This is a genomic window from Ferrimonas sp., from assembly GCF_048263965.1.
Lineage (GTDB): Bacteria > Pseudomonadota > Gammaproteobacteria > Enterobacterales > Shewanellaceae > Ferrimonas.
Genome location: NZ_JBLXDO010000007.1, coordinates 113202 through 167721, shown reverse-complemented (window position 1 = coordinate 167721; position 54520 = coordinate 113202). Strand labels below are relative to the sequence as shown.

At 58.1% G+C, this 54520-nt stretch carries 59 protein-coding genes, 1 tRNA gene, 1 pseudogene and 2 riboswitches (1 of these 63 running past the window's edge); of the genes and pseudogenes, 24 read left to right on the top strand and 37 right to left on the bottom strand.

Translation table 11 applies throughout. The annotated features are described in order from the left end of the window. Positions 1 to 2: 2 nt before the first annotated feature. From ACN0RV_RS08930 to uvrY, 4 genes are all read right to left on the bottom strand, one after another. Positions 3 to 76: transfer RNA gene (locus tag ACN0RV_RS08930), tRNA-Cys, on the bottom strand. Positions 77 to 194: 118 nt separating this feature from the next. Further along, complete coding sequence (gene pgsA / locus ACN0RV_RS08925) at positions 195 to 749, bottom strand: CDP-diacylglycerol--glycerol-3-phosphate 3-phosphatidyltransferase (RefSeq protein WP_084644089.1); 555 nt, start codon at positions 747 to 749, stop codon at positions 195 to 197. 51 nt (positions 750 to 800) lie between these two features. Beyond that, positions 801 to 2639 carry an excinuclease ABC subunit UvrC gene (gene uvrC, locus ACN0RV_RS08920; RefSeq protein WP_417347281.1) on the bottom strand — a complete coding sequence of 613 codons (1839 nt, stop codon included), beginning with the start codon at positions 2637 to 2639 and terminating at the stop codon, positions 801 to 803. 11 nt (positions 2640 to 2650) lie between these two features. Beyond that, entirely contained in the window at positions 2651 to 3292 is a 642-nt protein-coding gene (gene uvrY / locus ACN0RV_RS08915) for a UvrY/SirA/GacA family response regulator transcription factor (RefSeq protein ID WP_417347280.1), read from the bottom strand. Positions 3293 to 3790: 498 nt separating this feature from the next. Here uvrY and gloA point away from each other — a divergent pair, with 498 nt between their 5' ends. After that, complete coding sequence (gene gloA / locus ACN0RV_RS08910; RefSeq protein WP_417347279.1) at positions 3791 to 4204, top strand: lactoylglutathione lyase; 414 nt, start codon at positions 3791 to 3793, stop codon at positions 4202 to 4204. A 35-nt stretch (positions 4205 to 4239) separates the two neighbouring features. Next, on the top strand, positions 4240 to 5667 hold the full coding sequence (locus tag ACN0RV_RS08905; RefSeq protein ID WP_417347278.1) for a Mur ligase family protein: 1428 nt from the start codon (positions 4240 to 4242) through the stop codon (positions 5665 to 5667). Here the strand turns inward: ACN0RV_RS08905 and ACN0RV_RS08900 are convergent. Continuing rightward, positions 5661 to 5924 (bottom strand): hypothetical protein, encoded by a 264-nt coding sequence (locus tag ACN0RV_RS08900; RefSeq protein ID WP_417347277.1) that lies wholly within the window; start codon positions 5922 to 5924, stop codon positions 5661 to 5663. The genes ACN0RV_RS08905 and ACN0RV_RS08900 overlap by 7 nt on opposite strands. A 205-nt stretch (positions 5925 to 6129) precedes the next feature. Between ACN0RV_RS08900 and speB the strand changes: the two genes are divergently transcribed. Beyond that, positions 6130 to 7047, top strand: a complete 918-nt coding sequence (gene speB, locus ACN0RV_RS08895) for an agmatinase (RefSeq protein WP_417347276.1) — start codon at positions 6130 to 6132, stop codon at positions 7045 to 7047. A gap of 239 nt (positions 7048 to 7286) precedes the next feature. Continuing rightward, on the top strand, positions 7287 to 8312 hold the full coding sequence (locus tag ACN0RV_RS08890) for an acyltransferase (RefSeq protein ID WP_417347275.1): 1026 nt from the start codon (positions 7287 to 7289) through the stop codon (positions 8310 to 8312). Positions 8313 to 8445: 133 nt separating this feature from the next. Here ACN0RV_RS08890 and ACN0RV_RS08885 read toward each other — a convergent pair whose 3' ends face one another. Further along, positions 8446 to 8643 carry a hypothetical protein gene (locus tag ACN0RV_RS08885; protein WP_169628238.1) on the bottom strand — a complete coding sequence of 66 codons (198 nt, stop codon included), beginning with the start codon at positions 8641 to 8643 and terminating at the stop codon, positions 8446 to 8448. Between the two features lie 371 nt (positions 8644 to 9014). Here ACN0RV_RS08885 and hemG point away from each other — a divergent pair, with 371 nt between their 5' ends. The 3 genes from hemG (at position 9015) to ACN0RV_RS08870 (ending at position 11069) form a co-directional block, all read left to right on the top strand. Then, complete coding sequence (gene hemG, locus ACN0RV_RS08880; RefSeq protein WP_417347274.1) at positions 9015 to 9539, top strand: menaquinone-dependent protoporphyrinogen IX dehydrogenase; 525 nt, start codon at positions 9015 to 9017, stop codon at positions 9537 to 9539. Between the two features lie 19 nt (positions 9540 to 9558). Continuing rightward, complete coding sequence (locus ACN0RV_RS08875; RefSeq protein ID WP_417347273.1) at positions 9559 to 10068, top strand: cytochrome b/b6 domain-containing protein; 510 nt, start codon at positions 9559 to 9561, stop codon at positions 10066 to 10068. A 359-nt stretch (positions 10069 to 10427) separates the two neighbouring features. Then, entirely contained in the window at positions 10428 to 11069 is a 642-nt protein-coding gene (locus tag ACN0RV_RS08870) for a deoxynucleoside kinase (RefSeq protein WP_417347286.1), read from the top strand. Between the two features lie 97 nt (positions 11070 to 11166). Here ACN0RV_RS08870 and ACN0RV_RS08865 read toward each other — a convergent pair whose 3' ends face one another. Beyond that, complete coding sequence (locus ACN0RV_RS08865; RefSeq protein ID WP_417347272.1) at positions 11167 to 11964, bottom strand: D-hexose-6-phosphate mutarotase; 798 nt, start codon at positions 11962 to 11964, stop codon at positions 11167 to 11169. A gap of 333 nt (positions 11965 to 12297) precedes the next feature. Between ACN0RV_RS08865 and ACN0RV_RS08860 the strand changes: the two genes are divergently transcribed. Further along, positions 12298 to 12603: a hypothetical protein gene (locus ACN0RV_RS08860; protein WP_417347271.1), complete on the top strand. Its 306-nt coding sequence runs from the start codon at positions 12298 to 12300 to the stop codon at positions 12601 to 12603. A 29-nt stretch (positions 12604 to 12632) separates the two neighbouring features. Here the strand turns inward: ACN0RV_RS08860 and ACN0RV_RS08855 are convergent, their stop codons facing one another. From ACN0RV_RS08855 to ACN0RV_RS08840, 4 genes are all read right to left on the bottom strand, one after another. Beyond that, complete coding sequence (locus ACN0RV_RS08855) at positions 12633 to 14087, bottom strand: methyl-accepting chemotaxis protein (protein ID WP_417347270.1); 1455 nt, start codon at positions 14085 to 14087, stop codon at positions 12633 to 12635. 162 nt (positions 14088 to 14249) lie between these two features. Continuing rightward, the gene (locus ACN0RV_RS08850; RefSeq protein WP_417347269.1) at positions 14250 to 16229 is read right to left on the bottom strand and encodes an MtrB/PioB family decaheme-associated outer membrane protein; all 1980 of its coding nucleotides are present in this window, start codon (positions 16227 to 16229) and stop codon (positions 14250 to 14252) included. 11 nt (positions 16230 to 16240) lie between these two features. After that, entirely contained in the window at positions 16241 to 17170 is a 930-nt protein-coding gene (locus ACN0RV_RS08845) for a DmsE family decaheme c-type cytochrome (protein WP_417347285.1), read from the bottom strand. A gap of 263 nt (positions 17171 to 17433) precedes the next feature. Then, positions 17434 to 18318 (bottom strand): ABC transporter substrate-binding protein, encoded by an 885-nt coding sequence (locus ACN0RV_RS08840; protein ID WP_417347268.1) that lies wholly within the window; start codon positions 18316 to 18318, stop codon positions 17434 to 17436. 199 nt (positions 18319 to 18517) lie between these two features. On the opposite strand from ACN0RV_RS08840, the gene ACN0RV_RS08835 reads away from it, so the two are divergent. Both ACN0RV_RS08835 and ACN0RV_RS08830 read left to right on the top strand, forming a co-directional pair. Next, entirely contained in the window at positions 18518 to 19402 is an 885-nt protein-coding gene (locus ACN0RV_RS08835) for an ABC transporter ATP-binding protein (protein ID WP_417347267.1), read from the top strand. Next, positions 19399 to 20382: an ABC transporter permease gene (locus tag ACN0RV_RS08830; protein ID WP_417347266.1), complete on the top strand. Its 984-nt coding sequence runs from the start codon at positions 19399 to 19401 to the stop codon at positions 20380 to 20382. Before ACN0RV_RS08835 ends, ACN0RV_RS08830 begins: the two co-directional genes overlap by 4 nt. A 9-nt stretch (positions 20383 to 20391) precedes the next feature. Here the strand turns inward: ACN0RV_RS08830 and ACN0RV_RS08825 are convergent, their stop codons facing one another. Further along, positions 20392 to 21261: a LysR family transcriptional regulator gene (locus tag ACN0RV_RS08825; protein ID WP_417347265.1), complete on the bottom strand. Its 870-nt coding sequence runs from the start codon at positions 21259 to 21261 to the stop codon at positions 20392 to 20394. A gap of 100 nt (positions 21262 to 21361) precedes the next feature. On the opposite strand from ACN0RV_RS08825, the gene ACN0RV_RS08820 reads away from it, so the two are divergent. The 5 genes from ACN0RV_RS08820 (at position 21362) to ACN0RV_RS08800 (ending at position 25761) form a co-directional block, all read left to right on the top strand. Next, positions 21362 to 22423 (top strand): HlyD family secretion protein, encoded by a 1062-nt coding sequence (locus ACN0RV_RS08820; RefSeq protein ID WP_417347264.1) that lies wholly within the window; start codon positions 21362 to 21364, stop codon positions 22421 to 22423. A gap of 11 nt (positions 22424 to 22434) precedes the next feature. Then, positions 22435 to 23412, top strand: coding sequence for a DUF2955 domain-containing protein (locus ACN0RV_RS08815; protein ID WP_417347263.1), 978 nt, complete (start codon positions 22435 to 22437; stop codon positions 23410 to 23412). Positions 23413 to 23638: 226 nt separating this feature from the next. Next, positions 23639 to 24361, top strand: coding sequence for a basic amino acid ABC transporter substrate-binding protein (locus ACN0RV_RS08810; protein WP_417347262.1), 723 nt, complete (start codon positions 23639 to 23641; stop codon positions 24359 to 24361). Between the two features lie 4 nt (positions 24362 to 24365). Continuing rightward, positions 24366 to 25043 carry an amino acid ABC transporter permease gene (locus tag ACN0RV_RS08805; RefSeq protein WP_286339186.1) on the top strand — a complete coding sequence of 226 codons (678 nt, stop codon included), beginning with the start codon at positions 24366 to 24368 and terminating at the stop codon, positions 25041 to 25043. Beyond that, the gene (locus ACN0RV_RS08800; protein ID WP_417347261.1) at positions 25036 to 25761 is read left to right on the top strand and encodes an amino acid ABC transporter ATP-binding protein; all 726 of its coding nucleotides are present in this window, start codon (positions 25036 to 25038) and stop codon (positions 25759 to 25761) included. Before ACN0RV_RS08805 ends, ACN0RV_RS08800 begins: the two co-directional genes overlap by 8 nt. Positions 25762 to 25956: 195 nt before the next feature. Here the strand turns inward: ACN0RV_RS08800 and yqfB are convergent, their stop codons facing one another. From yqfB to ACN0RV_RS08785, 3 genes are all read right to left on the bottom strand, one after another. Next, positions 25957 to 26271, bottom strand: a complete 315-nt coding sequence (gene yqfB / locus ACN0RV_RS08795; RefSeq protein WP_417347260.1) for a N(4)-acetylcytidine aminohydrolase — start codon at positions 26269 to 26271, stop codon at positions 25957 to 25959. A gap of 361 nt (positions 26272 to 26632) precedes the next feature. Beyond that, the gene (locus tag ACN0RV_RS08790) at positions 26633 to 27448 is read right to left on the bottom strand and encodes an alpha/beta fold hydrolase (protein WP_417347259.1); all 816 of its coding nucleotides are present in this window, start codon (positions 27446 to 27448) and stop codon (positions 26633 to 26635) included. Between the two features lie 272 nt (positions 27449 to 27720). Continuing rightward, entirely contained in the window at positions 27721 to 28287 is a 567-nt protein-coding gene (locus ACN0RV_RS08785; RefSeq protein WP_417347258.1) for an SMI1/KNR4 family protein, read from the bottom strand. Between the two features lie 244 nt (positions 28288 to 28531). On the opposite strand from ACN0RV_RS08785, the pseudogene ACN0RV_RS08780 reads away from it, so the two are divergent. Continuing rightward, a pseudogene (locus ACN0RV_RS08780) lies at positions 28532 to 28881 on the top strand (winged helix-turn-helix transcriptional regulator); the annotation flags it as partial. Between the two features lie 34 nt (positions 28882 to 28915). On the opposite strand, the gene ACN0RV_RS08775 reads toward ACN0RV_RS08780, so the two are convergent. Both ACN0RV_RS08775 and ACN0RV_RS08770 read right to left on the bottom strand, forming a co-directional pair. After that, positions 28916 to 29776, bottom strand: a complete 861-nt coding sequence (locus tag ACN0RV_RS08775) for an SDR family oxidoreductase (RefSeq protein ID WP_417347257.1) — start codon at positions 29774 to 29776, stop codon at positions 28916 to 28918. Positions 29777 to 29787: 11 nt separating this feature from the next. Beyond that, on the bottom strand, positions 29788 to 30426 hold the full coding sequence (locus ACN0RV_RS08770) for a TetR/AcrR family transcriptional regulator (RefSeq protein ID WP_417347256.1): 639 nt from the start codon (positions 30424 to 30426) through the stop codon (positions 29788 to 29790). 161 nt (positions 30427 to 30587) lie between these two features. Between ACN0RV_RS08770 and ACN0RV_RS08765 the strand changes: the two genes are divergently transcribed. Genes ACN0RV_RS08765 through ACN0RV_RS08750 form a run of 4 tightly spaced genes read left to right on the top strand, consistent with a single transcriptional unit; the run spans position 30588 to position 32378 of the window. After that, complete coding sequence (locus ACN0RV_RS08765; RefSeq protein WP_417347255.1) at positions 30588 to 31121, top strand: protein tyrosine phosphatase family protein; 534 nt, start codon at positions 30588 to 30590, stop codon at positions 31119 to 31121. A gap of 30 nt (positions 31122 to 31151) precedes the next feature. Then, a complete protein-coding gene (locus tag ACN0RV_RS08760) occupies positions 31152 to 31304 on the top strand; it encodes a helix-turn-helix domain-containing protein (RefSeq protein ID WP_417347254.1) in 153 nt (50 codons plus the stop codon). A gap of 40 nt (positions 31305 to 31344) precedes the next feature. Continuing rightward, the gene (locus ACN0RV_RS08755; protein ID WP_417347253.1) at positions 31345 to 32076 is read left to right on the top strand and encodes an AzlC family ABC transporter permease; all 732 of its coding nucleotides are present in this window, start codon (positions 31345 to 31347) and stop codon (positions 32074 to 32076) included. After that, a complete protein-coding gene (locus ACN0RV_RS08750) occupies positions 32073 to 32378 on the top strand; it encodes an AzlD domain-containing protein (protein WP_417347252.1) in 306 nt (101 codons plus the stop codon). Before ACN0RV_RS08755 ends, ACN0RV_RS08750 begins: the two co-directional genes overlap by 4 nt. 23 nt (positions 32379 to 32401) lie before the next feature. On the opposite strand, the gene ACN0RV_RS08745 is transcribed toward ACN0RV_RS08750, so the two are convergent. Further along, the gene (locus ACN0RV_RS08745) at positions 32402 to 32713 is read right to left on the bottom strand and encodes a YciI family protein (RefSeq protein WP_417347251.1); all 312 of its coding nucleotides are present in this window, start codon (positions 32711 to 32713) and stop codon (positions 32402 to 32404) included. Between the two features lie 349 nt (positions 32714 to 33062). On the opposite strand from ACN0RV_RS08745, the gene ACN0RV_RS08740 reads away from it, so the two are divergent. Beyond that, complete coding sequence (locus ACN0RV_RS08740) at positions 33063 to 34973, top strand: methyl-accepting chemotaxis protein (RefSeq protein ID WP_417347250.1); 1911 nt, start codon at positions 33063 to 33065, stop codon at positions 34971 to 34973. Positions 34974 to 35004: 31 nt separating this feature from the next. Here the strand turns inward: ACN0RV_RS08740 and ACN0RV_RS08735 are convergent, their stop codons facing one another. The 3 genes from ACN0RV_RS08735 to ACN0RV_RS08725 all read right to left on the bottom strand — a co-directional run bounded on the left by ACN0RV_RS08735 (position 35005) and on the right by ACN0RV_RS08725 (position 37034). Beyond that, complete coding sequence (locus ACN0RV_RS08735) at positions 35005 to 35310, bottom strand: hypothetical protein (protein ID WP_417347249.1); 306 nt, start codon at positions 35308 to 35310, stop codon at positions 35005 to 35007. A 138-nt stretch (positions 35311 to 35448) separates the two neighbouring features. Further along, entirely contained in the window at positions 35449 to 36399 is a 951-nt protein-coding gene (locus ACN0RV_RS08730; protein ID WP_417347248.1) for a phytanoyl-CoA dioxygenase family protein, read from the bottom strand. 137 nt (positions 36400 to 36536) lie between these two features. After that, complete coding sequence (locus ACN0RV_RS08725; protein WP_417347247.1) at positions 36537 to 37034, bottom strand: CIA30 family protein; 498 nt, start codon at positions 37032 to 37034, stop codon at positions 36537 to 36539. 924 nt (positions 37035 to 37958) lie between these two features. Here ACN0RV_RS08725 and ACN0RV_RS08720 point away from each other — a divergent pair. Continuing rightward, positions 37959 to 38537 (top strand): histidine phosphatase family protein, encoded by a 579-nt coding sequence (locus ACN0RV_RS08720; protein ID WP_417347246.1) that lies wholly within the window; start codon positions 37959 to 37961, stop codon positions 38535 to 38537. Between the two features lie 3 nt (positions 38538 to 38540). Here ACN0RV_RS08720 and cobA read toward each other — a convergent pair whose 3' ends face one another. From cobA to ACN0RV_RS08645, 15 genes are all read right to left on the bottom strand, one after another. Next, positions 38541 to 39866 carry a uroporphyrinogen-III C-methyltransferase gene (cobA, locus tag ACN0RV_RS08715; RefSeq protein ID WP_417347245.1) on the bottom strand — a complete coding sequence of 442 codons (1326 nt, stop codon included), beginning with the start codon at positions 39864 to 39866 and terminating at the stop codon, positions 38541 to 38543. Continuing rightward, entirely contained in the window at positions 39859 to 40641 is a 783-nt protein-coding gene (gene cobM / locus ACN0RV_RS08710; protein WP_417347244.1) for a precorrin-4 C(11)-methyltransferase, read from the bottom strand. Before cobM ends, cobA begins: the two co-directional genes overlap by 8 nt. Beyond that, positions 40638 to 41468, bottom strand: a complete 831-nt coding sequence (gene cobJ, locus ACN0RV_RS08705) for a precorrin-3B C(17)-methyltransferase (protein WP_417347243.1) — start codon at positions 41466 to 41468, stop codon at positions 40638 to 40640. The genes cobM and cobJ overlap by 4 nt, the downstream gene beginning before the upstream one ends. A gap of 12 nt (positions 41469 to 41480) precedes the next feature. Further along, complete coding sequence (locus tag ACN0RV_RS08700) at positions 41481 to 41969, bottom strand: NAD(P)-dependent oxidoreductase (protein ID WP_417347242.1); 489 nt, start codon at positions 41967 to 41969, stop codon at positions 41481 to 41483. Beyond that, the gene (locus ACN0RV_RS08695; RefSeq protein WP_417347241.1) at positions 41966 to 43495 is read right to left on the bottom strand and encodes a cobalamin biosynthesis protein; all 1530 of its coding nucleotides are present in this window, start codon (positions 43493 to 43495) and stop codon (positions 41966 to 41968) included. The genes ACN0RV_RS08700 and ACN0RV_RS08695 overlap by 4 nt, the downstream gene beginning before the upstream one ends. Further along, a complete protein-coding gene (cobI, locus tag ACN0RV_RS08690) occupies positions 43492 to 44244 on the bottom strand; it encodes a precorrin-2 C(20)-methyltransferase (protein WP_417347240.1) in 753 nt (250 codons plus the stop codon). Before cobI ends, ACN0RV_RS08695 begins: the two co-directional genes overlap by 4 nt. After that, positions 44241 to 45497, bottom strand: coding sequence for a precorrin-6y C5,15-methyltransferase (decarboxylating) subunit CbiE (gene cbiE / locus ACN0RV_RS08685; protein WP_417347239.1), 1257 nt, complete (start codon positions 45495 to 45497; stop codon positions 44241 to 44243). The genes cobI and cbiE overlap by 4 nt, the downstream gene beginning before the upstream one ends. Next, entirely contained in the window at positions 45494 to 46147 is a 654-nt protein-coding gene (locus tag ACN0RV_RS08680) for a precorrin-8X methylmutase (RefSeq protein WP_417347238.1), read from the bottom strand. Before ACN0RV_RS08680 ends, cbiE begins: the two co-directional genes overlap by 4 nt. Continuing rightward, positions 46144 to 47295, bottom strand: coding sequence for a cobalt-precorrin-5B (C(1))-methyltransferase (locus ACN0RV_RS08675; protein WP_417347237.1), 1152 nt, complete (start codon positions 47293 to 47295; stop codon positions 46144 to 46146). Before ACN0RV_RS08675 ends, ACN0RV_RS08680 begins: the two co-directional genes overlap by 4 nt. 90 nt (positions 47296 to 47385) lie before the next feature. After that, positions 47386 to 47524: riboswitch (cobalamin riboswitch) on the bottom strand. Positions 47525 to 47636: 112 nt separating this feature from the next. Continuing rightward, entirely contained in the window at positions 47637 to 48407 is a 771-nt protein-coding gene (locus ACN0RV_RS08670; protein WP_417347236.1) for an ABC transporter substrate-binding protein, read from the bottom strand. After that, the gene (locus ACN0RV_RS08665; protein WP_417347235.1) at positions 48376 to 49128 is read right to left on the bottom strand and encodes an ABC transporter ATP-binding protein; all 753 of its coding nucleotides are present in this window, start codon (positions 49126 to 49128) and stop codon (positions 48376 to 48378) included. The genes ACN0RV_RS08670 and ACN0RV_RS08665 overlap by 32 nt, the downstream gene beginning before the upstream one ends. After that, positions 49121 to 50071, bottom strand: a complete 951-nt coding sequence (locus ACN0RV_RS08660; protein ID WP_417347234.1) for a FecCD family ABC transporter permease — start codon at positions 50069 to 50071, stop codon at positions 49121 to 49123. Before ACN0RV_RS08660 ends, ACN0RV_RS08665 begins: the two co-directional genes overlap by 8 nt. Next, positions 50068 to 50805, bottom strand: a complete 738-nt coding sequence (locus ACN0RV_RS08655; RefSeq protein WP_417347233.1) for an ABC transporter permease — start codon at positions 50803 to 50805, stop codon at positions 50068 to 50070. The genes ACN0RV_RS08660 and ACN0RV_RS08655 overlap by 4 nt, the downstream gene beginning before the upstream one ends. After that, entirely contained in the window at positions 50798 to 51667 is an 870-nt protein-coding gene (locus ACN0RV_RS08650) for an ABC transporter ATP-binding protein (RefSeq protein WP_417347232.1), read from the bottom strand. The genes ACN0RV_RS08655 and ACN0RV_RS08650 overlap by 8 nt, the downstream gene beginning before the upstream one ends. A 43-nt stretch (positions 51668 to 51710) precedes the next feature. Next, the gene (locus tag ACN0RV_RS08645) at positions 51711 to 52682 is read right to left on the bottom strand and encodes a sirohydrochlorin cobaltochelatase (RefSeq protein WP_417347231.1); all 972 of its coding nucleotides are present in this window, start codon (positions 52680 to 52682) and stop codon (positions 51711 to 51713) included. A 104-nt stretch (positions 52683 to 52786) separates the two neighbouring features. After that, positions 52787 to 52991: riboswitch (cobalamin riboswitch) on the bottom strand. A gap of 173 nt (positions 52992 to 53164) precedes the next feature. On the opposite strand from ACN0RV_RS08645, the gene ACN0RV_RS08640 reads away from it, so the two are divergent. Continuing rightward, a complete protein-coding gene (locus ACN0RV_RS08640; RefSeq protein ID WP_417347230.1) occupies positions 53165 to 53575 on the top strand; it encodes a DsrE family protein in 411 nt (136 codons plus the stop codon). 36 nt (positions 53576 to 53611) lie between these two features. Here the strand turns inward: ACN0RV_RS08640 and ACN0RV_RS08635 are convergent, their stop codons facing one another. Continuing rightward, entirely contained in the window at positions 53612 to 54043 is a 432-nt protein-coding gene (locus tag ACN0RV_RS08635) for a hypothetical protein (RefSeq protein ID WP_417347229.1), read from the bottom strand. A 388-nt stretch (positions 54044 to 54431) separates the two neighbouring features. On the opposite strand from ACN0RV_RS08635, the gene ACN0RV_RS08630 reads away from it, so the two are divergent. Continuing rightward, a protein-coding gene (locus ACN0RV_RS08630; protein ID WP_417347228.1) for an NnrS family protein crosses the window boundary here: on the top strand, positions 54432 to 54520 show its 5' portion. The gene runs 1126 nt beyond the window's last position; 89 of the gene's 1215 nt are visible here — the first part of the coding sequence; the start codon lies at positions 54432 to 54434; its stop codon lies off the right edge, out of view.

The following is a 54520-nucleotide window of genomic DNA, read 5'->3' as shown; positions in this document are numbered from 1 at the left end:
AGTGGAGGCGCGTCCCGGAGTCGAACCGAGGTCCACGGATTTGCAATCCGCTGCATAGCCACTCTGCCAACGCGCCAGATGTTCCGTGCTTCGGAACGCTGTGTATTCTACTTAAACCCCTTTGGCGGTCAATAACCTTTTGTAGGTTATGGGGTTAAGTGCTGTGTATTTATGCAATGCCCAGGATAATTGCTTTATCCGTGGGCAACCAGGTCCTTCCAGGCCGCTTTCAGATACACCAGCATAGACCAAAGGGTCAGTGCCGTTGCCACGTAGAGCATCACCATGGACAGGTTAATCACCCACTCATTGTAATGAGTAATCAGACCGGTGATCGCCAGCATCTGGGCGGCGGTCTTGAATTTGCCAATCCAGGACACCGCCACGGAGGAACGCTTACCCAGTTCCGCCATCCACTCCCTCAGCGCAGAAATAACAATCTCGCGACCGATCATGATGATGGCGGCGATGGTCATCCAGATGGAGCCTTCGTAGCTTTGCACCAGAACCACCAGGGCGCTGGCCACCATCACCTTGTCTACCACGGGATCGAGGAAGGCACCAAAGGGGGTGGTCTGATTCAGTTTCCTGGCCAGATAACCGTCAAGCGCATCGGTAAAGGAGGCCAACACGAAGATGCCCGCGGCAGTCATATAGGCGTACTGCCAGGGGATATAATAGAAAACCAGAAAAAACGGGATCAGGATGAGCCGTAACAGTGTGAGTATATTTGGAATATTTAAGGTCAAAACAAACGCCCTAGCCGGCCCACTTCAGCCGTCAATCATGCCGAAAACCGATCAGTCGCGCAACGCATCATGAATCTTTTGTGCCAGTTCTGTGCTGATTCCTGGCACTTTGCCTATTTCCTCAACACTGGCACGCTTAAGTTCCTGCATTCCACCCATATATTTGAGCAAAGACTGGCGTCTTTTCGCGCCTATACCCGGTATTTGCTCCAGAGTAGATTGTGAACGAGCCTTACCTCGTGCCGCCCTGTGGCCGCTAATGGCAAAACGGTGAGCCTCGTCCCGGATGTGTTGAATCAGGTGCAGCGCCGGCGAATCGGCGGGCAGATCGATCACCTCCCGGGTAAAGCCCACAAACAGCGTCTCCAGTCCGGGCTTTCTCCCCTCCCCTTTGGCAACACCGATCACCATAGGTGGCTCGATGCCCCGGGCAGACAGGGTCTCCTCCAAAATGGTTTCCGCCTGGGTCAACTGACCCCGGCCACCATCGATGAACAAGATGGTGGGTAAGTTAGCGGCGTCGGTGACCTTGTCAAAGCGGCGCTTCACCGCCTGGGCCATGGCAGCGTAATCGTCCCCAGGGGTGATGCCATCGATCTTGTAGCGGCGGTACTCCTTCTTGGCCGGCCCCTCGGAATCAAACACCACGCAACTGGCTATGGTGCGCTCACCCATGGTGTGGCTGATGTCGAAACACTCCATCCTCTCAATGGGGTCGGACAGCTCCAGAGTGTCGGTAAGCAGTCTGTAGCGATAGGCAATGGTGGACTTGTGCGCCACCCGACTGGCCAGGGCGGTGGCCGCGTTGGTGGCCGCCAGGCGCTGGAACTGGGCCCGGTCACTGCGCACCGAGTGCTTCAGGGCCACCTTATGGCCACAGCGCTGAACGATCGCCTCTTGCAGCACCTCTTTGTCGTCCAGTTCATAGGGCAGAATGATCTCTGGGGGAACCTGGCGCTCCTCTCCACCGCCCAGGTAGAACTGCATCAGGAAGGAAGCCGTCAACTCGTCGGTGCCGGTGTCCGCCGGCAGCTTGGGAAAATAGCTACGACTGCCAAGAATCTTGCCTTCCCGGATAAACAGCATGTGACAGCAGGCCATCCCCTTATCCACAGAGACGCCCAGAATGTCCATTTCACCCAGGCTGCCATGAACCCCCTGCTGCTCCTGAACGGTACGCATCGCCTGAATCTGGTCCCGGTAGAGCGCCGCCTTTTCAAACTTAAGCTCAGCACTGGCCTGCTCCATCCATCCCACCAGTTGATCGATCACCTGCAGGTTCTTGCCCTGAAGGAACAGGGTGGCCATCTTCACCTGCTCTGCATACTCATCATCGCTTATCTTGCCCACACAGGGAGCACTGCAACGTTTGAGTTGATACTGCAGACAGGGGCGGGACCTGGCCTTGTAGTAGCTGTCCTCACACTGGCGAATGGGGAACAGCTTCTGCATCAGGTGAAGACTGTCGCGAACGGCACCACCATTGGGAAAGGGGCCAAAGTAACGCCCTTTGGCACGACGAGGGCCTCGGTGAAACCCGAGCTTGGGGTGGCGATGCTCTGACAGAAAGATATAGGGGTAGGACTTATCATCCCGAAGCAGCACGTTGTACCTGGGCATGTACAACTTGATGTAGTCATGCTCGAGGATCAGTGCTTCCGTCTCCGTGTGGGTGACGGTCACTTCAATATGACGGATCTGGGCCACCAACGCCTGGGTCTTGGCATCGGGCAGTTGGGCGCGAAAATAGGAGCTGAGGCGTTTCTTGAGGTTTTTGGCCTTGCCGACATAGATGACAGTCCCACCCGGTGCGTCGTACATGCGATACACACCGGGCTGCGAGGTGACTGTCTTCAGGAAGGCCCTGGAGTCAAATTGTGTTTCGGACATTGAGCTGGTTGTCAGAGTTTCTCTGCGTCCAGCATACCATAGCGAATGGCCAGTCGGGTCAGCTCCACATCACCGCCGATGTTGAGCTTTTGGAACAGGCGGTAACGATAGCTGTTCACCGTCTTCGGACTGAGGTTCAGGCTCTCTGAGATATCGCTGACCTTTTGGCCCGAGGTGATCATCATCATGATCTGCAGCTCACGCTCCGACAGGTCATCGAAGGGGTTCTCTTCGGTCTTAAACTTATTCAGTGCCATCTGCTGGGCGATCTCTGGAGACAGATAGCGCTGACCACAGGCCACCTGACGGATCGCCTGCACCATCTCCATCGGCGGTGCGTTCTTGGTCAGGTAACCGGCGGCACCGGCCTGCATCACCTTGGTGGGAAACGGCTCTTCGGTATGGATGGTCAGAACAATGATCTTGGCATCGGGATTAAACCGCAAAATCTTGCGAGTCGCCTCCAGGCCGCCAATACCTGGCATGTTCATGTCCATAAGAATGACGTCGGCATGGTTCTTACGGCACCAGTTTACGGCAACCTCACCATCTTCAGCCTCACCGACGACCTTGATGCCACGCTCGTCATCCAAGATGCGGCGAATTCCCGTACGGACCAGGGCGTGGTCATCAACTAGATAGATATGGATCAAACTCCATCCCCTTCAGACAAACGATATTCGCTGTTTGAAACAGCCTTTCGATAATACTGTATTGTGGATCGTAATCAAGCAAATCATATGGCCGTCCGCACGGAATCTGTACGCTTAGGTTTCCGGTTAAGATACTGATTTAAGGTAAATAAATTGTACAATCAGAATCACCCACGAAAGAGACCGACGCCCCATGCTCTATCGACTGCTTTTACCGACCGCATTTTTTCAGCCAGCTTACCAAGTAAAGCCCTGGTTGAAAGTCATTTTTAACCCAACCGCAACGCGTGGTGGCAATGACTCACAGCGGCTATGGCAAAACTCTCACCCAGCCGCCTGAACCTTGCTCAACACGCTGTATTGACTGATATAAGTGGGACTGCCGTCCACCCTTCATCATTGGGGTGAGAGACGGATCCCGATTTCCCGGTTTCTGTGGTCGCATCCCTCTGGGTTTATCTTTAAACTTGGCTGCAAACGAACACTAAGGAACGCACCATGCCGCAGATGCTGCACACCATGCTTCGGGTCGGAGACCTGGACCGCTCTATCAAATTCTACACTGACGTACTGGGCATGACCCTGCTGCGCAAATCCGTCAATGAAGAATACAAATACACCTTGGCCTTCGTTGGATTCGGCGAAGAGAAAGAGGGTCACGCCGTCGTTGAGCTGACCTACAACTGGGGCGTGGAAGAGTACGAGATGGGCAACGCCTTCGGTCACCTGGCCCTGGGCTTCGACGACATCTACGCCGCCTGCGACAAGATCAAGGCTGCCGGTGGCCAGGTAACCCGTGAACCTGGCCCGGTGCTGGGCGGCAACACCCACATCGCCTTTGTGCGCGATCCCGACGGCTACATGATTGAGCTTATCCAGATGGCCCAAGCTTCTGCTGGCTTGGATAACTGACCCGACTCCGGCCTGGGTCTCCCAGGCCTTTTCCTATGAATCAAGATTCCCGCCTGCAACAGCTCCAAGCACTGCAACCCAAAGCATTCAAACTGGACAGCCGAGCCATCGAGCCCGGAGACGCCTTTGTCTGTCGACAGGGCCTGTCCATCGACAGCCATGAGTTTGCCCAAGGTGCGGTGGACGCCGGTGCCACTCTGGTCATCGCCAATAAGCCCCTGGCGCTGAAGGTACCCTGCATCATCACCGCCGGCTTTGCCGATACCCTGGCGCTGCTCAACGCCTACCTGGAGTACCCCGGAGACCAGCTGACCCAGATAGGGGTCACGGGAACCAATGGCAAAACCACAGTAGCCTTTGGCCTCTACCAATTGCTCGATGGCATTACACCAAGCAGCTACACCGGGACCCTTGGTAGCCTCTATCGACAACTGCTGACCCCCACCATCAATACCACCCCGGATGCTTTGACGCTGCTGGAACGCTTTACCACACTTAGGCGATTGGGATTGACCCACCATGTGATGGAGGTATCCAGCCATGCGCTGGCCCAGGACCGGGTGGACCATGTGGCCTTTGACTGCGCCATTTTTACCAATATCACCGAAGATCACCTGGATTTCCACGGCAATCGCGACAACTACCTGCAAGCAAAACTTAGGCTGCTGGATAAACTGAAGCCAGGTGGACGCGCGGTGGTGAATCTGGATGACTCCTGCGCCACCATGGTTCTGGACCGATGTCGCCATCGGGGGCCAGCCCTGACCCACAGCCGCATCAATCCTAAAGCGGACCTCTACGCCGAGGTGATTCGCTGCGATCTTCAGGGCAGCGAGTTCTGGCTGCACCACCAGGGAAGCAGGTACCACGCTACCCTGCCCCTTCCGTTTGAGTTCAATATCGACAATGCGCTGGCGATGCTTGCCGCGGGGCTGGTGTTGGGCCACCCCCTTGAGCACCTGCTGGACAGGCTGACCAGGCTGTCCCCTGTCCCCGGCCGGTCTCAAAGCATGACGCTGGGTGAAAATCGCCAGGTGGTGGTGGACTATGCCCACAACCGTGCCAGCCTGGCGACTCTGATAGCCCAGGCCAGGGACAGCAGTCGCGGCAAGATTCACACTCTACTGGGAGTGACTGGAGACCGATTGGCCGATGCCGCAGAGATAGGCGAAGCCGCCCTGGCCCTGTCTGACCACTGCTACTTTACGGCAGACAACCCTCTTGGGGTGAGCCTGGCTACTTTGCTCGACGCCATGGATCCCCAGAAACGGTCTCACCGCATTGAAGACAGAGTGCAGGCGATACTCACTGCCCTGGAAAAGATGGCGCCGGGGGATCTACTGCTGCTTTGTGGCAAGGGGGAGGAGCGCCATCAATACCTGTGCGCCGACAAGTTGGCCGCCGTCCCCTACCCTGGCGATGCCGAGGTGGTGCGGCTATGGCAAAAGGCAGTAACTCAGTAACCTCGGGAGGAGCGTCTGAGCACCTCCTCTCCATCAATACGGATGACCACCGTTGGCCAGAACAACTGGTAGTTCACTTCAACCTCCACCGGGAGTTCTCCAACCTTGCCAACCAGCCTCTGTGCTGAGGGCAAACCGAACAGGGCACCATTTCTGTCCTGCAGCGCGTTGTCCACATAGAGCCGGCTCCCCGCCGCCCAGGTTGAACTTACTCTGATGGTGCGGCCTTGCCACTCCAGTGACCACTGATGAGCCATCTCACATCTCCAAAAACTGATCTGGCTCCAGTCTACCCGGATATTCATGTTAACCAAGCCGACAGCGAGCCGGTTGCTCAGAGATTCTCCAGGGAAAATCTTCCTCGCCTCTGCCAATATCAGATGACAACAACCGCGACTGTGTGGACAATAGCCCCTGAAATTCCTTAACCAGTCCGTCACCACGGTGACATTTGAGGTCTGTATGGCAACACTTGCCGATAAGAAAGATTATTCGCTCTACTCCAATGCCTTTGGCTTTCTTCGCCGCCCCCTGGACTTTCGTCCGACCGAATCCGATGCCGACTGGGTGATCACCGGGGTGCCGTTTGATCTGGCGACCACAGGCCGTCCCGGCAGTCGCAATGGCCCCGATGCGCTGCGTCGTGCTTCGGTTAACCTGGCCTGGGAAGATCGCCGCTTCCCCTGGCGCTTCGCCCTGGAGGAGAAACTCAAGGTAGTGGATTGCGGAGATCTGGTGTTTGACTGCGGTGACGCAGAGCAATTGGTCCAGGGCCTGGAAGCCCACGCGACCAAGTTGCTCCAGGCTGGCAAGCAGATGTTGACCTTTGGCGGGGACCACTTCGTAACCCTGCCCCTGCTTCGCGCCCACGCCAAGCACTACGGTAAGTTGGCGCTGGTACATTTCGACGCCCATACCGACACGTACAGCATGGGCAGCCGTTATGACCACGGCACCATGTTCTATCACGCCCCCAAGGAGGGGCTGGTTGACACCAACCACAGCATCCAGCTCGGCATCCGTACCGAATATGGCTACGACGATCACCCCTTCCAGGTGCTCCACGCCGACCAAGCCAACGAGTTGCCTGCCAAAGAGATGGCCGAAATGATTCGCAGCCGGGTGGGCGACCTGCCTGTCTACCTGACTTTTGATATCGACTGCCTGGATCCCGCTTTTGCACCGGGTACCGGCACACCGGTTTGCGGTGGTCTGACTACAGACAAGGTGTTGAAGGTGTTTAGGGAGTTGGCAGGCCTCAATATCGTCGGCATGGACCTGGTGGAGGTGGCTCCCGCCTACGACCAGAGCGAAATCACCGCCCTTGCCGGTGCCACCCTGGCGACAGAGATGCTGCATCTGGTGGCCTGTAACAAGTAAAGGGCGCGGCGCGCTCGACCACAGCGCGCCAACCTTTGCGCAAACCCGGCTCCCACCACTGACGAGCCCATGCGGCTGCTCAGATACAGACAGAGTTACCGACAACCCCCGAGGCTGAGCGAACTCTAGCCGCATGCGCCTTAAGTCCTAACCCAGACTGAACGGCTTAACCCCCTAATCTGTCTTCATTACTCTCACTAAGGTATGCTGAATAGGTTTTTCCCCAGGAGCCTTACCGCATGTCCCAGACGAGACCATCCATCTTCTATCTCGACTTGTTACGCTGCCTGGCTGCCATCGCTGTCGTCCTGATCCATGTTCTGGGCCCCTGGCGTCATCTGTGGGGCCTGGCGCCCATGGACCAATGGATGGCGGCTTCCGGCTATAACGCACTTTCGCGCTGGGCTGTGCCGGTATTTATGATGATCACCGGCGCCCTGCTGTTGTCGGATAATCGCCCCTTTGTTTGTAAGGACTATATGAAACGGCGATTACTTAAGGTTGTTGTGCCTTTTGTCGCCTGGACCCTAATATATTCAATAGCTTCCGGATGGACTGACGGTGGCTTTTCGCAAGAACTTGTCACCGACACCCTGGTGGGATCACCGCGGGAGCCCGCTTGGTACCACTTGTGGTTTTTTTATGACTTTATTCCTCTCTATTTTGTCATTCCCCTATTAGTCCCATTGCTGGCAAATATGGATAAAGAGCGGGTTAAATTGATCATCGCCGCCTGGATGCTATTGACCTTGATGCACTGGCTCCACGTTGATACGCCCCTGAGGCAGAACTTGATTCTCTATAGCGGATATCTGATCCTCGGCTGGTATCTATTTAATAGAGATAATAGCCAGCAGGTGAAGTGGTGGGTACTGGCAGGCTCGCTGGCTCTACTAATCAATCTGACTGGCACTTGGTGGTTCGCCGAACTGAAACGTGGCTACAGTGCGTTCTTTATGGGATATAAATCTCTTAATACTGTCGTGATAGCCGCAATGCTGTTTGTAGTGGCCCAACGCTATGCCGATCGAATTCAGGGCCCTTTGCGTAACATGATCAGTCTAATTGCCCGTTACAGCCTGGGAATCTACCTGGTTCACCCACTGCTGCTGATACCGGTGCGAAACCTTGGCAATGGTGTCTACCACTGGTTTGGAAGCAACTGGGTTGGCCTGCCGGTGATCTCCCTCCTTACCCTGATCGCCGCCCTGTTGCTGACCATGGCGCTCTCCAGAATACCTGTCATCAACCGTATTGTTCCTTAAGGTAAAAAAAAGCCCGGCACCAAAAAGGCGCCGGGCTTTGAATCAAGTATCCAGATAGAATTATTAGTTATCTATTAGTTCTATTTTGCGAATTATGGATATCTGTTTCGTGAATCTAAATCTTCACAGGCATTTAGACATACTTGCCTTGCTCAATTTCACCTTCTCTCACATCGAATGCTCGACAAATAGAGGCTTCTTGAGCACTGGTGGTTGCTTCCCTTTCCAACCGTTCAGTCATTAATTCAAGTGTATCTAACGTTCTTGCCTTGCGAAGTTTAAAGAGATAGTCCATCTCTTCTTCGTTTAATTGCTCTAATCTAATTCTCATTGATTCTGCTTCTATGGCGACGGAACCCTTTGACAAGGGGTGACAGCTCCGATGGGAAACATTCAGAGCTAAGTATACCACCTTTTCAACTGGCAAGTGCATTTTAATATGAACCTCACTCAGGCCAGGAGCACTTTCAGAACCCTTTTTGTGACAGTTTCACTTCAGCTTTGTTTGGCAGACATTCAGTGGAATGCAGGCAGGCGGCCACTTTCAGTAACAGTTATTTTACCTATTTAGTTCACAAAAGAAGCAGTTGAAGGGCAATTGTCCAAGTCCCCGGCCCAATCGGTGATCCCCTTCAAGTTATCCCTGGGCCTCCTTTGGCTATCATGGTGACGTCGAGATAGGGCCAAACCGCTGGAGAGTAAATGAGCAACACACTTATCGCCTATTCCACCGATAAGGGGCAGACACTGAAGATCTGCAATAAGATCAAAGCCCAGCTTGAGAGCTGTGGTGAGGTGGTGTCCCTGCATAACCTGGCGGAAGGAGACGTGGATCTGGCCAGATTCGACAAGATCCTCATCGGTGCCAGCATCAAACACGGTAAGCACGCCCACAGGGTGTTCAAGTTCATAAAAGAGAAGCAGCCTCTGCTGGAGCAAAAGCCCTCCGGCTTCTTCTCAGTGTCCCTGGTGGCCCGCAAGCCAGGAAAAGACACCGCAGAAACCAATCCCTATATGCAGGCGTTTCTCAAGCGCATCACCTGGACACCTGACTTTATGGAGGTGTTTGGTGGCATGGTGGATTATCAGAGATACAACTTCTTTGATCGCCACATCATTCGTTTCATCATGCGCATCACCAAAGGCCCGACCAATCTGGATGCCTGCATTGAGTACACCGACTGGGACAAGGTCGACAGATTCTCCCAGCGTGTAGCCAATTACTGATCCCAAGGAGGATGACAGGGTGGGTCTACTCTCTCAGCTAATGGAGAAACTCCATGTGTTGCTGGCACTGCTGGCAATCTGGCTTCTTTCGACGTCGGGCCAGGTCCACCTGGCCAGCCGCATTCATGATAACGCGGGAGGGTGGGACTATAACCATATAGTTCTTGGCACCATTACTGCGCTGATGAGTGTGCTGTTTCTGGTCAAGTGCTGTCGTCATGGGCAGTGGCGCCTCTATTTCGGCTGGTGTCTGGGCCAGTTCGGCCCCATCGCCAAAGACTTTCGCAAGTTGGCGCAAAGGCAACTGCCCGCCGCGGGCTCGCCAGGCCTGCTGACCTTTATCGAGGGCATTGGTCTGTTGTTGATGCTCGCCATTGGCCTGACCGGCCTGGCTTGGCTGGCCACTCAGGGAAGCGGTCTGGCCATGACCTGGCGAAGCTGGCACATCTTATTCAGTGAGTACCTGATCTGGTACCTGATCATTCACGCCATCGCGTCCTTCAGTCACTTCCTGGAACTGATGAGATAAAACAGCAAACAACGCAAAGCCGGGGCTTCCCCCGGCTTTTCACTTCTAAGGCGACAAAAGCACATCCCCCACCGCTCAATCAATCGCCTTTGCGAACACTTTTTGTTCAAATGGTGCTAGCTCGAAAAAAGCGATAACTTTCCAAAATCAAGAAATACTTCATAAATTCAGGGGCATAATTGGCTCAAAGAGATTTATTACGCGGTAAACACCAAACATTATTCAGTCAGGCGACAACCTTTCCTGCGAAAACCCGTTTTACTAAAGAAAGTTGCGCTTAAATTGCCATTTTCCCGTTTTAAAAACTCTGTGTTCTGATATTATGCCCATCCCAATATCAACAGCAGACCACAGTGACCATGACTCAAGAATTCGAACTGATCGCCATCGAAGGCAACATCGGCGTAGGCAAATCCACCCTGCTGCCGAAGCTGGCCCATCAGTTAACCAACCAAGATGAAAAGCCCTGGAAGCTTATCATTGAGGAGGTGGACACCGATCCTGAGTTCCAGCGTCTGCTGAAAGCCTTCACCAATGACCCCAGTCAGCGCATCAACTTCCAGCGCTACATCACCAATAAGCGTGCCGAAACCTGCCAGGACCTGGATCCAGGCTACAACTACATCATTGAACGCTCCCTGTTCTCTGATCTGGTGTTCTGTCAAGCTAACCTGGCCGAAGCGTGCCGTCCCGATGGCAAGGATCTGGATTACTACTACGACATCCAAGATAAGCTGCGTGATTACCCCCAGGTGAGTGCCGTGGTCTACCTCAAGTCTGACCCGTCCGTTGCCTATGACCGTATGCTGGAGCGCGGCCGGGACGCCGAACTTGGCACACCACGTAGCTACATTCAGCTGATTTCCGACTGCCACAACACCTTCCTGCCGCACATCTGCGAGAAGTACAACACTCAGCTGTTGACCGTAGATTGGACCCATTTCGGCTGCCCAGAGGGCCTGGCGGAAGAAGTGCTGCAGGTCTGCAGCAAAGATGACTGATGTTTAGAGTGATTTTTCTAAAAATCTGCAGTTAACTGAAGGGGAAAGCCACGCCGAACCTTCCGTTGATTGACGCCGCCCCTCTGGGGCGGTTTTTTTATCTCTGGCGGCTGATGGTGACGGACAACTGCTTCCCCTGCCCGGGCAACAGCATCACCCCCTCCTCCCCCAACAAGGCGGTTTCCACACAAAGCATTGAACCGGCTTGCTCCGGCAGCATATCCCCCGGCAGCCGTTTGCCTGGATTCCACACCACCACTGAGTCCATACCAGATTGGTCCAGAAGCAAGCTGTGCCCTGGGGTCGACAACACTACCTGGCTGTCTGCCTTAGGGTAGATTCTGTCCAGGGGCGGCCTCACCTGCAAAGCACCGGGATGGATAACACTCTGGCCACTGAGCTTGTCACGATAACGACCGCCCAGCCCGTGGACCTGGCAACGATCCGCCTGTCCCACCTCAAAGTAAGTGTGAAGCGCTGCAGAGAAGGGCCAGGGTTTACTGTCGCAGTTATGGCAGGTCAGGGTGAGGGTGAGTTGATGGCCGACATGGATATCCAGTTGCAGTTCATAGGCGAAGGGCCAATAGTCAGGCTTAATGTCATCATCCGACAGACACAGAGAGATTACAGTGCCCTGAACCTGCTCGCTGATCTCATCGAGCTGCCACAACTGGGTGCGAGCGAAGCCGTGGGCAGGCAGGCTGACATCCGAGCCGTTGTCCCCGAACCAGGGCCAGCAGATGGGAACACCACCTCGAATGGGACGGGTCTGATCAAGCAGTGCTCTGTCGCTCAGCCAGAGCCAGTCCTTGCGCCCGACGGGGGTAAAACTGAGGATCTGCCCCCCAAACAGGCTGATCACCGCCTCGGCAAAACGGTTTTGCACAACCAGCACCGGAAGACCGCCTTTCAAAGTGCCTCGAATGACGCTTTCGGTGAGAACCTGTTGGGAAACCAAGTGCAAACCACTGTTCATATTGCGCTCTTTAAGCCCCTCTGACCTTAGAGGATAGCTCTGATGCCACCGCTTTGCCGCAAATGGCAGTTTGGTTGATGGATTATCCATCAACCAAACTGCCATCACAAGGGGCCAACCTATGAAGATGGTTTAGAAAAACCGACAGGAGTTAATAGTTATTTTTTGATACATGACAAGGACTTAAGGAATATCTAAGCCTACACTCCCCCCTTTCTGCCACTCCATATTCATGTCACAAGGAGAGTCGTCGTGTCCTGGGTGTGTCCACAGTGTCATGTACTGATAGATGACGATACCTTTTCCCAATGTTGGAACTGCTGTGCCAAACGGCACCCCGAAGTCGATGAAGCTGCTGTTGTGCCCCAGTGCGAGCGCTGCGATTCCGCCATGGTGCCCTATGGGGATGCCAGCATCGACCCCTTAAGCCTGGTCAATGGACAACCCCACTCCATCGCACCCTTTAAACTCTTTGCCTGTCCCAGGTGTGGCCGGGTCGAGCGCTATCTGACCAGCTCGGCTCTAGAGCGCCTTAAAACCACTGAAGAGGTCGAGTAGAGCGTCCTGGGCACCCACTCAGGCTGTGATCAAGCTCTGCCCTCCAGCACGGAGCGCAGATTGTGGGTCAACCGCCGAACCACCTCCACCTGCTCCGCCAACCTGACTCGTTGACCGGCAACCTGGCCCGCCACCTCCGCGGTTTCCCTCGCCGTACTGCTGACACTGGTTCCCGCGGTGGACAACTCCTCCACTGAATGGGCTTGTTGGGCGATGAGTCCGGTAAGCTTACTGACCTCTTCCTGGCTGCTTGCTACCTGAGACAATATGCCTGAGATGGTGTGGTTGGTGGCACCGATCACCGATTGTCCCTGCTCGACCTCGCGGCGGCTCAATTCCAATATGCCACGTATCTCTTTGGCTGCCTGGTTGCTCTGGGCCGACAACTCCCGCACCTGATCGGCCACCACGGCAAACCCCCGGCCATGACTGCCCGCACGGGCCGCTTCGATGGCGGCATTGAGGGCCAACAAGTTGGTTTGATCCGCCACCTGAGTGATCAGTGCCGCAACCCCGGTAATCTGGTCATTGGCATCCAGAATTCGAGCGATCGCCTGGCCTGACGCATCCAGGCTGCCAGCACTGCGCTGAGCTTCATTGTTGATGCTGTCACTGTGCTGCTGGAGATCAGAAACAAACTGGTCGCTTCGCTGAGTGTCCTGGGTCAGCCTCTGAAGCTCTGTGGCAATCTGTTCGGCCGCGGCAGATTGATCGGCGCAGTTGTGATGCAGCTGATCCACCTGCTGCTGCAGCAGCCCGGACTCCTGCTCTAAAGTTCCGTTAACCTGAGTGAGCTGCTGAACGTTGTCATTGACCCGGGCCAGCACGTCGGCCAGAGACTGCTCTCCCTGACGGGCCCTCTCCAGGGCAGACTCGCTCTCCTGCCGGGCCAGGGTCGCCTGGCGCAGTGCCCGGGCCCGCTGCGCATAGGTAAAGGCCAGGGCGATGCCTATGACCAGCAGGGGCACTACGATGCCGGTGATCGCCTCCACCCGCAACGCAGATGCAGACAGAGTCAACTGAGGATAGCCGCCGCCAGACAGGCCATGGAGCACCATGGCCAGAGCGATGCCGCTGGCACACAGGGACCACAGGGTCGCCATCAGCAGGCCAGCACAGATAAAGTAGGCCACCATAAGCACCGGCACCCACAACCCCTGACTGGAGGCCAGCATGCCACCGGACTGATAGATAAGGTTCAGACAATGAAGGCTCATCCCCAGGAAACCCAAGTTCAGGGCGGCGTGATAGGATGCGCTGAGTCTGAGCACCACTGCCCCGGACAATTCAAGGGCGATAAGCAGGATCGAGGTAAACACCAGCGGCTGTACGCCCTGTCCATGCCACTTGATCAGGCTGTAGATTCCGGTAAGCAGGGAGAGAAGCAGAAAGAATAGAGCCGTGTCAATTTTGCGCCTATCCTCTTCGTTCGTCGGCAACTGGGCAGGCATAAACAGGCTTCGCCACCAATTGAGTGGATTCATCTCTGCACTCCGTCTCATCCTCAAAAGTTGAAGTGACAGCATAATACAGTCACCCCAACCAAAATAGAGCAATTACTCTATTCGCGATAAGTGTCACAACAAACCACCAGGGCAGAGCACAAAAAAGGGAGCCTTCCGGCTCCCACTGCTGTGTTGGCTTTATTACAGCTTGTAGCTGAAGGTCGCCATCACCAGATGGGCATTGTAGTCCTGGCTGAGGTCACCCAGGGTCGTCAGCCCCCAGACACCCTGACCGGGATAGTTGACCACCGGGATGTCGGCGTAGTCGCTGTCTTCATAGCGCTCATACTGATAACGCAGACCGATGGCAGCGCGCTCGCTGACGGCGTACTCTGCGCGCAGCTGCACACTGTGGCTGGTGGACTCATACTCCCCGAGATACTCAGGCGCACTGGTGTGAGCATCGCTGATGGACAGCGCATACTGATAGGATGCGGACAGCTTAACGCCCCACTCCTTCAGGCCCAGGTAGTCGGCAGACACACCGGCAAAACCAAACTCGTCACTGCTCAGGGCGGACCAGGTGGCGTAGTCGCCGTTATCACTGCCCAGCTGCTCGTTGTCGATCCACTGGTAACCACCAAACAGGGACAGGTACCAGGCATCGCCAGGCTCCCAGCCCAGACTCAGGTCATAGCCGTAATCCTCGGACTCGGTCAGACCGATATCGCTGTCATCGTAGTCGTCCAGGGCATAGTGCATACGCAGATCGATGTTCAGCTGAGGCAGGGGCGTGTGACCGATCTCAGCCACCACCTGGGTGCGATTTCTGTCCGCCAGGTGGTACTTGCGCATCAGATCGTTCTCCTCGGAAGAGGTCACGCTGTCTGCCTCGAAACGGCTGCCGTCCCGCTGACCATAGCTGGCCTTCAGGCGCAGATCCCACAGCTCCAACGAGCTCAGGCGATAGCTGACCCACACCTCGGTCTCGTCAGTCTCTTCACGCTCACTGGCACTGCGCTCGATGTTCTCATACTCGATGCCGGCGGAGAGTTTCTGCCCCATGGCCAGGCGGTAATCCGCTGACAACCGGTAGTTGGCCTTGGTGGTGTCCATCGCCTGGGTCTGCTCCACCTGGCCGCTGAGCTCACCAAAGCGGATCTGCTCGAACTCATACAGGGTCGAGTCGTTGTCGCGGTCACGGTAACGGGCGGCGGCACGCAGGGTCAGGTTGGAGGAGAGACGGCTGGTCAGCCCCAGCTCCGCATCCAGGGTGTTTACCTTGAGATCCGCCGCTTCCACGCCAGCAGGGACACCGGTCAGGGTCACCAGATCCGCGTCCTGCTTCTGCTCACCGGTGGCCACACGGCCGCTGATGCGGGTGCTGCCCGCCTGGTAACGCCCCTTGAGGAACACCTGCTGGGCCTGGTTGTCCGGCGCTCCGGCCAGGGCTGACTCAGGCGCCTGAACGGCAAAGCCCAGAATGTCGTTGTCATACCAGCTGCCCTGATAACCGGCTTCCAGCAGCCAGCGATCGCCGGTGGCATGCACCGCCGCCATCATGTTGCGAGTAACACTATCCACGGGCTTGGCAATGTTGGTGGTATTGCCCAGCAGACTGACGCTGCTGGCCTGCTTACCGGTGAGGTCTTCGTTATCAAAGGCTACTCGAGCACCCCAACGGCCTCCCATGTAGCGTGCGGCGAAGCCCAGCTTCTCCCGCTCGAGCTTGAGCTGCTCGGTCTTATCCAGGTCGGAGGGGTCGGTCTGTGCGGTGGTGGTGTCCACATGGGACTTGGTGTCCAGCTCCGCTTCCACCTGCCAGCTGCCCGGCATGCGGTGGCTCAGGCGCAGATCGCCTCGCTCGCTGCCCAGCTCCTTGGCCTGGATTTCGCTGCGGGTACCGGAGTCACTGATGTGCAGAATGTCCGCATCGACGCCGGCGGCAAAACCATCCTCATACCCCAGGGCATTGGAGGCATGATCATCGTCGGTAATGGCGCTGCCCGCCGCCAGAGTGAACTCACCCTGAGTCCCGATATTGGTGTTGCACTTCTTACAGGCCCACTTGCTGGTGTTGGCCTTCTCCAGGTTGGCGGCGTTAACGCCAAAGTCGAACGCCTGCACCTGGGTGCTGGCCGCCATCATCGCCAGGGCGATGGCACTGATACTTGTCTTCATGGTCTCACCCCTTAGAACTGGAACGCCTTGCCGGACGGATGGTTGGAACCGTGGATCTGGCTGTGGCAGTTCAGGCAGCCCTGCCCTGCGGTTTGAATGCTGCCGTTACCGCCAGGGATGGTGCTTGGGTGGCCATCTTCACTGTGGCACTGCTTGCACAGCATGGGAACCCGGGTTTTGAGCATCCCTTCATTCACGCTGCCGTGGGCGTTGTGGCACAGGCTGCAATCTTCCATCACCGGCTCATGCTCCCACAGGAAGGGACCGCGCTTGTCGGCGTGGCACTGATGGCAGGTGTCGTTGACGGTAGCCTGGTTCATTGCAGACTCGCTTAGGGAGCCATGAGGGTTGTGGCAATCGGAGCAGGCCATCTCATCCCACTTGATGGGGTGAGCGGAGCGCTTGTGGCTGTCGGCCTTGGCCTTGGTGTGGCAGCTCTGGCAGGTCTGGTTCTGTCCCTCGGTGGTCAGGACCTGGTCCTTGGCCACGTGCAGCTGGTGGCAATCTACGCAGGCCACGTCATCGGAGGCGTGGGCACCCAGGTGCCAGTCACTGCGGCCAGAGTCGTCGTGACAGGCCAGGCAGACGCTGTTTTGCATCTCGGCGGTCAGAGGGGAGTCGTCACCAAAGGTGATCATCGGCTCATTCTTGCCGCGGTGTTTGCCCTGAGGGCCGTGGCAGGACTCACACTGGAGGCCGGCCATAGGGCCTTTCACCACATTGGGGTTGCCATGAATGCCGTCGAAGATGGCGGCCACCCCCTCGGTCTTGCGGTGGCACATCATGCAGCCATCGGCGCCCTTCTTGGAGTATTTTCCCTGCTCAAATTTTTGCTGCAGCTTGGTAAGCAACTCAGCATCCCCGGCCATGGCCTGGGAGGAAAATCCCAGACCCAATGCCATCATGGTTACCGCCCCGATGGACAGCGCTTTTCTCATCATCATTATGTTTGCCAACTGTTTGAATGTTATTGGTCCGACACCCTGAAAAGGTGCCGCAAACAGGCTGACGGTAAACCGATGAGGCGTGAAATACTCTGGGGCTTTTCACAGTGATCCGGGTTTTGCCGGCCAGTTAACACAAAAAAACCGGCCCTAAGGCCGGTTAAACACTGAAAAAGTTAAGGTTCAATATGATGAATCACTCGAGCCCATACTATCTCCATGCAGTTGGTCGATTCTATGTGGGTTTTGCCAGTGTTGAGCTAGTTGCCGTGAATCGCCTCTGCCAGCAGACGGGCGGCCTTTACTATGGAGGGCCCGGCCTGCTTGGTCACCGCCGAATCGATGAACTTCACCCGGCGCTGCTGCACGGCAAAGACACGCTCTGCCCCCGGGCGCGCCGCCACTTCCGCCACCGTGGTGGTGCCGCTGCCCGCCTGAGGCCCCTCGAACACCGGACCGGTGGCACCCGGCCAGGTGGGCAGCAGTATCACCCGGGGATTGGACTGCACCACTTCGGGCCAGGTGACCGCCGGCGCCATGCCCGCACGCTCTGCAAAGACAGGCTTACCGCCCACCAGGCGAATCAGCTCACTGATGTAGGAGTCCGCACCAGGCACGCATTTATACAGGTAATTAATCTCGTAATAGACCGTCAGCGGCTCATGGCCAGCGTACTCACTGGACACCTTGTCCAGGCCAGCCCGGATGGAGTCCACCAGGGCCACCGACTGAGGCTGATGGCCAATGGCCTCACCCAGGGCGCGGATCTTGTCGTACACCTCCGCCAGGCTGCTCTCCTCCATATGGATCACCCTGATGCCGCGTTTCACCAGCTCCGCCTTCAGCCCCAGCTGCAAGCCGGAGGCCGTCAGCGCCAGGTCCGGCTTAAGGGCGGCGACCACATCGGGGTCGATGTCGGTAAAACCACCCACCACCGCCAACTCGCCCTTGGCCACCTTGTCGGGAATGCTCTGAGGAAAACGGGCATAACGGGTCACTCCCACCAGCTCATCTTCCGCGCCGACGGCAGCTACCGTATGACTCCAGTTAGGTGCCAGCGATACGATTCGCGCCGCCCAGGCACCGGGCAGAAACAGCAAAAGCGCCAGACACAGAGTCAGACGCACCTGGATAGATGTAAGCATGGGTTTTCTCCGCCCGTTGCCGTCGAATTTTCCGCCAGCATAGCGCCAGTGCCGGCTCAGGCCAGTGTCCGATAGCCAAAACCTGAGCCACTGCACGATTGCGACACCCAAAGAAAAACTCTGTTAAAACTCACAGTGAATCGCCCAGCAAGAAGCCGGGACAATGGCAGCAATGTCCCTGGCAACTCGAAGGTCCACCTTGAACGCTCTGCTCCAAGCCCAACAACTGCACTACCTCTACGACGACCACAGGGCGGTGGACGGAGTCTGCCTCAATGTTCGCGAGGGCAGCTGCTTCGGCCTGCTGGGCCCCAATGGCGCAGGGAAATCCACCACCCTGTCCATGCTCGAGGGCGTCCTGGCCCCTACCAGTGGCCAGGTGTTGTTTCGTGGCTTTCCTCTGGATAACAAGTACAAGCAGTCCATCGGCATCCAGTTTCAATCCACCGCCCTGCCCGACTACCTGAGCGTGCGCGATTGCCTGAAACTGTTCGCCAGCTTCTACCCCAGAAAAGCCAACATCTCGGATCTGATTGAGCTGTGTCAGTTGGATGAGGTGGCGGACAAACTCCACTTTCACCTCTCCGGAGGTCAGCGTCAGCGATTGCTGCTGGCCATGAGCCTGGTGAATGATCCCGAACTGCTGTTCCTGGATGAGCCCACCACCGGCCTGGACCCCCAGGCCAGGCTGAAGTTCTGGCAACTGGTGCGCACCTTGAAGGAGCAGGGAAAGACCCTGGTGCTGACTACCCACTATATGGACGAGGCCCAGCAGCTCTGTGACCGCATTGCCATCATGGAACGCGGCCGCATTGTGGCCGAAGAGGCCCCGGAGGTGCTGCTTGAGGATCACTTCCGTCCCCACCTGATCACCCTGCTGGACTCGGGTCAGGCGACCGTCCCTCAGGATGATCGCTACCCCCTGTGGCGCCAAGGAGACCAACTGGTGCTGGAGTGCGACGACACCCAGGATGCTCTGAACTGGCTCAACCACCACAACCTGCCCCTGCAGGGACTGACCGTCAGGGCGCCCAATCTGGACGACCTCTATCTGAAACTGACCGGGAGCCAACTGCAGCCATGAACGCCCTGCTCGCCCTGATCCACGCCCGCAACCTGGAGTTCTCCCGGGACCGTTCCGCCCTGGGCTGGTCCCTGGTGTTCCCCCTGGTACTGATCATCGCCCTGGCCCTGGTGTTTGACGACGACCAGCGCCCCCTGTATCAGATTGGCCTGGTGGGCAACACCGCCATTCCATCGGCCCTGCAAAGCCTGGAACACATCGAGTACATTCATTACGCCACCCTGGACGAAGCCAAACACAAGGTGGCTCGCCATCTGGTGGACCTGGCCATCGACAGCCAGCACTACTGGGTCAATCCGGACTCCAACCGCGGCTACATCGCCGAACAACTGGTGGTGGCCCGCCTGCCCCATCTGAGTTCTGAAAGCATCCAGGGGGAAGCGGTCAGCCATGTTGAGTGGTTGCTGCCGGGGATCATCGGCATGAACATGATGTTCTCCGCCCTCTATGGCGTCGGCTACGTGGTGGTCCGCTATCGCCGCACCGGGGTGCTGAAACGGATGCAGGTCACCCCCCTTCGTCCCTGGCAGTTTCTCGCGTCTCAGATGCTCAGTCGCCTGGGCGCCATCGTCGCCACCTCAGTGGTGGTCTTTGCCCTGGTGGCGCTGATCTTCTCCATCAAGGTAGTAGGCAATCCGCTGCTGCTGCTGATCAACACCACCCTGGGTGGCGCGGCGATGATCAGCCTGGGTCTGTTGGTGGCCAGCCGCACCCGCTCCGAAGAGTTGTCCAATGGCATTCTCAATCTGCTCTCCTGGCCGATGATGCTGCTATCGGGGATCTGGTTCAGCCTGGAGGGCAGCTCCCCCTGGGTACGCACCCTGGCGGATCTGCTGCCTCTGACCCACATGAACGACGCCAACCGGGCGGTGATCATCGATGGGGCCGGATTCTTAGCCATAGCTCACCACCTGTGGCCCCTGGCGGCCATCACCCTGGTGAGCCTGGCCCTGGCCAGTTGGCGATTCCGCTGGAGTTAACCGGCACCACTACCTGCCCAGGGAACTGAAGGTCTCACGGATGTGATCGATCATCTTGCGGGTCTTCTCCGGCAGGAAGGTGCGGGATGAGTAGATAAGGCTCAGCCCCACCTCTCCCGCCTGACGCTCACCAAACAGCGGCTCCAGGTTGAACTCGGCCTGGGCCCGCGCCACAAACACCCTGGGCAGCAAACCAATGCCCATCCCCTGACAGGTCAGTTGCTGCACCAGGTGCAGATCATCAGTACGAAAGCGGAAACTGAGATCCCGCTGCAGAAACGCCGCAATGTGGCGGCTGGCCAACAAAGCGTGCTGCTGCAGTTCGCTCTCGTCGGCAGGCCGCCCATGTGCCTCCAGATAGTCCGTGGTGGCCGCCCAGCAACAGGGGAAAGGCAGCAGGCTCTGGCGCACGTAATCGAGATTGATCACCTCCGCCTCCGACGGCAGAAGCTGGATATCGATGCGCTCTCGCTGCAGATCGACACTTCTCTGGTGATAGAACACCTCCAGACTGACCTTGGGATAACGCTGCATATACTGCTGCATCATGGTGATGAAGGTGGGCGATGAGGCCACCGCCGCCGGCACCGCCATTCGCAGCGCCCCCTCCATCTGCATCCTGCGCTCCTTGAGGCGCACCATCGCCTGGTTGGCGGTATCCAGCTGCCCCTGGGTCTGTTCATAGAGCATGCGGCCATTCTCGGTCAGCTCGATGTGGCGGGTGGTGCGGATCAGCAACTGGCACCCCAGGGCCCGCTCAAGCTCCTGCAGCCGCCGGCTGACGCGGGACCTGGGCATGCCCGCCGCCTTGGCTGCCGCACTGATCCCCTGATGCCTGACGGTCATCACAAACAGATTTAGATCATCCAGCTGACTCATCATTGTCTCGAATATAGGTCATATGCGAACCATTATGCCGCCTACATGAAACCAATAACAGGCCCTATACTGGCGCACCGCGAATTACTCAGGTCTTCCAATGCCCGCTCTCGACACCCTTTTCAAACGCTGGACCCGCGCCCTGCTGTTGCTGTTCCTGCTGGTACTGCTCTATGTGGTGGTCTCCGACCGCTTCGCCCCATTGACCACCGAAGGCCGAGTGCAGGGACAGGTGGTACAGTTAGCCACCGAGGTGTCCGGCTCGGTCACCTCGGTGGAGGTGGAGAACAACCAGAGGGTCACCGCCGGCCAGCTGCTGTTTACCCTGGATGACCGCCGCTACCGACTGGCGGTGACTCAGGCGGAGATCGCCCTGCAGCAGGCCAGAGAGCAGCAGCAGGCTCTGCAGGCTCAGATCCGCGCCGCAGAGGCCCAGTTATCCAGGGCCCAGGTGGGGTACGAGCACGCCCATAAGGAGTATGTGCGTACCCGCAAGATGGGTGAGCATCAGCTGGTGTCCCAATCGGTGCTGGATCAGAGCCGAACCGCCTACCTCGGGGCCGAGGCGGAACGGGACATGGCCCGACAGCAGCTACAAACCCTGAAGGCCCAGTGGGGCGACGGCACCACCTCGGCTGTGGAGATGGCCCTGAACACCCTGAACCAGGCAAAGCTCAATCTCAGCTACACCCAGATACACGCACCTGAGAATGGCGTGGTCTCCAACCTGCAGTTAATTACCGGCAGCTACGCCAACGCCCACCAACCCTTGCTCTCCTTTGTTCCGGAGAACTCCCTGTGGATCACCGCCGATTTCAGAGAGAAGGCGCTGGCCCTGGTGGACAGCCACTCCCGCGCCCTGGTGGCCTACGATGCCCTGCCCGGAGAGGTGTTCCCCCTCACCCTGGACAGCCGTGACATGGGGGTCGCCCAGGCGCAGCAGACCGCCAACGGCGCCCTGTCCAGCATCCAGGTGAGCAATCGCTGGGTACGGGATTCCCAGAGAGTCAGGGTGAACCTCAACTCAGACGATCTGCTGCCGCAGCAGCTGTTTATCGGCTCCCGTGCCTCTGTGGTGCTCTACCCGGGGGAGAGTCCCCTCTGGCGCCCCCTGGCCCAGATGCAGATCGCCCTCATCAGCCACCTGCACTTCATCTACTGATGGCTGTCCAGATGCTCAAGCGGCTGTGGCTTGGCGCCAGCATCGCCTTTGTAGTGGCGACGCTGTGCAACTGGAGCTACGGCGCCATGTTCGCGCCGCTGCTGCTGGTGGTGGTGCTGTCGCGGCTGCAGAGCTGGAACGGCTATGTGGTAGGCCAACTGCTGCTGTCCGTCGGCTTCACCGGGTTGCTGGCCAACCTGATTCTCGGATTTCTCCAGCCCTTTCCCCTGTTGACCCTGGCCGCCATGGCATTGTGGATGGCCATCAGCTGCATCACCATGACCCACCCCGCCAGTTACATGTTTGGCTTTGTTAACCTGTCCATAGGGTCTGTCATGATGAACGTGGGCAGCTTTGCCGGTTTTGATCTGGTGGACTTCAGCCTGGACCTGTTTTTCTCTGCCCTGCTGGCCTCCGCGATTGCCGCCCTGATGCTGCTGCTTATCCCCACGGATGACCCCCAGCCCATGCCTGGGCCTCCGCCACAGACGCCGGAGCAGGTCGCCCATGGCCTGCGCATCACCTGGGGCATGGTGATGCTGCTCTATCTGCTGTTTCAATGTATGGATCTGGCGGATACCCTCTCGGCTCAGGCGGCCGCGGTGCTGCTGTTGGCACCCATGAGCCTGATGGGCAGCTTTGTCGCCTCCCGCGCCAGACTGGTGGGCACCCTGCTAGGCTGTGCCCTCACCCTGATGCTGCAACTGCTGCTGTTCTCCTATCTGGACCATCTGTTGCTCTACCTGGTGGCCTTCTCCCTGGCACTGGGCCCCTTCCTGTTGCTGGTCTGCCAGGGCGGCGAGCGTGGCGCCATCGGATTTGCCGGCACCTCGGCGGTCACCGTGCTGATGTCCGGCGTGGTGCCGGGGCAACAGGACCTGTTCTTCTCCAGCCTCTACCGCATGGGCTCCACCCTGGCTCTGGTGGCGGGGACCGCCCTGTTGCTGCTGATGACTCACAAATCCTTTCCCCTTAAAGTTAATGCATAACTATTCATTACCTGCATGTTTGTGATGTCTGTCTGGGCAGCGATCACACTCCCTCACAGAACTAGGCCGGTAGCATTGGTTGCATAGTTGTTCAAAACTGGTGAAAAACAACGCAATCAGGCGCATTTTAATTCATAATGAACGCATAGTTATTGACTCAGCATTTGCCCCTGCCCTATAGTCGGCCTCTATCAATTATCGAGCCATTGAAAACAGAGACCAGATTATGAAGAAACTCATTGCTGTACTGAGCCTCTCCCTGCTGACCCTGACCGGTTGTGGAAAGAAAGAGAATGTCCTGGTGGTCGGCACCAACGCCGCCTTCCCTCCCTTTGAATACATGGGTGGCCCCAACGGCGACGAAGTCAAAGGGTTCGATATCGACATCGCCCGTCAGATTGCCGAAGACGCCGGCAAGACCCTCAAGGTGGAGAACATGAAGTTCGACTCCCTGATTGTGGCCCTGAACGCCGGCAAAATTGACATGATCGCCGCTGGCATGACCATCACCCCGGAGCGCCAGAAAGCGGTGAGCTTCTCTCAGCCCTACTACGAAGCCACCCAGGTGGTGCTGACCCAACAGGGCAAGGCGCCTGCCAGCCCCGAAGAGCTTAAGGGCAAGACCATCGCCGTGCAGCTGGGTTCCACCGGCGACATCATGGCCAAGGAGTACAGCCAGAACGTGGTGGCGTTCAACACCGGCTTCGAAGCGATCATGGAGCTGAAAAACGGCAAGGTGGATCTGGTGCTGTTCGACAGCGAGCCTGCCGCCAACCACATGAAGAAGAACCCGGATCTGCAGCTGACCAAGCTGGCCTTCGACCCTGAGTACTACGGCCTGGCCATCTCCAAAGAGAACGCCGAACTGCTGAAGCAGACCAACGCCACCCTGGACAAGATGAAGTCCAATGGCCAGTACGACGCCCTAATCTCCCAGTACATGAAGTAACCCTATGCAGGCGATCATCGACTCTCTCTTTACCCCCATCGGCCAGGATGGGATGGTGGGCATCCTGCTGATCTGGAGCGGCCTCAAGGTCACCCTGGCAGTGACCCTGCTGGCCACCCTGCTGGGCTCGGTGCTGGGGATCTGCACCACCCTGATGAAGATGTCCAGCCACTGGTACCTGCGCTGGCCGGCCAACCTCTATGTGTCGGTGATCCGTGGCACCCCTGTGGTGGTCCAACTGGTGATTCTCTACTTCATCGTGTTGGCCTCCCTGGACGTGGACAAGATCACCGCCGCAGTGATCGCCTTCGGCATCAACAGCGGCGCCTACATCTCGGAGATCATCCGCGCTGGCATCCAGGCGGTGGACAAGGGCCAGATGGAAGCGGCCCGCTCCCTGGGTCTGTCCCAGGGTCAGGCGATGAAGGAGGTGATTCTGCCCCAGGCGGTGAAGAACATCCTGCCGGCCCTGGGCAATGAATTCATCGTACTGCTCAAGGAGACCGCGGTGATTGGCTTTATCGGTGGCGTCGACCTGATGCGCGCCGGGGAGATCATCCGCAGCCGCACCTTCGAAGACGTGGTGCCCCTGTTCACCTGCGCCATCATCTACCTGATGTTGACCTACAGCTTCACCCTGATGCTGTCCCAATTTGAGAAGAGGCTGAAACAGAGTGATTAAAGTCAGCAACCTGCATAAACAGTTTGGCGATGTCGAGGTGCTCAAGGGAATTGACCAGACCGTCGCCCCCGGCGAGGTGGTCAGCGTCATCGGCCCCAGCGGCAGCGGCAAGAGCACCTTCCTGCGCTGTCTCAACCTGCTGGAGACTCCCACTCAGGGGGAGATCCTCATCGAGGGAGAATCGATCACCGCCCCGGGCGCCTGTGTGGATCAGCTGCGCCGCAAGGTCGGCATGGTATTTCAGAACTTCAACCTGTTCCCCCACAAGACGGTGATGGAGAACATCACCCTGGCGCCGGTGAAGCTGGGACTGATGAGCGCCGAACAGGCGCAGGCCAAGGCCCTCTCCCTGTTGGAGCAGGTGGGCCTGGCCGCCAAGGCCGAGGTGTACCCCTCCAGCCTCTCCGGAGGTCAGAAGCAGCGGGTGGCCATCGCCCGGGCCCTGGCGATGGAACCGGATCTGATGCTGTTCGATGAGCCCACCTCCGCCCTGGACCCCGAGATGGTCGGTGACGTGCTGGACGTGATGAAATCCCTGGTGGACGACGGCATGACCATGGTGATCGTTACCCACGAGATGGGCTTCGCCCGGGAGGTCTCAGATCGGGTGCTGTTTATCGATGGCGGCGAGGTGGTGGAAAGCGGGCCGCCCCAGCAGATCTTCGATGCACCGCAGCAACAGAGGACCCAGTCCTTCCTGTCCAAAGTGCTCAGATAGACAAAAGCCCCCAGATTTGGGGGCTCTTTGTTGGGTTCACACTTAATCAGGCGTGATCCCGTGATGACTGGCGCCGCATATCTGTCATCGACAACACCCTCTAAAGGGGCAAGTTAACGAATGTCACATTATAAGCGAAACGAGAAAGGCACTCGTCTACGACTTCCTCTCAAACCACCTGTAGTGCATGTGGTTTCAGCTAACCAATCGGTATTTAATCACATACAATTCACTAGTGTCCGGGTAAATTTCACGAATGACGCCTTTAAGCTCTTTTAGCGTCATATTCTCTTGTTTTGCGTGGAATTCTGTCAGTTTATCGAAACTAAGTGGGACAACAGACTCGATTTTCAGGGCGCAGAACCATCGACCATTCTCGTATGTTGAAACCTGAACAATTGAATCGGGAGCATAATCTTTTTCTGCTTCATCTCGAATGGTTATCGTCTTTTTTCCAGATAAAATATCCGCCTCAAATCGCTCAAAGAAAGTCATTTCAGACAAGCTCATCGGTACTCCAAATTCAAAATTGCTGATAGCACATAATCGGTTTTTGATGCGGCAATTGACCGCTTTTTACCCTGCTCAAACCGGCCGGGTCTCTGCACGAAACCACAATGCACCCATATGACTTTTGATATTAATCAGTGCATCAAAGTGCGGACCACTTGCCTTGGGGCTCTCTTTCGCAAAATAGGCGCCAACCTCGCACAGGTGGCATCCCATGGCCGCAAATGGCGGCCAGGCATTCGTTGGACACCATTGCCTAATGAAGACTTTGGAGGGAGTCGAAAGAGTCAATCAGGGTGAGGCCTAGGTAACCCATGGCCAGCCATCCTGACTCAGGGTGCCGCAGGAAAAAAGCTTCTGCTCAGCCATAGACTCGCTCAAGAAACGCCACCAGATGGCGATTTACAAATTCAGGGTTTTCCAGGGTGGAGATGTGGCCCGCCTTGGGAATCTCCACCATCTCGGCGCCGGTGATCTCATCCAGCATCAGGTAACTCTCCAGCACGGTGCGGGCTCTGTCCTCCTGCCCCACCATGATCAGCGCCGGCAGCGCCAGTTTGGCCAGGTCGTCCACCTGATCCCGGCGACCAAAGATGATTCGCCCCAGGCGAACGGTATCGTCGATGCGGGACTCCGGCAGATTCGCCAGGCTGTCACGGAAACCTTGCGCCAGTTCGGGGTGACGCTCCGCCACGTCTGTGGCGAAAAACAGCGGCACAATCTGGTCCAGCAGCGGCGGCGGCACCTGGCGGGATTCCTCGATGGCCGCCAGCATGGCGAAATACTTCTTATGGGTCACCTCTGGCTCCAGGCCCACAAAGGTATCCATCAGTACCAGGCTCTGAATGCGGCTGGGCGCCAGTTGCGCCAGCTCGGTAGCCCACATGCCGCCCACAGACAGCCCGACGATGGAGAAGCGCTCCACTTCCAGGGCATCCATCAACGCCAGCATGTCTTCGGCCAGGCTCTTGAGGTTTCGGGTCTCGCCGGGCAGTGCGCCGGAGGCACCGTGTCCCCAGAGATCAGGCACGATGCAGCGGTAGTGCTGACTCAGGGCCTCTATCTGAGGAGCCCACATGGCCGAGTCCCACAGGTAGCTGTGACCGAACAACAGCACCGGGCCCTGGCCCTTGTCCAGATAGCTCAATTCACTGCCGCGAATGGTGATGGATGTCATAGCGGATGTCCTATTGCCTGGGATTCAAAGGAGGATGTTTGGAGGAACACTCTACTGCATCAACGGGACCGATTTCATCAAGCCACCTCACCCATTTTACTCAACTGCTGGGATTTTCGACGCCATTCAAGCTGAACGCTCTGTTTCAGTGCTTTCAGAGAACGCGTGAGAGACAGTTCAGAAACCTAGACCGGCTTTGACTACAAGCCCAACCTGTAAAACACCCCAGGATAAAAAAACCCGGCAGTGCCGGGCTTTTTTGCGTCTCAACTTCAGTGTTCGAGATAACCAATTCTAAGCACGAAGTCGATAAAATCGAGGAACATCGGGTGAATCACCGGCGCCTTAGGATCAACAAAGGCGATGGCCGGGTCGCAAGGATTGCGGCTGAAATCCAGACACAGCAGGAAACCGTTATCCCAGGCCAGGGGAATCATCTTGCGCAGCAGCGTCTCATTCTCCAGAACAAAGTCCGCTGGCAGACAGCCTGCCAGGGTGGCAAAAGGGTTGAGATCCGGCTGCTGGAAACAGGAGAGGTCGAAGAAACAACGACGGTCGGGGCAGCGCAGTTCGATGCCAATGGGTTTGAACGCCTTGCCCAGCGCACTGGGGTAAACATATTTGGTGCTGGCCTCATAGCCGCCGCACTGCTCAAGAAAATCCAGAATCAGCTGGGGAAAACGGATCCCCATGGTTGCCTCCAGATACGCCACCACCTCTCGGTCCAGGGGGTCTCTCATAGGCGCAAAGGCTATCTGACTGAGCATCGAGCCCGGAGGCACCAGGTCCTCACCCTTATGGAGAATGGAGAGTTTGCGGTCATCGGTAAACAGCTTCATAGGCACTTTCACTGAACAAACATCGGAATAACAGCAGACTAACACAGCCTTTTTCCCAGGCCAGAAGGGACCATTATGATTTATTTCTATGGCTTGATAGCCTAAATGGAATACACCAGTCGCTGCCCTTGCTAACCTCCGTCAAACCGAAGAAGTGACTGTTATTTATGCAACTGTAGCCATATCACGATTCGAAAAACCCATAGTTTCATTGCGGTTATAGCGATACTCCAGCAGCGATGAGCTGAACAGGAACACCGAGGAAGGCGCAGCCAGTATACGGGTTGAAAATGCCCGCCTGGAGCCCTGTGCCATTGAGAAGGGGGTGCGACTGATTGGTGGCAAGTGGACTGGCTCTCTGCTGTACCACCTTAAAGACGGTCCGGTTCGTTCTAACGACCTGGCCAGGTTGCTGGGTGGCGGCAGCAAAAAAATGATCGACCAACGATTCAAGGAGCTGGAGTCTCGCAATAGGGTGGTCCAAAAGTCCTGAGAGACCGCCCCATCGCCGCCACCTAAGAACTGACCGGGTTTGGCCGCTCTGCCCTGCATGTACTGGAAGTGATGCGAAAGTGGTCTGAGTCTAGCGAACTCTGCCCCATCAATCCGTTTGTCGGGGCAATAGCAGTCAGCGCTCAACCAACCGGCGAAAATGGTCCTCGAGATGATGTTGCCCATAGCAAGGTGCGGCCATGTCTGAGCCCATCAGAGTCAGGAAGAACTCCGCAGCTCCGGTCCACCGTTCCGGGAGCCAACCGCAGAGTGAAGCCGCGCCTTTGCGCAGGCCATCAGGAAAGCAACTTATCTGACTTTGTTTGCTCATCGCCGCGAACGCCAGCTCTCCGATCTGCCGATGAGTAAACAACTCGGGGCCTCCCACATCCAGCTCCCTCTCTTCGGAACCGATGGCGTCGATGCAGAACCTGGCCAAATCCTCGCCATGGATGGGATTAAGGGTGTGCTGACCATTGCCGAACAGATACACCCTGCCCCCTTTGGCCATCTCGAAAAAGTCACTCATGTCGGAGAAGAATCCGTTAGGACGAACCACACAAGGGTGTTCAATTTCGGAGCTGAGCAGCCGCTTGGCAAAACGCTCTTTAGCCTGAAGCAAGCGTACGTTCTGAAACTTGAGGGCGTTAAAAGCAGAGACATAGATGAATTGGCGCACACCTGCGCGCTCCGCTTCCCTGAGCAGGTTCAGATTGGCCTGATAATCCACATCCATATAACCCAACCCATCCTTCTGGCGGGTGATGCCCACGCAGGAGATCACCACGTCCACCTGATCACAGCACCCCAAAATAGAATCCGGTGAGGTTACCTCGCCAACCCTGAGTTGGCTTTCATCCAGGCCCAACGGACTGAGCTTGCCTGGACTGCGGGCCAAAGCGATCGCCGGGTATCCCGATGACAGCAACTGGTGAACCAGGTGCTGGCCCAGATAACCCGTGGCACCGGCCACTAAAACCCGTGGAAATGCACTCATGATGATGCCTTCTAAGATTGAATAGAGGAAAGGAAAATGCGGGTGCGGACAGCCACGTGCTGGGAGAGCTGCGAGGGCTCCAATGTGGTTGCGCCAAGGAACTTCAACCTGGGATAGAAGCCGCTTTGCCACATCAGAAACAGCATCTCGGCCAGATCGTTGGTGCCAACCTCCGGATGATGAACGCCAGAGTGTTCGAACAAGCTGGCGATGTGCCTCATTGCCCGGCCCGGTCCCTGAGAATAGAGCTGCTCTTTAAGAGCCTGGTACTGAGGGCCTCCAGCCGCAATGGCATTGTCAAACGCCATCACTCGCGGCTGACTGATAAGCTCCATCAGCCTTACGCCTAAACGGTTTAACTCCGCCTCCATCTGCTCAACGCTGGATGGCCGTGGCGCCGCCTCTAAGGAGTCCAATGCCATGGCCTCGGACGTGAACGTTTCCACATAGGCGCCTATCACCCCTTGCAGAGTGTCAAAACGACGATAGAGGGTCACCTTGGAGATTCCGGCGGTTTTGGCGATACGCTCGATGGAGAGTCGGGCAATGCCCTGCTCCTCCAGGATGCTATCGATTGCCGCAAACACTTGCAGTGTCTTTTGTCCATCCACCGGTCGCCCTTTGGCCGTCTTTGCCGCTATGCCAGTCATGGTTCTTCTTCCACTTTAAGTATTAATTCAGGTTAACCAACCCAATTATGAAACGCAACCGTCCACTATATGGTTCTGGCTGACACAGCTACTGACACTTTCTCCATTGCTAGCTTAAACGGCTGAGGTAATTTGGCATTAAGGCTTTCGAGGATAAATTGATGATCAAGAAGATAGTTCTATGCACCCTGCTGGCCTCGGCCGGGACACAAGCCGCCATTGAGCCAGAGACTCTGAAAGAGGTGAAGGCGGTGCAGTTTCCCTCTGAGCGGGTGATCACCTCTGGCCTGCCGCAGCCGGAACAGTTTCCCGCCCTGAAGCAGGCTGGCGTAGATCTGGTGATCAACCTGATCCCTGCCGGGAATCCTACTGGTCTGGAGAACGAAGGAAAACTGGTGACAGAAGCAGGCATGGAATATGCCCACATCGGTGTGGACTGGAAGCAACCGACCACCGAAGATGTGCAGACATTCCTGGCGGTGATGGAGGCCAACAAGGATAAGGATGTACTGATTCACTGCGCCGCGAACTACCGCGCCTCAGCCTTCTACTACCTCTATTTGCTGCACACAGGAGTCCAGGACAGTGAGGTTCTGCAAAGCAGTGCCATGGCGCCCTGGGGAAACCTGAGCGAAAGCTTTAGAGAGTACCCTCAGTGGCAACAGCTGATTGAAGAGATAAAAAAGGGCCTGTAAGGCCCTTTTCCGTTTGATTAGCCTTGGCGGATGGCCACCGGGCTGATACGCCTGGGGCTGCCGCCACTGAAAGTCGGGCTGGATTGCGGCTTCTACGATCAGAGTCATTTCAGCCGTCACTTTAAACGAGTGGTGGGCGTTCCCCCAGGGGTCTACGCCCGCTCATGGTCCCAAGGGATCTGACACCCGCTCGTACAACCTTTTATTTCCCAGGAGCAGATGCATGTCGCCACGCCCCGAGCCTCATCGGGAGACCCGTCGCCGGTCGCAAATCTTGAAAGGCACCCTGGCCATGAGCCCACTCACCCTGGCGGTTCTGCCCTGGGGCCTGTTGGTAGGCTCCCTGGCCATGGACGCCGGGCTCAGCCCACTTCAGAGTCAGGGTCTGTCAGCCATCATCTTTGCCGGCGCGGCACAGATTGCCATCATCGGCCTGCTTAAGTCGGGGGCCGGAATCGGCGCCATCCTGGCCACCACCGCCCTCATCACCTCCAGACACCTGCTCTACTCCATGACCATGAGGAGCAAGGTGAGCGCATTGCCACTGAAGTGGCGGCTGACGCTGGGGTTTCTGCTGACCGACGAGCTGTTCGCCATCGCCCATCCGGGCAAGGAGGAAGCCGAGGATCCCTGGTATATGCTCGGCGGAGGACTGAGTTTCTATCTCGGCTGGAACCTGGCCACCCTGGCTGGCGTGCTGCTGAGTCACCAGGTACAGGCTTTTGATACCTCAGGGCTGGATTTCGCCATCGCCGCCATCTTCATCGCCCTGGTGGCGCCCGGGCTCAGGCGACGCTCGCATTGGGTCTGTGTGTTGGTAGCCATGCCCCTGGCGGTGTTGGCCGAAGCGATGGCCTGGCCCATGGGGCTGCTGATCGCCTCCCTGGCCGGGATGGTGGCGGGGGCCCTGTTTGCCAATGTTACCGGGGAGTCACTGATGGAGGGTAAGCAATGATCTGGTTGATCCTACTCTCTTGCGCCCTGCTGGTGTTTGCCAGCCGTTACCTGTTTCTTGAGCCAAGGTTACCAGTGCGCCTGGGGCGTCGCAGCCAGCAATTGCTCAGCTACAGTGCGCCGGCGGTGCTGAGCGCCATCGCCGCGCCGCTGATCTTCATCAAAGAACAAAGCATCGATCTTCACTGGCACAACCCCTACCTGGCCTGCGGCCTGCTGGTGGCTGTGCTGGCCAGGCTCGGTGCCAATGCCCTGATCGCCATCGCCGCAGGCATGGGGCTGTTTCTGATCTGGCCCTTCTAGGCCAGGGGCAATATCACCAGGGATTAACGAGGGTCGTTGCCCCACAAGGCGACACGGAATGGGAAAAGTTCCGCCCCCATCACCCCTTCAGAGACAGCGGGATCGAACTCCATCAGCTTCTGGGCTTCTTCCTGGGATTCCGCCAGCACAATCACTATGCCAAAGGTGTGCTGATCTTCGGTGATGGTGCGGCCTGCCATCGCCACTTTACCCTCATCCTTCAGCCGGCTGAGATAGGCAAAATGAGCCTCCACAGCGCTGGCTTCCTGAGGGGTGGGGCCCTGACTGAGCATCTCCGGCCTAAGTGGTCGAAGCTTATACAAAAACTGATTCATTTGAGTTCCTTTCTCAACTAAAGTCATCACGCCCAAGTCTCAGTGTATGTGACCCGTGGACCTTGCACAATTTCCAATCAAACAACTTCTGAATCAATCAGTTCGCCTAAGCCCTGCCCCTGCGTTTCCAGGTATCAATCAAAGCCCCATGGGAGAAGAGATTCTGCTGCCGTCCACCTGTATATCTGCCGGGGATCCCACTTTGAACAAACCAATAAAAAACATTTTAGAAACATGCTTTTGCTCCCAAACCCCAGCCACTGACTCTCGTTAATCTGAAGCCATAAACGGAAATAAACCCTGAGTCCCGGATGGCGCTGCCACGCCTGAAGGTCTGTCGGAGTCGTTCATGCTAAGAAAGCCCAACATCAAGAACCGCATCATCATTGGCATCAGCCTACTGGTCTCACTGCTGATGGCCTTTATCCTCCCCCTTATCGTCGTCCAGTTCTCCAAAGCCATTGACTCTGCCGAGCTCAAGCAGCTTGAAGAGCTCAATGAAACCGCCACTGCAGAGCTCAATGCATCGGGACGTCTGGCCCAGGCCTTGGCGACGGTGGTGTCACTGACGCCGCAGTTTCAACAAGCCTTCGCCGACCAAGACAGGGAGACACTGGCTGAGGCGACGCTGCCTATCTTCAAGGTGATGAAACAGGAGTATGGCGCCCGCCAGTTCCAGTTTCATAACCCTCCGGCCACCTCCTTTTTGCGGGTACACAAACCCGCCAAGTTTGGCGATGACCTCTCCTCCTTTCGCCATACCGTGGTGGAAACCAATACCAGAAGGCAGCCTGTCATGGGCCTGGAGCGAGGGGTGGCCGGCATCGGCATTCGTGGGGTAGTGCCCGTCGCCTACCAGGGACAACACCAGGGCTCGGTGGAATTTGGTCTCTCTTTCGGTCAATCCTTCTTCGACCGCTTTAAACAGACCCACGGGGTAGATATCGCCCTGCATCTGCCGGATGGCAACAGTTGGAAGCCCTTTGGTTCGACTCTGGGTGACTTTCGTCTGGGCAACAATACTCAGCTGGCCCTGGCCTTCGACGGTCAGCCCCAGGTGGTACAGACCGACCTCAATGGCCAGCCGGTGGCCGTCTACCTGCACTCCATCAATGACTATTCAGGCAAGCCCATGGGGGTGCTCGAGGTAGTGATGGATCGCAGCGAGAACCTGGCGATGATGACCCAGATGCGTAACACCGTCATCCTCGCTGGCCTGGCTGCGCTGGCCATTGGCATCGCGGTCGCCTGGTTCATTGGCCGGGGCATCACCCAACCCATCGAAGCCACCACGGCTACCATGGCCAACATCGCCGACGGCGATGGTGACCTCACCCTGAGACTGGATGACGAGGGCCACGATGAACTGGCTGATCTGGCCCGGGCCTTTAACCGCTTTGCCGCCAAGGTCCACAGCACCATCAGTGAGGTAACCGGTGTTGCCGGTCAGTTGGACAGCTCGGCACAGCAGTTGGCGTCAATCACCGGCGAGACTCAGAGAGGCATGGACAAGCAGCTTCAGGAGACGGAGCAGGCGGCCACGGCGATGAATCAGATGAGTGCCACGGTGGATGAGGTGGCACAAAATGCCACCCTGGCTGCGGATTCTGCCCAGAACGCCAATAAGGCTACAGATGGCGGGAAAGAGGTGGTCAGTTCGGTGTCCGACAGCATTCACCGCCTCTCTGCCGAGATCGACGGCGCCGTTACCGTGATCCGGGATCTGGAGCAGGAGACCGGCCGCATAGATGGGGTACTGGAGGTGATCCGCAACATCGCCGAGCAGACCAACCTTCTGGCTCTGAACGCCGCCATTGAGGCCGCCCGCGCCGGGGAGCAGGGCCGAGGCTTTGCGGTTGTGGCCGATGAGGTGCGTACCCTGGCCAGTCGCACTCAGGCGTCGACCCAGGAGATTCAGCAGATGATCGAGCAGTTGCAGGGGCAGTCCGCCAAGGCGGTCTCGGTGATGGACAACAGTCGCCACACCTCGGAGCAATGCGTTACCCTCGCCAGCCGTGCCGATAAAGCGTTGGGAGAGATCAGTGACGCGGTCAGCAGCATTACCGAGATGAATATGCAGATCGCCAGCGCCGCCAGTGAGCAGTCGGCGGTCTCCAACGAGATCAATAAGAACGTAAGCAACATCAACGAGATCGTGGCCGAGACCAGCCAGAGGACTCACAAGGCCGCATCGGCGGGCGATGAGATGGCCCAGCAGTCGGAGACCCTGAGTCGGCTGATTAATCAGTTCAAGCTGTAAGTGACAGAGGGGGCCGAAGGCCCCCTCTTTGTTATCTTACCGACTTCACCCTGAAGGAGGCATCGAGAGGATCGCCTCTGAACCCTCGCCCAGGCTGTCGAAGCGGTTCCACTTCGTACTCCAGTTCCTGAACACGCCGCTTCAGCCTCTGATTCTCGATGCTGATCTGATTCAGTTTGTGCCGATACTCCTCCAGGTGTTGCCGTATCCCGGTTTCCCTGCCGGGCTCTGCCCTACTCTGCACTTTTGCTCTCAGAGCCAAAGCGTTGCAGAGGATCAGGGCAAAGAGGCAGCCGATGGCGATGCCACCAACAAAAGCAACCGCATCCAGGCTCATAGGCTCCTCCCGTTACGTCCCTGTCTTGCTTTAAGCGTAGTCCAAAATGTTGTCATATCAATGTAATACAGCCAGACTAACGGCAAATGGCAACTGATGATGGCCAAGACTGACCAACTTCTGCCGCTGTAGGTACGCTTAGGTAGGTAACTGGATCACTTCAGCTTTTTTCTCCAGATGCCGCAATTCCGAGGGTATTGGGTACTCAGGGTGGTACACAGGCTGACTGGCCCGGACCGCGGGCAGAGCCGGCTCCCAGCAAGCCTCTGTCTGGGAAACCAGCTCAGAGAGGGTCTCCTCAGCCTGTGGGTATTGCTCCCAGTCGGCTGGCCAGTCTGCTTCATCGGCTCGCGCCATTACCTGGCTCATCCAGCGGCGCCTTAAATGGGCCCACAAAGACGACTGCGACCGACTTTCCATCACCGCCTGCCAGGGACGAATCTCCACATAGAGCGTACGGCGCACCCCTTCCGAGCGCTTGGGCTGAGAGCCATGGAGGATCATCTTGTCCTGCACCAGAACGTCACCGGCTCTGGCGGGCTGCTCGACCACACCCGGTGGAGACCAACCATAGTGTTCGGCCAGGTCGTCGATAGGCTGAAGACCATGCTGGCTACCCGGCACATAACGCAGGCAGCCGTCCCCCTCTTCGGCGTCATCCAGATAGAGGCCGATGTTGAGATAGGGGAAACGGCGATCGTGCTGAGCCCCCTGATGCCAATCGGTCACCGGGTAGGGATGTTGATGCTTGAAAAACAGATCCAGGTGCAGAGGCACGGCGCCAGGTCCGCACAACTCTCTGGCCAGTGCCATCATGGCCGGAGAGGCCAGGGTATCGATCACCAGCTCAGAAGCATGGCTGATCAGGTTGCGAAACCGCATCAGCCTTGGCCCCTCAGGATCGTCAGCGACGCAGAAGTCCCTGCCATGCAACCCCTGGCTGTGAACCTGCAGGGCCTGAAGCTCAAGTTGCTCAGCGGCCTGCTGCCAACGACGAACAAGGTGGGATGGGAAAGACCCGGGCAGGCGCAGGAAGCCCTGCCTGGAGAACAGACGGCGCTGGTCCGGGGTCAACTGATAGTTTCTCATAGGCCCTCCGTGGCTTGGCTATCAGTGCCTTTCTCTATTTACACTACCGAGTTTAAGAAAAGGAGCAATCCTCTTGAACAAAAAAACATCAGAAATCGCGTCGGATAGCACAGCGGCTTGTCTGAACTTGCGTCCAACTACTCCAAAGCTCGGCCCTCAGCCATCAGTTGGTAGAGAGTCAGGGTGAAAGGACCACTTTGCCCCTGGCCAATCAACAGACCCACCTGTTCTACCCTGGACACATCAAGAGGCTCAACGCCCGTTACAGCACGACCACGAAACCTGGGCTGAAAACTGCCCAGGGGAAGCTCGATCTCCTCCTCCCTGCCCTCCTGAGTAGTGAAATCGGAAACATAAAGCACCCCATCGTACAAGCCATCCATCTTCAGCCTGAGTTGGTAACGATTACCATCCCCCTTCAGCCTTAACTTCAGTGCCCGGCATCCGTCAGGCAATGCCAAAGGGCGACGCATGGAGGCAAAGCCGCCGCCGTATTCAAGGGAGACCACGCCATCGAAACAACACCCCCCATCTGTGGCCAACATCTGGCTCTGAGACACGCCCCCCATCACGCCATCATTAATGGCGCGCCACCTCTGCGCTTCCCAAGCCTGGGAAAAGTCCACAAGTTCCATGCTACCCCTCACTGTGTAAGAGTGTCCTGTCGCCTTACCTCAGAATATCTCCTTGCGGACCTTTGTAGTAGCGGGTGTCAGTACTGGAGACGGCTGGAACGGAGCTCGCATCCATCTTTGCGTCTCCCCGCTGAGAACCTCATGCCATCATCAAGCACAGGCAGACGTCCCGGCCCCGAAGAGCCACCAGGGCCACTGCTGTAGCCCATGGGGTTTAACATTTTAGGAAAAAGGTGGGTATGTACAGGAAAGCCAGCCAATGACAACAATGACGGGAGCAAAAGCTAGCTTTAATTGCCTCTTAAAAAGAACTTACGACTAACCCGTCAAAAACAATCAAAAGGCTTGAATTTCGAGAGTTTAATGTTAATTCTTTGTGCACTATCCGTCCGGGGCGCTTAGTTTTCAAACGAGATAATGTAATTAACTTACATCCAGAGCCCATCAAACTGGCCAATCGGTGCATCCACTGGCGCATTAGAAATTTGCGATATTAACTTCAAGAATTCTAAACACACAAACTCAACAACCGCGCGGGCTGGAGCGGAGATAAAAAAAGGCAGCGCTGATGAGACGCTGCCTTTTGCAGGGAAATGATAATGAACCTAACACCGTAGAATTGTAGTTAAGTTCACAAATCATCTTACTGATTACAGGCTCAATTGGAACTGGTATTTGTCACATATTTTCACTAAATCAGACTCGATTGTCTGTTTTGCAGCCAGAAAACGCTACCAGCCGATAACAAAAAGTCCCTCATCACGGATTTGGGGTAAAGTTTGATGCGAAACGCATGATTTGGACAAGCTCCGCCCCAGGCCGCAGTGAGAGCTTCGTCACCAATGGAAAACTACTGTGGAAAGTAACATTGCTACAACACACCTGGTGCTGGTGTACTGTCGGGTCTGAAGTTGGAGACCTTCCATGTCCCTTTTTTACTGTCGCCACGGCCGAACCCAGTGGAATGAGCTGGGCACCTTGCAAGGTACTTTTGACAGTCCGCTTACGGAAGCTGGCAAAATACAGGCTCGCGAGAGCGGACGCCTGGCCGCCATCCATGCCCCCCAACTGATCTACTGCAGCGAGCTTAAGCGAGCCCGGCACAGCGCCGAACTGGCCAACCTTTGCCTCTCTGTCCCCGTACTGACCTCGCCTCTACTCAATGAGCGCTGTTTTGGCGCCCTGCAAGGCCTCGACCGGACAACCCACCCAAGGTGGTGGCAGGCCTATACCAACCGGGATCAGCAAAACTGCATGGCCATACCCGGCTCAGAAGCCGCCTCCGAGGTCGCCTGCCGCATCAGGGCATTCTGGACAGAGATGAAGCAGATGCACGGCGACACACGCATTCTGGTGGTGGGTCACGGAGAGTGGTTCAAGATCGCCATGAGTCTGGCTTGGGGAATCCCCCCTTGGAGCGGTGCGCCCCCATTGCCAGATAATGGACGGGTTTGGAGCCTGGAGGAGATGAGCGGACTGATGCCCGAGCAACAGTCCGCTTGAGGGTCAGGCAGCCGCCCGGCTGCCCTCTTGCGCAGAATCATTAACCCTGAAGCCAAGACGCAACGCCTCTGACCGCACCCGCTCACAACCGCTGAACACCAGGGCATCCGGGTTCAGTAGATCCTGCTCCACCAGATAGCGGAACGCCTGTTCCTCCTCCACAGTCACCATGGCCGCCTGAACCAAGGGGTACACAGGCTCAACCAGATGGACTTGGCGCAGACACAGGCCCGAAGAGTCGTACTTGGTGATACACAGAGCCTCTGAAGCAGCACTGTCCATCTGCCTGATAAACAGCCCTTGTTGAGCCATCCAGTCGCAAGCCTGCTGAGTACCAGCCAGCTGCCAGTGCCAATGACGACAATCCAGCTCCTGCTCCAGGCAGAGGCGATAAAGACTCTGGGCCGCCTCCCGGCTGTCCAGCCACAGAGCCTTGGCAGCCAACAGTCGCTGCCAACCTGGCTCATCCAGGCCATAGCTCAGCTCAACCCGGGGTGCCTGAACCACCACCGCACCCTGCTGCCTCAAAGAATCCACCCAGGTCGCATCACCGCCGCAATCCAGCACCTGGACCCCGCTCAGAGGCAGTGCAGCTCGCCAATCCAGCTCTGACGACAGCTCAACCACCTGCCCCATCACCACCAACATGGGGTCACCATTGTCGAATTCTGCAATGCACTGGCCTATCTCGTTCAGATCGGCGGTGATCATCCGCTGCTTATGGCTGGTGGCGGCAGCAATCACCGCCACCGGCGTCCTGGGATCCCGTCCCTTCTCAATCAGTTCCCTGGCATGCTCGGCCAGCTTCTTCGCTCCCATGTAAAGTACCAGGGTGCCGGAGCTCTGCCCCATCGCCGCCCAGTTACTGATGGTGGTGGATGCCCTGTGGCCGCTGGCAAAGGTCACATCAGACGCCATGCCATTGCTGGTCAACGGAAAACCGGCGTAGGCTGCGGCGCCAAGCGCTGAGCTGATGCCGGGCACCACCTCAAAGTCGATACCATGGTGCTGCAGACAGCGGCACTCCTCGGTGGCACGACCGAAGATAAAGGGATCCCCGGCCTTCAGGCGCAGCACACTGCGCCCGGTCAAAGCCTGCTCCACCACTTCGGGGTGCATGCCATATTCGATGCTGGTGCCGCAGTAGCCCCGATACCCCACAGGGATCATGGTGGTGCCCGCAGGAACCAGGGAGAGCACCGCCGCATCAATAAGCAGGTCATAGCAGACCACGTCGCACAGATGCATCAGTTCATGGGCCCGGCGCGTGAGCAGGCCAGGATCGCCAGGGCCGGCGCCCGCCAGGTAGACTTTCCCCGGTTTACTCATGGCTGACCTCCGCGTCGCTGATCCGTGCCCGGCGAAAACCGTGGGTAAACTCAGCGGCGTAGAGGCGCGAATCCCGAAACTCTGTGGTATCCAGCACCTTGGACACGATGATCATCGCCGTCGCGCGGATCCCCGCGCCCTCTACCTGCTCCACTATGGTGTCCAGGGTGCCGCGCAAGATGCGCTGCTCGGGGTGGGAGGCTTTCTCCACCACCGCCACCGGCCAGCTCCCCGGGTAGACCTCCTTAAGCTCCCGGGCCACCTTACGGATCAGGCTGGCAGAGAGAAACAGACACAGGGTGGCTTCATGCTGGGCCAGAGACTTGAGACTCTCCTTCTCCGGAACCGGAGTACGACCAGAGGCACGGCTGAGGATGATGGTCTGGCACTGCTCCGGCAGAGTCAGCTCCTGACCCAGCGCCGCCGCCGACGCCTGGAACGAACTCACTCCGGGCACCACCTTCCAATCGATCTGCAACTTATCCAGTCTGCGGGTGGTCTCGGCCAGGGAGCTGTAGATGGAGAGATCCCCGGTCTGGACCCTGGCCACGTCCTGGCCCTTCTCATGGGCATCGACACACACCTGAATGATCTCATCCAGGTCCATCTCTTCGGAGCTGAGCACCAGAGCATCTTCCCGGGCACGGGCGACCACCTCCTTGGGCACCAGAGAGCCGGTGTAGAGCACCACGGGGCAGGACTCCACCAGTCGGGCACCCTTGACGGTAATAAGGTCCGGATCGCCAGGGCCGGCGCCAATGAAAAATACGGTCATGCTGATACCTCCAGTTGAGTTTCGTCCAGGGAGCGTCCCCGCTTCTGGCCCGCCTTCACGGAGCCATCGTTCAAGTCATATTTCTTGCTGTACCCTCGGGGGGTAATGATCAGGTCGGCAAAGCGGTAGCTCTGGCTGTTGCCCACCACCACGGCGGCGGTCATGCCGAACTCCAGATCGGTAAAACTGTCCAGGGTGGCAATCTGCACCGTCTGCTCTGGCCGGTAGGCGTTGTCCACAACGGCTACCGGGGTGTCCCCGCTGCGGTGCTTGAGCAGGATCTCCTGCGCTTCGATGATCTGTTGGGTACGACGGCGGGATCTGGGGTTGTAGAAGGTGATGACAAAATCCGCCATCGCCGCACCCTCGATGCGCTGACGAATCAGGCTCCAGGGGGTCAGCAGATCAGACAGGGAGATGGTGCAGGCATCATGGCCCAGGGGCACCCCAACCAGGGACGCGCAGGAGTTGGCGGCGGTGACGCCGGGAATCATCTGTACCGGCAAATCATCGTTGCCGCGCCAGCCCTTCTCGGCCAGCAGTTCATACACCAGGGGTCCCATGGCGTAGATCCCCGCATCGCCACTGGAGATGATGGCCACTCGCCTGCCAGACAAGGCTGCTTCGACCGCGAGGGTGGCTCTGTCCACCTCCCGGGTCATGCCACTGGCGCTGGTTTCCTGACCTCCCAACAGCGGACGAACCATCTCCAGATAAGGCTTGTAGCCCACGACCAGGTCGGCCTCTTTGATGGCCAGAGACGCCATGGGGGTTAACAGCTCCAGGGAGCCGGGGCCAATGCCCACAATACTCAGGTGACCACTCATGGTGGTGCCTCCTTAAATCAGGTTGGATTGATCCTGCAACGAGGTCATTCGTTGCAGGACATTGGTCAATTTCTGGGTCAGGCTGCGTGTGTTGACCGGGTCACTGCGCTCACAGCTGAGGCTCAACAGGTGCTCACCCACCCGTCGTGAGCAGGGGTTGATCACGTTGCCAAGCTCAGGCTTGCAGCTGACAGATATCAGGTGCCCCCGGGCTTTGAGGTGATCACATAAGCTCTTCAGATAGGTGCGTCTGGAGGCGGTAGCCGGCCAGGGCAATGCCAGATAGATCAGCTGGTAGGGGGCGAAGCTCTCCAACTCCATCTGATACAGATCACCGGGGACACGCCGACAACACAGGTTCAGACAATCGTCATTGAATACCGGCGATAGCAGAGTCACATCGTGCTGATAACGCAGCACGCTGGTGGCCTTGATCGCCGCCGCCCTGCCGCCGCCGATGATCAGTACCTTCATAGGGTCGGTCATCACCAGCGGCATCATGGGCACGGCTCCATGGTGGCCAGGCTCTGTACCGGCACCACTTCGGCCAATGCCTGCCCCTCGGAGAGGGCCTGGAACACCCTTTGCCACTGCTCTTTGGAAAACCCTTCCAGGGATTGCAACCACTGGCTGTGATTCACATCCTCACCCCTGGCGTAGACCACTGCCGTGGCGCGCTGGCGACAGGCTCCGGCGCAATGGCTTCGGGTCACCTTGATGCGGTTTTGGCCCTTGGAGAGGTTCATCTCCTTTAGAATCTGCCGCAATTGATGGGCCAGGCCGTCGGCACCGGACTGTTGGCAGCGACCGCCTTCACACACCACCAGGTGGTGACGATAGTGACGTATCGGCTTGACTGCCCCACCGGTGGCAAGCCCCTTATGGCTGGCGCGAGTGCGCGAAGGCCCGGAGATAAAGTTCTTCAGTGCTCTGCGAGCCAGGGGCTCCTCAAAGGGAATGACACAGGCGGCCAAGGTCAGGTTGTACCCCTGCCCCCGGTATTTGAATTTGGGCACCAGCAGTTGGGAGGCCCCACTGCTGTACAGGCAGGCGGCTTCGGCAACGGACGACACGCCGATGCAGCGCAAGACGGTGTCCGATGGGTTCTCAATCCCCTTGACCTCCCTCAGGGCATCGGCACTGAAACATTCGAAGGGCAGTTCAAGGTTTCGGGCCGCACCCAGAATCCCCACTTCATCGGCCTTAAGATCGATGGACGCCAAGCGCACCACGGATTTCCCGTGCAGGTTGTGGGCCTCCAGGAACGTATCGATCCCTTGCTCTATCACCTGCTGCGGGGTGTTGCGATCGCAACCGATGCCCAGCACCAGATCCTTGGGGCGCCACAGCGCCACCGGCAGATCCAGGTCTGGCAGTGTGCGGTTGCGGCTGATCACCACCGCCGCTTCCATGGCGTCCAATGACGGCAGCTCGGCAGATTCGCTGACCTTGAGATGCTCGGGCATGGGCTCCTGCCCCTGCCACCAGGCTTTCTCGCCCCCCTGCTGCCAGATGAGGGTGGGACGATGGTTGACCACGGCACTGGCCACCTGAGTCAGATCGCCTTCGCAGCCGGGATCCAGCTGCCAGCCAAAAGGCTCACCCAGGGTATCGACCGAGATCAGCCCTGAACTGTCGGAGGCCGTGGTGATGGCGGCGGTCGCCCCAAGAAGGGTGGCAACCCGAGTTGCTATGGCATTGGCACCGCCTCGGTGGCCACTGAGCAAGGGAATGGCAAAGTGGGCATTTTCATCGATGCACACCACACCGGGATCCAGCCTTTTGTCCTGAAGCAGCGGCGCCAACATGCGGGTGGCAATGCCGGCGCTGAACAGGCAAAGGTGATGGTCGTACTGGCGGAACTGCTCCTTAAGATGCTCCGCCAAGGGCAGGTTAAGCGCCTGCTCTCCGCCCCAGTCTCCCTGCCGGTCCACCACAAACAAACGCGCCCCGGGCAACTGAGCGGTCAGCCTTTGCCCCAGATCTGCGCCTTTGCGGGTGATGGCATGGATGGCAATCCGGCTCATTGCTGGCCCCGACGCAAAATGCCCTTACGGCCGCGAATGGAGAGCTGAACCATGGCAAAGTAGCGATGCTCCTCGGGCACCTCTCGCAGATCCCGGTACACCTGCTGATTTTCGCCAGTGGCGTGGGAGACATAGGTGGCACAGTGCAGCAGCCCCATGGGCGCCAGCATCTCAATCAGGGACTTGACCATGCGTCCGGCCTTGATGAGGATGATGGTGTCGAACTCCTCAATCAGCTTGGGCAGCATCTCGATGCCGTAGGTCGCCGGCACCACACAGAAACGCTCCTCGCCATCGGCCAGAGGGATGGTGGTCGCCGCAGGCACCGCAGTGATGGAGCTTACCGCAGGCACCACTTCCACCTGCAGGTCGGGCAGCCGCTCTGCCAACTCCTCCTGTAGGTAGGCCCAGGTGCTGAATACCGACGGGTCCCCCTCGGTGATGAAGCCCACGTCCAGCCCCGCCTGCAGTCGACTGACCAAAGCCTCAGCGGCGGCCTCCCAGGCGGGTACGGTGATAGACACATCACGAGTCATGGGAAACCACAGGTAGAGCGCTTCGCCGCGCATGCTCTCGGTATCCAGCTCCTGCTGAGCGATGGCCCAGGCAAAGGAGTCTGCCTGGGCTTTGTTCTTTTCAGGGATGGCGATCACATCCAGCGACTGCATCAGGCGCAGGCTGCGCAGAGTCATCAGATCGCCGGCGCCTGGGCCAACACCAATGGCGTAGAGTTTTCCCGTTTTGTTCATTGGCCTTCGGCCCTCTTTTCAATGGTAAACAGATGAATGGGGTTATCCCCCTGGTATCGGGTGTAGTGAGCCAGGCTCTGACCGTGAGCGGCAGAGAGCATCAGCACCTGAGCATCCACGCCGGCGCCACGGCACAACTGGTGCAGTTCGCTGAGGCTCTCCAGGGTGACCGCACTGAACACCAGCCGGCCTCCTGGCTTGAGTCTGGCCATGGCCAACTCAAAGATCGCCGCCATCTCTCCGCGGCTGCCGCCACAGAACACGGCATCGGGGTCGGGCAACTGCTGCAGAGCCTGGGGAGCCCGCCCCTTGATTAAGGTGAGGTTGTCCACCCTGTGGGCAAAGCGGTTTGCCTCCAGGGTGGAATAACACTGGGGATTGCACTCCACCGCGTACACCTGGCCCTGCCAGGCCTGTTTGGCGGCTTCGATGCCGATGGAACCGGAGCCCGCGCCCAGGTCCCACACCACGGAGTCCGGCTGAACCCTGAGGTTGGCCACCGCCACCGCCCGAACCGGCGCCTTGGTGATCAGCCCCCTGTCCGGAGTGCGCTTGGCGTAGGCGTCATCCGGGCAGTGACCGGGATAACCGCCCCAACGCAGGGCGTCTGTGCGCTCCAACATCATCAGATTCAGAGGTTGAACAGGCTCGGCCTGACCTTGTGCCAGCTCCTCCAGCCCGAAGGTGCGAACCCGCTCGTTGACCCCGCCCAGGGCTTCACACAGGTGAACCCGCCAGTGGGTTTCCCCAAATTCCAGCAGGTGGCTGGCCACTCTCCTGGGGTTGTGCTCCGCATCGGTAAGCAGGACGAAACGCCCGCCCTGCTGAAGCCTGGCCACCAAACCGGCCAGGGGGCGGCCATGCACCGACAGCAGGCCGGTCTCCTGACTGGCCCAGCCAAGTCGGGCACAGGCCAGTTGCATGGCACTGAGGCTGGGGATAATCTCCAGCTCCGGTGGGTGCTCCAGGCCATCGAGGAAGGTTTTGATGCGGCTACCGATGCCGAAGAACATCGGATCACCGGAAGCCAGCACACAGACATCCCTCTGCCGGGCAGACTCGGCGATGGCCTGCAGGTAGCCCTCGATAGGGGTGGTCAGTTTCAGCCGCTCTCCCTGAAACTGGGGAAAGAAGGCCAGATGGCGGCTGGCACCTGCCAGTATCTCGGCCTCAGCCACCGCATTGATGGCGCGGCTGGTCAGGCTTAGGCAGCCGTCGTCGCCGACGCCAATGACCCGGATACGCCCTTTCACTGTGCCGCCTCCACCATCAGGGCATGCAGGGTGGACACCACCAAAGGACTGCCCCCTTTACGGCCCACAGAGGCGATGTAGGGCACTCCGTTCTGAGCCACCAGGGCATCCTTGGATTCGTCGGCGCGGACAAAGCCCACCGGGATGCCGATGATCAGGGCGGGTTTGGCCTCGCCGGCCTCAACCATGCGAAGCACTTCAAACAATGCGGTGGGGGCATTGCCCACACCGACGATGGCGCCATCGAGCAACCCTTGATCCCGGGCGAATCGCATCGATTCGATGGCCCGGGTGATCCCCTGCTGCTTGGCACGGTCGATCACCTGGGGGTGGCTGATGAAGCACTGACAGGTGACGCCAAAACGCTCGCTGCGCACCGGGCTGACGCCGGCGGTGATCATGGTGACGTCGGAGATGATGTTGCAGCCACGTCGCAGGGCACGGACACCGGCCTCCACCGCATCCTGGGAAAACTGGAACAGCTCTTTAAACTCAAAGTCTCCGGTGGTGTGAATGGCGCGCCGCACCACATTCCACTGGCCCGGAGTAAAGGGGTGTCCCCCCATTTGTGCCACCTCCTGATCGATGATGGCGAAGGAGTCAGACTCGATTTGCCGCCCCTGGGCGGTCAGTTGTTGCATGGCACTCATAGAGACTCTCCATGGCAGGCACAGGCCAGGGTTGAACCGTCGAAGTCCACCAGGCGAACGCTTACCAAAAACGCGTTATGGGAATAATCGGCGCAGTGGCGGGCGGCCTCGGCGCAGAGAGATTGCAGATAGGATTGGGGTAACACCCCGCGGACCAGCTCCAGGATGTGGCGACCGGTATTGGCCTGACGGATTTGGTCAACCAGGGCACCGTCCTGGCAGTGGTCTGTGGCCAGGCGGGCCATGAGGTCAAAATCGATGGGCCGGCCGCTGACGTGGGTCATCATGGTGCCGGAAACCAGCTTGCACAGCTTGCCGATCATGGTCACCAGTTCAAGGCGCCGCACCCCGTATCGGGCCGCGGCTCGCAGTCCCACACCGGTGAAATCCCCCACCTGGACAAAGGCGGTATCGGTGAGGTCCGGATGCTGTGACATGGCCGCTTTCTCGGTACGGCTGCCGGTGGTCAGCACCACCTGCTCCAGGCCCTGAGCCCGGGCCACCTGAATGCTCTGGCGCACCGACGCGGCGTAGGCAGAGGTTGAGTAGGGGTTGACGGTGCCTCTGGTGCCCAGAATGGACAGACCGCCCACCAGTCCCAGGCGCCGACCTATGGTCTGCTCGGCCAGGACTTCCCCACCGGGGATGCTGATGGACACCCGGGCTCCTGACAGGCCCGACTGTTGCAGCAGCGGCAGCAGGTGCTCACGCATCATCTTTCGAGGTACCGGATTGATGGCCGGCTCTCCCACCGCCAGCTCCAGGCCAGGCAGGGTAACGACGGCCACCCCCTCCCCCGCCTCAAAGCGGATCCCAGGCTGGTCCTCCAGCTCCAGGGTGGCGGTGATGACAGCCCCGTGGGTGCAGTCGGGATCGTCCCCCGCATCCTTGATCACCGCACAGCAGGCGCGGCCCGGCTCGAGGCTTTGGGGGATGACGTCGAAACCGGCCAGCTCACCGATGGGCAACTGAATGGTTACCCGCTCCGGCGCAGAGGGTTCACCACGACACAACCACTGCAATGCGGCCAGTGACGCGGCGGTTGCACAGGCACCTGTTGTGTAGCCGCGCCTGAGCTCGCCACGGTGACGGCTCCTGCGGATTCGGGTAACCCCCGAGGCGGACGGCGATTGTTGTGTTTTGGTCACGTGAAGCGTTCCACTGAAAAATCGGGAAGCTCAACGACAGGCGGACAGGTGCAATGATCTCTCACTACTGCCGGGTAGGCCCGCCTGGCGTTTAGCGTCAAGATTCAAGGCGGGTATTCTGGCTCTCAGCGTCGCTGACTACAGTTGCGGGTACAGCCCGGAATTTCGATCCGGTTCCCCCTGCCCGGCTCTGATGTCAGAGACGGGCGCCCTCTTGCGGGCCCCTTGAACTGTGCCCAGTCTAGAGAGCCCGTCCGTGGGAAACACTGTGGAAAGTTGAAGTGATTTTTACCGTTGAAGCCGAATGTGAACCTGATCAGCCTGTGCCGGCCTAATTTTGCTTAGAGATCCGTCTCCAGCGAAGATTCTTCCGACAAAAACAGTCGGTTGAGCTCCAGTGCCAGGTCAAAAGAGTGGCCATTGGCCCGGGAAAAGGCGAGCTGATCCACCGCCATCGCTCTCGCCTTGAGCCTGGCGTAATGGGGTCGACTCAAGGGATTGGAGGGGCTGCGGTTCATCGGGCCTACCTGATAGATGTAGAGATCGGGACGATTCATCAGCACCGCCTCAGGGCTGAACTTGATCAGCTTACGCCCGGAAGGCGCCAACAATTTTCCTCCTGCCGCACCGATGATGTCGGCGACTATGTTGCCTTGACCGGCGATGGTCAGGGGCATCTCGGTAACTTCGAAGATCACCCCTGGGGCGGTAAGCACAGGGCGCAACTGCTGTCGCAATGCGCTGAGCTCGGCAACAAGCTGGTCAGCTCTGGGCTGACACTCCAGGGCCTCACCCAATTCAGCCACGCCATCAAGCACCCCATCCAGGGTCACTGGGTTATAGATCAGCGTCTTTGCACCCACCAGGCTCTGCATCTGCGACGTAAAGAAGCGCTCCGAGCCCAGCACGATCAGGTCCGGGTTGAGGCTGCGCACCAGCTCCAGATTGGGCTTGATGTGGCTGCCCACCTTAAGGGCATGAGGAAAATCCTCATTGGCCCGGGTGACGCCCACCACCTTGTGGGCCTGCCCCAGTCGCTGAAGCAGATCCCCCGCCGCCGGTGCCAGCAGCACCACCCGCTCATAGGCCTGGGAGGTTGCGGCGAAAAGCAAAAGCGCGAGAATCCACAGACACCGATACATCGTACACCTCTGATAAAATTTCCGGAGTCACCCCGGTTCGGGGCACGTCAAACAGCAACTGTCCCTGCTTGAAAAACAGGAAGCGGTCAAAATGGTCATAGGCCAGGTTGATGTCATGTACTGCGGTCACCACAGTGGCATCCAGGCTGGCAAGGTGGGCAAAGATCTCCAGGGTATGGCGCACGTCCAGGCTGGCACTGGGCTCATCCAGGAAGATCACCGGCGTCTGCTGGTTCAGCACCCGGGCCAGCATCACCCGCCTCTGCTCCCCGCCGGACAGCTCCCCGTAACTGCGATGGCGATACCTCAGCATATCCACCCGCTCCAGGTTACTGTGGCTCAGCGCCCTGTCCTCCTGGCTGTAGCCCTGGGGCCCCAGATGGGCAAAGCGTCCCATCAGTGCCACCTCCTCCACGGTAAAGGGGAAGGAGACCTCGGAGAACTGGGCCAGCAACGAGAAGGTCTGGGCCCGTTCACTGAAGGGGATTGCCGCCAGCTCTTGGCCGTCATAGGCGATGCTGCCCGCCCGGGGCTGGGCCAGGCCGGTCATCAGAGACAACAGGGTGCTTTTGCCGCAGCCGTTCTCCCCCATCAGCGCCACCTTCTCCCCCGGGGCAATCACCAGGTTATTGAGTTCCAGCTGGAAGCCGGAGCGATGAAACGACAGTTGATTCAGTACGATCTCAGCCATGCCACAGTGCCTCGCGACGGGTTTGAAGCAGGTAGAAGAAGAATCCCCCCCCTAAGATGGCGGTAATGATCCCAACTGGCAGCTCGGCGCCACCGGGGATCACCGTGCGAGACAGGGCGTCGGAGGCCACCAGCAGGCCACTGCCCATCACCGCCGAATAGAACAGATTGAGTTTCATGTCACTGCCGAACAGACTGCGGGCCACATGGGGCACAATCAGCCCGACGAAGCCGATGATGCCGGAGAAGCTCACCGCCACCGACACCATCAGGGTGGAGAGGACAAAGGCCCAACTGCGCAGCTGCTTGACGTTGACGCCCAGACTCTGAGCCGACGCCTCATCCAGGCTGAGCAGGTTCAGCGCCTGGGCCCGGCGGCTGAGGAAGAGATAGACCCCGGCCAGCAGAGCGGCACACAACACCAGCCTGTCCCAGCTCACCAGGAAGATCCCTCCCATCAGCCAGTAGACAATGGCATTGAGGGAGTCCTCGAAGTAGTACTTGGAGAAGCTGATGATGGCGGAGGCGACAATGTTCATCACCACCCCGGCCAGGATCATGGTGATGGGATTGATGCGCCCCCGGGTCTGGGACATGCGATACACCAATCCAAGGCCGCCCAGTCCGGTGGCAAAGGCGCACAAAGCGACCCCGTGGCCCGGCACGCCCAGGGCGATGGCCAGCACCGCCCCCAGTGCCGAGGAGGACGCCGCGCCGGTGGTGAAGCTGTCCGCCAGGGGGTTTTTCAGAGTCAACTGATAGACACTGCCGGAGAGCCCCAGCATGGCTCCGATGAGAGCGGCAAACAGCACCCTGGGCAAACGCAGCTCGGTCACTATGCCTCTGCCCACCTCATCCAGTTCCAGGGGGTTCAGCCACTGGGGACCGGCCAGGGTCGCCCCGCCGCAGGCCAGCAGCAGTAACACCAGGCTGAGGGTCCTCAAGGCTCCATCCTCTTCAGGGTGTGCAGCGCCACCGCCGCCAACGCCAGGTTGAGTCCCGCCAGAATCCCCATGGACAGCAGGTCGAGGCTTTGCCCCAGCAGGGCGTGGCGCAGCAGATCGGCGCTGTAGGTCAGGGGCGAGAGTGTCGCGACCCACTGAATCAGCAGTGGCATCTGCTCAACAGGAAAGAAGGTGCCGGAGAGGAACATCATTGGGGTGATGACAAAGGCGTTCATCGACGCCTGGTCCCTGTGGTTTTTCATCTTCAGTGCCACGATAAAACCGATCTGGGCAAACGCCGCCAGGTGCAGCAGCAGAGAAAACCAGAATCCCAGGCCAAAACTCAACTGAATGCCACACAGCACCGCATAGACCATGATGATCGCCACCGGGATCATCCCCCGGGTAACGCCGTAGAGCATCTCCGCCACCAGCACCTGCCAGCGCTGAACCGGCGCCAACAGAAACTCCTCGAAAATCTTCAGATAGAAGCGGCTGATGTTGATCTCCGTGGCAATGTTGTAGCTCTGGTTCATGCTGGCCATGGCCAGCAATCCGGGCAGCAGGAAACTCAGGTAGTCGATTCCCTGAACTACTGAGTCCTTGCCCACACCAAAGCCGAAGGCCATCAGGTAGAGGAAGGGGGGCACCGCCGCCGCCAGCACCACCCGGGGCAACTTGCGGGAGAGCACGCGTACCTCCCGATAATAGATTCCAACAATGCCATCAACCATGGGTCACCAACCGAGTTCCCGTCATCTGTAAAAACGCATCCTCCAGGGTGGTGGGGCGCACGCTGCCGGACTCCTCTATCTCTCCCAGGCGGGACAATGCCAGCTCGCGGCTGTCGAAGAACTCCACCCGGTTGCCCTCCCCCACACGCTCGAGGGCAAAGGGCCCCAAGGCCCGAGTCAGGCTGGTGACATCGCCGTCGGCGATGACCCTGCCCTTATCGATAAACAGCACCCGGGAAGCCAGTCGCTCCGCCTCCTCCAGGTAGTGGGTTGTCAGCAAAATTGTGCACTCCTGATCCCGGTTGATGCGGCTGAGAAACTGCCACATGCTGCGGCGACTGTGGGGATCCAGTCCCACACTGGGCTCATCCAGAAACAGGATTTTCGGCTTGTGCATCAGGGCCCGGGCGATCACCAGCCGCCGCTTCATCCCACCGGAGAGCTTGTCGGCGGTGACCTCTCTCTGCTCCATCAGCTCGGCAAAGGCCAGGCTGCGATCGATGGCCGATTTCAGTTGCTGGCCCCGCATGCCGTACAGCAGCCCATGCACCTTGAGGTTTTCGGCGCAGCTGAGTTCCCGATCCAGATTATTGTGCTGAGGCACCACACCAATCAGGCGCTTCAGAGCCAGCCGATCGCTGCTGTAGGGTTCTCCCATATAGCGAATCTCACCGCTGTCCGGTTGCAGCAACCCGGTGAGCATCTTGATCAGCGTGGTCTTACCGGCTCCGTTGGGGCCCAACAGTGCACAAAACTCGCCGGAGGCGAGTGAGAAACTGACATCATTCACGGCCTTACGCTTGCCGAAGGTGCGCGTCAATTTGGCCCCCTCCAGCACCGGCCTGGACTCATTGGTCATCATGGCTCTCCAAAATGCCGGGCTGGTCCGCAGCCCGGCTCAGGGATCAGTTCAAGGCAATGCCAGCTGCATCTGCAGCGTCGGCCAGGTGTGTCAGGTAGCGCTGGCGCACCTGTGGGGTCTCTCCCAGTCCCTTGAGTACCGGAGTCACCTCGATGCCCGCGCCCTGGAGCTGAACCTTCCATGAGTCCTCTTCGTCGCCGGCCATGTCATTGGTGGCGTGGTCTCCTGCCACCACCATCATCGGCTTGAGCACCACCTTGGTGACGCCATCCTCGCTCAAGCGGGACTTGAGACGGTCGAAATCGGGGTGTCCCTCCACCAGGCCCACATAGGTGCTGACCTGGGGATACTGCTGGTTCATCAGCTCCTCAAGTTCGTAGTAGAGACCGGTGGACAGGTGGTCATTGCCGTGGCCCATGTAGACCAGTGCCGCGCCCTGCTCTTTCGCCATCGCCACGTCTGCCGAGAGCGACTCGGCCAACTTGGCCAGATCCTCGCGATACTCGAATGCCGGACCCCAGCTGCCCATCAAGGGACGGCCTACGGCGATCCTGTTGAACGGCTTCCATCTGGCCTTAACGGTATCGATGCCGGCCAGGGCATCGGTGTAGGCCAACAGGTCGGTGAACTCCTCCCCATGGGTCAGCAGGGTGGTCTGTACCACAATGTCGCGATAACCCTGGTCCTGTAGGTCCGCCAGGGTGCCCAGTACGTTCTTCACCGAATAGAGGGATTCCGGGACCTCAGGGTGAGCCGCCCGGTACTCGGCATCATCACGGCGGGCCTGCCAGCGCTTACGAATGATGTTGGAGGTAAAGGCAAAATGCACCGGAGTGTCCGGGTAAGCCGCCTGCACATCCTGCTGAATCTGCAGAAGTGAACTGAGCGCGGAATCATAGGTGGTGCCGAAAGCCGCCAGGACAATGGCGCTGGAGTGATCCGATTCATTGAGAGGCGCCGCAGAGAGGTTGGCGCTAAGAAGAGCAGCGGCGGCTGCAATCTTAAGGGGTTTCATGGAGGTGAATTTCCTTTCGTGCCCAAGGGCACTGTGGACGGCCAATGTCCTGAACTGTTGCTGGCGCCAGAGACTGACTGCTCCAGGGGTAGGCCCGCCCCGGGATCCAGCACGACAGCAAGGGCAGGTCTCCTGGCTTACGACTCGCGCTCCGCTGCCCTTCCCGGCCTTGACCAGTGGCGTATCAGCGGTGCGTTACCTTTTGGGTAAGGCCGAATACAGTTGCGGGTACAGCCCGGATCTCTCATCCGGTTCCCTTCGCTACGGATTGGCAGCGGCACGTATGGCTCCCTTGCTGAGGCCATTGTAGAAACTGGCTGTGAGGGAAACACTGTGGAAAGTTGAAGTGATTTTGGCGGGCTCTTCAGGGCGTGATCCAGATCCGCCCCGGTTTTTGCCGCTCCTCCTTGCCGTGGATCCGGACACTACCTAGAGTTAATTGTGACCTTCCATCTGCCCCGATTGCGGGGGGAGGAAACACCATGAACATCATCCGCGCCACCCTGCTCATGCTGCTGCTTCCCATGGCAGCCCTAGCCCAGCCAACCAAGGTTGTCTTCCATATTGATGATCCCACCCAGGGACGATTCGCTCTTTACATGGCTCAGGATCATCTGCGCCTCAACCCGGAGATGAAGATCACTCTGGTCGCCTATGCCGGCGGCGTAGATTTCTTGCTCAAGGGGGAGACGGACAGGGATGACAAGGCTTTCGCCCCCAGAGTGGAAGCGCTGATGGAGAAAGGGGTGCAGTTCCGTTTCTGCGCGTCCACGTTACGATTCAGAGAGCTCAGCAAAGACCAGGTGTTGGCCGGTGTGGAGTTTGTCCCTTCGGGCACACTGGAGATTATCCGGCTGCAGTCTGAAGAGGGCTACGTCTACATCAAGCCCTAAAAATGAAAGGGGAGCACAACGCTCCCCGTGGTTCCTCTACAGGCAGATCAGTGCGTGTTGACGTATCGCTTTTTCGAGATCAGGAAAATCGTTGATCTGCTCAGACACCACAAACAGCGGTTGCTGCCGGGCGTCTTCCACCACCATCACCTGAGAGGTGCGGTCGTAATAGGCGTCATCCACCTCCTGCCAGAGGTGACGAATGAAGTTGCCATCGGCACTGGTGAGGGTAAATCCCACCGGGTCTACCTGAATTTCGGTATTGAGGTAGGGGATAAGTCGCAAGATCTGGTAGGTCATGCGAAAGCAGCACAACCCCAGAGAAGCACAAAACAGAATCAGCAACCAATGGGGATTGTCCACCCAGGTTGGAAACATCAACGTCAGAATGCCTGCGATGGCCACCAACGGCAGTTCGATGTGTACGCGCTGTTTCACCTCATCGGGGTGAGTAAAAACATGAGTCATAGTCCTGCTTCCCTAATTGAGGCGCCATGCCTGTCGCCTTTCCTACTCCCTTAGCCTATAACATGGCCCCAATTCGGTCACTTTTCCACCAAATATCACCCTCTTATACAAAATCAGTATGAATTTAGATCACCCAACTATTTTGTCTGCCCTCAAAGGGATCCCACTTTGGCAGCTGAGATTTAAGATGCGCTCAGCGCATTTACCCCTTTAGTAATAGGCACTTGGTGAACCAGTTCACACTTTGCCGGAGCACTTCAAACAGCCCTTGAGCATTCCCGAGTATTTCACTAAAGTATAACTGTCATTTTGAATGCATCTTTAGAGTTTGAGTTAGCACCCGCTCTGAGGAAGTCCCAAGGTGACACCCAATTTCGCAGGTGACCCTATGCTCAATATCGATGATCCCAACTTCAAAGACCCGACTCCGGCACTGTTCCGGCTTGGATTCCGCCCCATGTTCCTGGCCGGTGCCGC

Excerpts from the sequence above, each read along its gene's own strand:
- ACN0RV_RS08850 (WP_417347269.1), bottom strand. The coding sequence starts at position 16,229 with ATGAAGACAAGTATCAGTGCCATCGCCCTGGCGATGATGGCGGCCAGC.
- uvrC (WP_417347281.1), bottom strand. The coding sequence starts at position 2,639 with ATGTCCGAAACACAATTTGACTCCAGGGCCTTCCTGAAGACAGTCACC.
- ACN0RV_RS08900 (WP_417347277.1), bottom strand. The coding sequence starts at position 5,924 with ATGGCTCATCAGTGGTCACTGGAGTGGCAAGGCCGCACCATCAGAGTA.
- gloA (WP_417347279.1), top strand. The coding sequence starts at position 3,791 with ATGCCGCAGATGCTGCACACCATGCTTCGGGTCGGAGACCTGGACCGC.
- ACN0RV_RS08820 (WP_417347264.1), top strand. The coding sequence starts at position 21,362 with ATGCCCGCTCTCGACACCCTTTTCAAACGCTGGACCCGCGCCCTGCTG.
- ACN0RV_RS08815 (WP_417347263.1), top strand. The coding sequence starts at position 22,435 with ATGCTCAAGCGGCTGTGGCTTGGCGCCAGCATCGCCTTTGTAGTGGCG.
- ACN0RV_RS08750 (WP_417347252.1), top strand. The coding sequence starts at position 32,073 with ATGATCTGGTTGATCCTACTCTCTTGCGCCCTGCTGGTGTTTGCCAGC.
- ACN0RV_RS08770 (WP_417347256.1), bottom strand. The coding sequence starts at position 30,426 with ATGACTGGCATAGCGGCAAAGACGGCCAAAGGGCGACCGGTGGATGGA.
- ACN0RV_RS08905 (WP_417347278.1), top strand. The coding sequence starts at position 4,240 with ATGAATCAAGATTCCCGCCTGCAACAGCTCCAAGCACTGCAACCCAAA.
- ACN0RV_RS08700 (WP_417347242.1), bottom strand. The coding sequence starts at position 41,969 with ATGATGCCGCTGGTGATGACCGACCCTATGAAGGTACTGATCATCGGC.
- ACN0RV_RS08740 (WP_417347250.1), top strand. The coding sequence starts at position 33,063 with ATGCTAAGAAAGCCCAACATCAAGAACCGCATCATCATTGGCATCAGC.
- ACN0RV_RS08725 (WP_417347247.1), bottom strand. The coding sequence starts at position 37,034 with ATGGAACTTGTGGACTTTTCCCAGGCTTGGGAAGCGCAGAGGTGGCGC.
- ACN0RV_RS08650 (WP_417347232.1), bottom strand. The coding sequence starts at position 51,667 with ATGATGACCAATGAGTCCAGGCCGGTGCTGGAGGGGGCCAAATTGACG.
- ACN0RV_RS08790 (WP_417347259.1), bottom strand. The coding sequence starts at position 27,448 with ATGACATCCATCACCATTCGCGGCAGTGAATTGAGCTATCTGGACAAG.
- speB (WP_417347276.1), top strand. The coding sequence starts at position 6,130 with ATGGCAACACTTGCCGATAAGAAAGATTATTCGCTCTACTCCAATGCC.
- ACN0RV_RS08840 (WP_417347268.1), bottom strand. The coding sequence starts at position 18,318 with ATGCTTACATCTATCCAGGTGCGTCTGACTCTGTGTCTGGCGCTTTTG.
- ACN0RV_RS08830 (WP_417347266.1), top strand. The coding sequence starts at position 19,399 with ATGAACGCCCTGCTCGCCCTGATCCACGCCCGCAACCTGGAGTTCTCC.
- ACN0RV_RS08775 (WP_417347257.1), bottom strand. The coding sequence starts at position 29,776 with ATGAGTGCATTTCCACGGGTTTTAGTGGCCGGTGCCACGGGTTATCTG.
- ACN0RV_RS08760 (WP_417347254.1), top strand. The coding sequence starts at position 31,152 with ATGGCCACCGGGCTGATACGCCTGGGGCTGCCGCCACTGAAAGTCGGG.
- ACN0RV_RS08680 (WP_417347238.1), bottom strand. The coding sequence starts at position 46,147 with ATGAGTGCCATGCAACAACTGACCGCCCAGGGGCGGCAAATCGAGTCT.
- hemG (WP_417347274.1), top strand. The coding sequence starts at position 9,015 with ATGAGCAACACACTTATCGCCTATTCCACCGATAAGGGGCAGACACTG.
- ACN0RV_RS08645 (WP_417347231.1), bottom strand. The coding sequence starts at position 52,682 with ATGAAACCCCTTAAGATTGCAGCCGCCGCTGCTCTTCTTAGCGCCAAC.
- ACN0RV_RS08845 (WP_417347285.1), bottom strand. The coding sequence starts at position 17,170 with ATGATGAGAAAAGCGCTGTCCATCGGGGCGGTAACCATGATGGCATTG.
- cobA (WP_417347245.1), bottom strand. The coding sequence starts at position 39,866 with ATGAGTAAACCGGGGAAAGTCTACCTGGCGGGCGCCGGCCCTGGCGAT.
- cobI (WP_417347240.1), bottom strand. The coding sequence starts at position 44,244 with ATGAACAAAACGGGAAAACTCTACGCCATTGGTGTTGGCCCAGGCGCC.
- ACN0RV_RS08755 (WP_417347253.1), top strand. The coding sequence starts at position 31,345 with ATGTCGCCACGCCCCGAGCCTCATCGGGAGACCCGTCGCCGGTCGCAA.
- ACN0RV_RS08665 (WP_417347235.1), bottom strand. The coding sequence starts at position 49,128 with ATGGCTGAGATCGTACTGAATCAACTGTCGTTTCATCGCTCCGGCTTC.
- ACN0RV_RS08735 (WP_417347249.1), bottom strand. The coding sequence starts at position 35,310 with ATGAGCCTGGATGCGGTTGCTTTTGTTGGTGGCATCGCCATCGGCTGC.
- ACN0RV_RS08730 (WP_417347248.1), bottom strand. The coding sequence starts at position 36,399 with ATGAGAAACTATCAGTTGACCCCGGACCAGCGCCGTCTGTTCTCCAGG.
- ACN0RV_RS08825 (WP_417347265.1), bottom strand. The coding sequence starts at position 21,261 with ATGAGTCAGCTGGATGATCTAAATCTGTTTGTGATGACCGTCAGGCAT.
- ACN0RV_RS08890 (WP_417347275.1), top strand. The coding sequence starts at position 7,287 with ATGTCCCAGACGAGACCATCCATCTTCTATCTCGACTTGTTACGCTGC.
- ACN0RV_RS08640 (WP_417347230.1), top strand. The coding sequence starts at position 53,165 with ATGAACATCATCCGCGCCACCCTGCTCATGCTGCTGCTTCCCATGGCA.
- ACN0RV_RS08870 (WP_417347286.1), top strand. The coding sequence starts at position 10,428 with ATGACTCAAGAATTCGAACTGATCGCCATCGAAGGCAACATCGGCGTA.
- ACN0RV_RS08810 (WP_417347262.1), top strand. The coding sequence starts at position 23,639 with ATGAAGAAACTCATTGCTGTACTGAGCCTCTCCCTGCTGACCCTGACC.
- ACN0RV_RS08745 (WP_417347251.1), bottom strand. The coding sequence starts at position 32,713 with ATGAATCAGTTTTTGTATAAGCTTCGACCACTTAGGCCGGAGATGCTC.
- ACN0RV_RS08655 (WP_417347233.1), bottom strand. The coding sequence starts at position 50,805 with ATGGTTGATGGCATTGTTGGAATCTATTATCGGGAGGTACGCGTGCTC.
- cobM (WP_417347244.1), bottom strand. The coding sequence starts at position 40,641 with ATGACCGTATTTTTCATTGGCGCCGGCCCTGGCGATCCGGACCTTATT.
- ACN0RV_RS08855 (WP_417347270.1), bottom strand. The coding sequence starts at position 14,087 with ATGAATCCACTCAATTGGTGGCGAAGCCTGTTTATGCCTGCCCAGTTG.
- ACN0RV_RS08635 (WP_417347229.1), bottom strand. The coding sequence starts at position 54,043 with ATGACTCATGTTTTTACTCACCCCGATGAGGTGAAACAGCGCGTACAC.
- ACN0RV_RS08695 (WP_417347241.1), bottom strand. The coding sequence starts at position 43,495 with ATGAGCCGGATTGCCATCCATGCCATCACCCGCAAAGGCGCAGATCTG.
- ACN0RV_RS08720 (WP_417347246.1), top strand. The coding sequence starts at position 37,959 with ATGTCCCTTTTTTACTGTCGCCACGGCCGAACCCAGTGGAATGAGCTG.
- ACN0RV_RS08805 (WP_286339186.1), top strand. The coding sequence starts at position 24,366 with ATGCAGGCGATCATCGACTCTCTCTTTACCCCCATCGGCCAGGATGGG.
- ACN0RV_RS08765 (WP_417347255.1), top strand. The coding sequence starts at position 30,588 with ATGATCAAGAAGATAGTTCTATGCACCCTGCTGGCCTCGGCCGGGACA.
- ACN0RV_RS08785 (WP_417347258.1), bottom strand. The coding sequence starts at position 28,287 with ATGAAGCTGTTTACCGATGACCGCAAACTCTCCATTCTCCATAAGGGT.
- cobJ (WP_417347243.1), bottom strand. The coding sequence starts at position 41,468 with ATGAGTGGTCACCTGAGTATTGTGGGCATTGGCCCCGGCTCCCTGGAG.
- yqfB (WP_417347260.1), bottom strand. The coding sequence starts at position 26,271 with ATGAGCTTGTCTGAAATGACTTTCTTTGAGCGATTTGAGGCGGATATT.
- ACN0RV_RS08885 (WP_169628238.1), bottom strand. The coding sequence starts at position 8,643 with ATGAGAATTAGATTAGAGCAATTAAACGAAGAAGAGATGGACTATCTC.